This window comes from Hydrogenophaga electricum (assembly GCF_030160815.1).
Lineage (GTDB): Bacteria > Pseudomonadota > Gammaproteobacteria > Burkholderiales > Burkholderiaceae_C > Hydrogenophaga > Hydrogenophaga electricum.
Genome location: NZ_BSPB01000023.1, coordinates 8641 through 63765, shown reverse-complemented (window position 1 = coordinate 63765; position 55125 = coordinate 8641). Strand labels below are relative to the sequence as shown.

The following is a 55125-nucleotide window of genomic DNA, read 5'->3' as shown; positions in this document are numbered from 1 at the left end:
GATCACGCCGATGATGTCGCTGATCTTCTTGCTGCTGTGGTTGATCGCTTCCATCGTCGAGACCACCTGCGACACCACCTGGCCTCCGCGCGCCGCCGTCTCGGCCGCGCTGGCCGCCAGCTGGTTGGCCTGCCGCGCCGCTTCGGCGCTCTGGCGCACCGTGCTGTTGAGCTCTTCCATCGACGCTGCCGTCTGTTGCAGGTTGCTCGCCGTCTGCTCCGTGCGCGAACTCAGGTCCTGGTTCCCGCTCGCAATCTGCGTCGACGCCGTCCCGATGTTCTCCGTCGCCGAGCGCACCTGCACCACCGTCTTGAACAGGGATTCGCGCATGCTGCCCAGTGCCCGCAACAGATCGCCCAGCTCGTCGAGCCGACGGGTCTGCACCGAATGGGTCAGGTCACCCCGGGCCACGGTTTCCGCCACGCCCACGGCTTCGCGCAAGGGCGTGGTCACCGAGCGGGTGATCCACCAGGCGATCACGATGCCCAGCGCCACCGCCACCAGGGCGATGCCCAGCAAGGCCCAGGACTCGGTCTTCAGCTCTTCGCGGCTGTCGGTCACGGCCTGGTCAACCAGGCCATGCTGCAGCTTGCGCAAAGCTTCCATGGCCCCCATGTAGCGCTCGACCGCCGGCACCAGGCCGTTTTGCAGCATCGCACCGGCCTTGTCGACATCGCCCGAAGCCAGCGTGCTGAAGTAGGCCTTGCGAACGTCGATGTACTCCTTGCGCCGCGCCGTGATGCCCTCCAGCAGCGCCTTGCCCTGCGCCGACTCGATGGACTTCTCCAGGTCGCTTTGCAGGGCATTGATGCGCTCCGAGGTCTGCGCAATCAGCGGTTTGAAGTACGCATCCACCTCTGCATGGTTGCCCGACTTGGCCAGGGCCATCACCCGGTTGATGTTCAGGTTCGTGTTCTGCAGCCACTCATCGGCCAGCATCGCCCGGCGCTCCATCTCGACCATGCGCTGCTGCTCTTGTCCGGCCAGCGACAGCGAATACAGGGCCACCGTGGTCAAGCCGGCCAGCAGGGCCAGCACGATCCCGAACCCGCCCCCCAAACGCCATCCGATTTTCCAATTGCCCATGTTCATGACTCCTCTGCGGCCGTGGCTCCGTGCACGACCGCGGCCTGACTGGCGGAGGCGTCGACGCGGAACACCTGCACCACCTGCGCCAACCGCTGCGCCTGCTCCCGCAGGCTCTCCGCCGCTGCCGCACTCTCTTCCACCAACGCCGCGTTCTGCTGCGTCATCTGGTCCAGCTGGTTCACCGCCACGTTGATCTGGCCGATCCCCTGGCTCTGCTCGCCCGCCGCCGCCGTGATCTCACCGATGATGTCGCTCACCCGCTGCACCGAGGCCACGATCTCTCCCATCGTCTGCCCCGCTTCGCCCACCAGCCGGCTGCCCGCGTCCACCTTGTCCACGCTGGCGCCGATCAGGCCCTTGATTTCCTTGGCCGCCTCGGCACTGCGCTGCGCCAGGTTGCGCACCTCACCAGCCACCACCGCAAAGCCCCGGCCTTGCTCGCCCGCTCGCGCCGCTTCCACCGCCGCGTTCAGCGCCAGGATGTTGGTCTGGAACGCAATGCCGTCGATCACGCCGATGATGTCGCTGATCTTCTTGCTGCTGTGGTTGATCGCTTCCATCGTCGAGACCACCTGCGACACCACCTGGCCTCCGCGCGCCGCCGTCTCGGCCGCGCTGGCCGCCAGCTGGTTGGCCTGCCGCGCCGCTTCGGCGCTCTGGCGCACCGTGCTGTTGAGCTCTTCCATCGACGCTGCCGTCTGTTGCAGGTTGCTCGCCGTCTGCTCCGTGCGCGAACTCAGGTCCTGGTTCCCGCTCGCAATCTGCGTCGACGCCGTCCCGATGTTCTCTGTCGCCGAGCGCAGTTGCTGCATCATCCCGGCAAAGCGCGACCGCATGCCTTCCACCTCGGTCACCAGGCGGCCGATTTCGTCGCGCCGGTCGGAGCGGAACACCTGCGTGAGATCGCCTTGCGCGACGCTGGTGACCGCCCCGGTCAGCTCGGACAGCGGGCGGCTGACGTTGCGCTGCACCAGCAGATACAGACCGACGCCGAGAATCACCGTCGTCAGGGCCAGCAGCGCCCAAAAGGCCTGGATCGTCGACCAGTACGAGGCCATGGCCTCGCGGTCCGACACCTCGGCCACCACCCACCAGCCCCCGGCCTGGGCCGTGCGCTTGACCAGCCAGGGATCGGCCATCCCGGCCGCCACCAATGGCACCGCATCGCGAATGAACACGTTGGCCGATCCGCGCAGCGTGGCCAGCATGGGCGCAGCGCCGGGCATGGCTTCCAGCACCTTGTGGCCGGCCGCTGTGGGATGCATGACAAACACAGCCTCTTCATCGCTGCGGCGCGGGTCGATGACCACGGTGGCGCCAGACTCATGGAAGCGGGCATTGGTCACCAGCTTTTCCAGCGACGTCTGGAAGTCGGTGATGTCGTAGCCGATGAACAGGATGCCCACCACCTGACCCGCCTCGTTGCGCACCGGCTCGTAATGCGTCATGTAGGGCTTGCCGAACAGCACGGCGCGGCCGGTGAAGGTCTTGCCTTCGAGCATCAGCGGATAAGCCGGGTGGTCGCGCGCCAGCAGCGTGCCGACGGCGCGCTCGCCGTCCTCTTTTTTCAGCGACGTGGTGATGCGCTCGAAATCATCGCCCTTGCGCATGAACACGGTGGCCACGCCACCGTTGGCCTGTGCGAAGGTGTCGACCTCGCCGAAATCACCGTTGAGCAGCATGCCCCAGCTCTTGAGGTGCCCGCTGTCGGCGTCCAGTTCAAAATGCTCTGCAAACTTCTTGCGAAAGGGCTGGTAGGCCCGTTCGGTCATGAGGCGCGCCGTCGCATCGAAGGCGTCCACCGCCTCGGCCACCGAGGCGGCCTTGTCGCCCACCACCTCGACCAGGCGATCGCGCGAGCGCTCTTCGGCCACCACGGCCATGCCGGCACTGAGCACCACCAGCACCCCGGCCAGCAAGGCCACCGCCAGCAGGGCCACGCGCCGGGCCAGGGATTGTTTGTCGGGCGAAGAGGTCTTCATCGTGGCGGCTCCGGTCAGCGCATCAGGCCATCTGGCGGGTGGCGTCGATCAGGCCCATGTCGGCGCTGCCCATCAGCCCTTCGATGTCCATCAGGATCAGCATGCGCTCGCCCACGCTCGCAATCCCCGTGATGAAGCTCGTGTCCACCGCCGTGTGCATCTCCGGCGCCGGCTTGATCAAGTCCGCCCCCAGCTGCAGAACGTCCGAGACCGAATCCACCACCGCGCCCACCACCCGGCCGTGCACGTTCAGCACGATCACCACCGTGAACCCGTTGTATTCCACCGTCGGGCAGCCCAGCTTGATGCGCAGGTCCACCACCGGCACGATCACCCCGCGCAGGTTCACCACCCCCTTGATGAACCCCGGCGCGTTCGCGATCCGCGTGGGCTCTTCGTACGAGCGGATTTCCTGCACCCGCAGGATGTCGATGCCGTACTCCTCACCTCCCAGACGAAAGGTCAGGTACTCCGCGTTGGCCTTCTGGCCCAGCGCCGCCGTCCTCACCCCTTCCTGGCTCGCCAACTGCTGGCCTTCTTTGAGCATGTCCATGAGCATCGTCCCCCAATAAACAGACAAGGTTCATGAACTATCGGCCCCCGGGCCGCCGGCTGAAGTCGGAATAAGGTGCTCAAAACGGGGACAAACCCGGGCGCGCGGGTACTTTTGGGTACCTAAGCATTCATTCAGCGCCCCGTCGGCCACCATGACCGACGAACGGCACACCGTCTGACCGCGCCCGCGAAGCGCATGCCGCCCGCCTGTTTCAGGCCATGCGGCGGGTGGCGTCGATCAGGCCCATGTCGGCGCTGCCCATCAGCCCTTCGATGTCCATCAGGATCAGCATGCGCTCGCCCACGCTCGCAATCCCCGTGATGAAGCTCGTGTCCACCGCCGTGTGCATCTCCGGCGCCGGCTTGATCAGGTCCGCCCCCAGCTGCAGAACGTCCGAGACCGAATCCACCACCGCGCCCACCACCCGGCCATGCACGTTCAGCACGATCACCACCGTGAACCCGTTGTATTCCACCGTCGGGCAGCCCAGCTTGATGCGCAGGTCCACCACCGGCACGATCACCCCGCGCAGGTTCACCACCCCCTTGATGAACCCCGGCGCGTTCGCGATCCGCGTGGGCTCTTCGTACGAGCGGATTTCCTGCACCCGCAGGATGTCGATGCCGTACTCCTCACCTCCCAGACGAAAGGTCAGGTACTCCGCGTTGGCCTTCTGGCCCAGCGCCGCCGTCCTCACCTCTTCCTGGCTCGCCAACTGCTGGCCTTCTTTGAGCATGTCCATGGTGCGCCCCGGATCAGAAGTTTTCCCACTCGCCTTCATCGGAAGACGCTTTGGCCACCGATGCCGGTGCCGGCCGCTTGAGCTCGGGAGCGGCGAGGGCCGGCCGCTTGGGTGCCGACGCCACAGGCTTGGGCCGCTGTTGCGGCCTGGACAGCGGGGTCGCTGGCGGGCGGTGCGCCGCCGCAGAGGGCACCGAAGGCGCCCAGGTCGTAACCGCGGCGGCGTCGGTGCGGAACACGCTGACGGCCTGCACCAGCTGGTCGGCCTGCTGGCGCAGGCTGGCGGCGGCAGAAGCGCTTTCTTCCACCAGCGCCGCGTTCTGCTGCGTGGTCTGGTCCATGCTGCTGACCGCTTCGGCCACCTGGTTGACGCCCGCGTTCTGCTCCTGGCTGGCGCTGCTGATCTCGCCCACGATGTCGGTCACCCGCTGGATCGACTGCACCACCTCCTGCATGGTCGAGCCGGCCCGGTCCACCAGGGTCGTGCCCTGTTCCACGCGCTCGACGCTGGCGCTGATGAGCTGCTTGATTTCCTTGGCCGCTTCGGCGCTGCGCTGGGCCAGCGTGCGCACCTCACCAGCCACCACCGCAAAGCCCCGGCCCTGCTCGCCGGCTCGCGCGGCTTCCACCGCCGCGTTCAGCGCCAGGATGTTGGTCTGGAAGGCAATGCCGTCAATGGTGCCGATGATGTCGCTGATCTTCTGGCTGCTGTGCTGGATCTCGCGCATGGTGGTCACCACCTGGCTGACCACCTCACCACCCTGCACGGCCACGCTGCTGGCACTGGCCGCCAACTGACTGGCCGCACGCGCGTTGTCGGCGTTCTGCTGGGCCGTCGAGCCCATTTCCTCCATCGACGCCGAGGTCTCCTCCAGCGCAGAAGCCTGCTGCTCGGTGCGGCTGGACAGATCCTGGTTGCCCTGCGCAATCTGCGCGCTGGCCGTGGCCACGCCTTCGGCGTTCTGCCGCACGCTGCCGACCAGCTCGGACAGCGCCTTCTGCATCTTCTGCATCGCCGTCAGCAACTGCCCGGTCTCGTCCCGGCGGCCACCGGCATCGATGGTCTGGGTCAGGTCGCCTGCGGCGATGTGGTCCGCCACCCGCACCGCGTCGTTGAGCGGCCGCACGATGGAGCGGGCGATCAGCCAGGCAAACAGACTGCCCAGGGCGATCACCGCCACCAGCATGCCGATGATCAAGTTGCGCGATTCGCTGAACAGCACATTGCCCTGGTGGCTGGCGTTCGAAGCGCCGGTGGCATTGAGGTCGACCAGCTTCAGCAGCGTGGCCGACGCCGAATCGAACAGCTTCTGCGATTCCCCATTGAGCAGCGCCATGGCCTCTTCAGTGCGGTTCTCGCGCGACAGGGCCAGCAGCTTCTGGTGTTCGGCCTCGTAGCGGCCCCATGCCGCCGAAAAGCCCTCGTACAGCGTCTTTTCCTCCGGCGAAGCAATGAGTTTGGCGTAGGCCGCTCGCTGGGTTTCGATCTCGCCCTTCAGCGTCTCCATCAATTTTTCCAGATGGCTCATGCTGCCCGCGTCCTGCGCCAGCACGTGACGCAGCTCCAGGATGCGGAAGTCCGAGGTCTGCGTATTGATTGCCGAGGTGATCGACGCACTGGGCAACCAGTTGGTTTCGATATCGAACGAAATCCGGTTGAGGCCGTTCATGCTCGATAAGGCAAACAGGCCAAAGGCCAGCACCAGGGCCAGCACCAACGCGAACGCACCGCCCAGCCGGGAGCCAATGCGAAGGTTAGAAATGAAGTTCATGGGGTCTCTCTCTTGTCGACGGATCGGCACACGTCTCCACCTGTGCAGAAGAACCGGGGTGTCAAGCGCCCCCGTGGCGCGCTCGGGTGTCTCATCGCGACGAATGTGACCCCCGTCGCACCGGCTATCGACCAAAACTACCGGGAGTAAAGCCCCGACTACATCACCGTCTGTCGAAAATTCACTGATTTGCGCCAGATCAAGCCCCTGACTGAAAGGCTTAAGTGACCTCTTAAGAGTTCACCGTCGCCCAGGCGTCTTTTGCGGCCCGGCGCCTGCTGATAAGGTGGTGCCATGAGCCCGACGCTTTTGCCCCCTGAAGCCGCCCGCTGCCTCGGCCCCACCGCCGCCATCGACAGCGATCACCCCGCCGTCATCGCGTTTTCCCGTACCCATGCACAGGGGAGCACCGACAGAGAGCGGGCGATCGCCCTGTACCGGGCCGTGCGCGACGGCCTGCGCTACGACCCGTACCGCATCGACCTCAGCCCCGAAGGCCTGAGGGCCAGCACCGCGCTGACCCAGGGTCATGGCTGGTGCGTGCCCAAGGCGGTGGCGCTGGCGGCGGTGGCCCGGGCTGCCGGCCTGCCGGCCCGGCTGGGTTTTGCCGACGTGCGCAACCACCTGTCGACCGAAAAGCTGCGCCAGACCATGCAGACCGATGTGTTCATCTGGCATGGCTACACCGAGCTGTGGATCGACGGCGCCTGGCGCAAGGCGACACCGGCGTTCAATCTGTCGCTGTGCGAAAAGTTCGGCCTGCTGCCGCTGGAGTTCGACGGCGTGAACGATTCGCTCTACCACCCGTTCGACCGTGCCGGCCAGCAGCACATGGAATATGTGAACCAGCGCGGCGCCTTCGACGATCTGCCACGGGACGCCATCGTGGCCGACTTTGTGGCCGTCTATCCCGGCCTGCTGGCGGCCGGTCAGGCACCGGCCGGCGACTTCGCCGCCGATGCGGTGCGCGAGCAGGGCGGCGCGTAAACAGGCCGCCTGCCCGCAGCCTCAGAAGAAGCGGTCGATGCCCAGCAGGGTCAACACCCCCAGCACGGCAAAAATGCCGGCCGAAATGCTGTGCACCAGCTTCATCGAGACCCCGCGCGCAATGCGATCGCCCAGGTAGATCGCCGGCACGTTGGCCAGCATCATGCCCAGGGTGGTCCCGGCCACCACCGCGAAGAAGTCGGTGTAACGCGCCGCCAGCGCCACGGTGGCGATCTGGGTCTTGTCGCCCATTTCGGCCAGGAAAAAGGCCAGCACGGTGGTGCCGAACACGCCCAGTCGCAGGGACTTGGCATCGGCATCGTCTTCATCGATCTTGTCGGGAATCAGCATCCAGATCGCCATGGCCAGGAACGAGCCGCCGATGATCCAGCGCATCCATTGCGGACCGATGGCCTCGGCCACCCATTGGCCGACAGCGCCGGCCATGGCATGGTTGGCCAGGGTGGCCACGAAAATGCCGAGCATGATGGGAAGGGGTTTGCGGAAACGGGCCGCGAGCAGCATGGCCAGCAGCTGGGTCTTATCGCCCATTTCGCCCAAGGCGACGATGCCGGTGGAAACGAGAAAAGCTTCCAAGGTGGGGACTCCAGGGCCAGAAAACACAAAGACCACAACGCGCTCCCGGCCCAACCGGAGGCGTTGTGGTCAAAGGTCTTGCCAGGCTTGGAGCTGCCTGCGCCATGGCCGTGGGGACCAAGTGTGTTGACGCAAGCTCCTGCAGCCCGTAGCGGGCTCGTCAGGTCGGCTACTCCCCAATGACGGGTAAACGGCGATTCTAGCCGACCCGCGGGCGAACGGGTGGTCAGTTTTTCAGCTTGAACACGGCCGTGCTGGCAAGCAGGTTGGGCAGGCTGCGCACTTCCCGCCCCTCATGCAGCCCGAAACTGTCTTCGACGCTCAGACCGCAACTGCGCGCCAGCACCTCGAAATCGGCGTAGGTCCCGACACGGATATTGGGGGTGTCGTACCACTGGAACGGCAGCCGCTTGGTCACCGGCATGCGTCCCTGCAACACCGCCACCCGGTTCGGCCAGTGGGCAAAGTTCGGGAACGCCACGATACCGATCCGGCCCACGCGCGCGGTCTCCCGCAACATGGTTTCGGCGTTGCGCAGATGCTGCAGGGTGTCGATCTGCAGCACGACGTCGAAAGCGTCGTCCCCGAACATGGTCAGCCCGGCTTCCAGGTTGAGCTGCAGCACGCTGACACCGCGGCGCAGACAGGCCTGTACCTTGGTGTCGTCGATTTCGACGCCATAGCCCGTGCACTGCCGGGTGTCGCGGAGGTGGGCCATGAGGGCACCGTCGCCGCAGCCCAGGTCCAGCACGCGCGAGCCGGGCGGCACCAGGCGGGCAATCGATTCGATCATCTGGTGTTCGCTCATGCCGCCCTCCGGCTTGGGGCACCCACGGTGTGCTCGAAGTAGGCCCGCACGGCCGCGTGGTAGCGAGGATCGTCGAGCAAAAAGGCGTCGTGCCCGTGGGGCGCGTCGATTTCGGCGTAGCTGACCTCCCGGCGGTTGTCCAGCAGGGCCTTGACCATCTCGCGCGAGCGCGCCGGCGAAAACCGCCAGTCGGTGGTGAAACTCACCAGCAGGAATTTGGCCGTCGCGCGCGCCAGCGCCGCGCTGAGCTGGCCGTCATAGGCGCGCGCCGGATCGAAATAGTCCAGCGCCCGCGTGATCAGCAGATAGGTGTTGGCGTCGAAATACTCGCTGAACTTGTCGCCCTGGTAGCGCAGGTAACTCTCGATCTGGAACTCGACATCCTGCGTCGAATAGCGATAGCCCCACGGTCCTGTGGCGGGTGGCTCCCCGCCGGCCAGGGCATCGGCCAGATCCGCCGGCTTGAGCGAACGGCCGAATTTCTCGTTCATCACGTCGTCGCTCAGGTAGGTAATGTGGCCGATCATGCGGGCGATGCGCAGGCCTCGGCGCGGCAGGGTGCCATGCCGCAGATAGTGCCCCCCGTGAAAGTCCGGGTCGGTCACGATGGCGCGGCGGGCAACCTCGTTGAAGGCAATGTTCTCGGCGGTGAGGTTGGGAGCGCTGGCCACCACCACCGCGTGCCGCACCCGCTCGGGGTACTGCAGCGTCCAGCTCAGGGTCTGCATGCCCCCCAGGCTGCCCCCCATCACCGCCGCCAGGGTGTGGATGCCCAGGGCATCCAGCAGCCGCGCCTGCGCGTCGACCCAGTCCTCCACCGTCACCACGGGAAAGTCGGCGCCCCAGGGCTGCCCGGTGGCCGGATTGGTGTGGGTCGGCCCGGTCGAGCCAAAACACGAGCCGATGTTGTTGACGCCGATGACGAACCACCGGTCGGTATCCACCGCCTTGCCCGGCCCGATCATGTTGTGCCACCAGCCTTCGCTGCGCGGCAGGGGCTGGCCCTGGGCGTCCGCGTGAAACCCCGCAACGTGGTGGCTGGCGTTGAGGGCGTGGCAGATCAGCACGGCGTTGGACTTGTCGGCATTGAGCGTGCCGTAGGTTTCCACCACCAGCTCGTAGGCCGGCAACACCGCGCCACTGCGCAGCGGCAAGGGCTGGTCGAACCGAAAGGTTTGGGGTGTGACGATCACGTGGCGCATCCCCGTCGTGCGGGGCCCAGAAAAGCAAAAAACCCGGCTCCACCAAGAGGCAGACCGGGCATCCCCCCTTTAGCGGCATTTCTATAGCGCCCGCAATCCGGAACAAATCGGCGCTGAAAACACAGTATATAAGGCTTGCACGCCATGCGCACCTGCACCAAAGCTGGGCAATGGGCCCGGAATTGTTGTGATAACACGTCGAACAGGAGGCCGGGCCTTGACGGACCTTGAAAAAATTGTTCCTGTTCGAACAATCTTGGGCCCATAATGATCTAGGCGTGCGCCAAGAGGCGGCGCCCAGTTAAGTGATCGGGCGGTTTCGCGTGCTACAGGTTTATGTGCTGACGGGGCTCCATCGCTATTTCTTTCAGTGTTCTTAGGAGTCCCATAGATGGGCAACAAACTGTACGTCGGCAACCTGCCTTACACCGTACGCGACGAAGATCTGCACAAAGCCTTTTCGGACTTTGGCAATGTCAACAGCGCCAAGGTCATGATGGAGCGCGATACCGGCCGCTCCAAGGGTTTTGGTTTCGTCGAAATGGGCAGCGATGCAGAAGCACAGTCGGCGATCGAAGGCATGAATGGCCAGTCGCTGGGCGGCCGCAGCCTGGTGGTCAACGAAGCCCGTCCGATGGAGCCGCGCCCGCCCCGTACCGGTGGCGGTGGTTTCGGCGGCGGCCGTCGTGAAGGCGGTTTCGGCGGCGGTGGCCAGGATGGTGGCTTCCGCAGCCCCTACGGTGGCGGTGGCCGCCGTGATGGCGGTGGCGGTCGCGGCGGCTACTGAGCCCCACCCCTCCAGAGTCTGATCCGGCGCACCGCGCCGGATCGCCTCGCGAAGCCCCCAGGCATGCCCGGGGGCTTTTTTGTTGGGCGCGGTTGCTGGCGCTGGCGGTTCAGCCCGGGGTCTGGCCCTGTCCGGCCCGGTGTTTGCGGGGCCGGCCGGCCAGCAGGCGGTCGAACACCGCATTGGGCAAGCCCCTCAGCAGCTTGGCCACCACCCCCATCTGCCAGGGAATGACGCGGTAGCTGGCGCCCGCCGCAATCGCGGTCATGGCGCGTTCGGCGAAGGCATCGGCCGTCATCAGAAACGGCATGGGATAGCGGTTCTCGCGGGTCAGCGGCGTGTCGACATACCCCGGCAGCAGCGTCACCACCGCCACACCGGTCCCCCGCAGCTCCCCGCGCAGGCTTTCGCAATAAGCCACGACCGCCGCCTTGCTCGCGCAATAGGCTCCGTGCCCGGGCAGTCCCCGGATGGCCGCCACGCTGGCGATGCCGACGAGGCGGCCGCGGCCCCGTTCGCGCATAGGGGCGACGAAAGGATGAAATGTGGCCGCCATGCCCAGGTTGTTGACCGCCAGGGTGCGTTCCATCACCGCCAGGTCTTCAGCGATCGCCGTGTCCATGCCGACGCTGATGCCGGCATTGGCGATCACCACCTCGGGCACGCCCTGGTGCGCCAGACAGGCCCGGCCGGCCGCGACGATGCTGGCGGTGTCGGCCACGTCCGCCGGGTAGACCCGGCAGCGGGTGGCGTCCAGGCCTTGTCGGGCCGCCCAGGCGGCCATGTCGTCGGCCCGGCGCGCGACCAGCGCCAGGCGCCAGCCCGCACGGGCGTAGCGCGCTGCCAGGGCCTGGCCGATGCCGCTGGAGGCACCGGTGATGAACACCAGCGGTGGCTGGGCGTCAGGGCCGGGGAGCGAACTGGACACGCACGGCCCCTTCCATGTCGGCCACGCGCTGGTCACCGTCGAAGTCCAGACGCTGCGAAACCAGTTGGTCCTGCCCCCGGATGAGCAGCACGGGGCGGTCCGACGAGAGGTGATCGGGCTTGAGGGTCACGCGCAGGTAGTCGCCATGAAACTCCATGCGCGGGATCACCGAACCGTCGTCGGCGCGACCCGCCTGACGCACCACCACGGCGTCCTTTTCGAGGATGAAGACGTCGCCGGCCGCGTTGGCGGTGATCTGCTGGGCGGTGGCGGTCGTCAACTGGCGACGCTCGTTGAAGGCCCGGATGCGGGCCTGGTCGATCACGGTGTTGCCGGTGTCGGGGTGGTGCCGGGCCTCGGTACCGAACACCTCGGAACGCAGCGAGCCGTCGGCGTTGAAGTTGCGGACCGAAAACCCCTGCATGAAGTTGTCGGGCTCGCTGCTGATCGCGCGCGGGGCCGGTGGCGCCACAGGCTCGGGCGTGGCCTGCAGCAGCAGGAACGAGGCCAGCGCCAGCAACAGCATCAGCAGCGCCGGAATGTAGAGCGAGAGCTTGTCCCAGACAAGAAACGGCAGGCGGCGCAGCAGAGGAGCGCCGTCGTGCGAGGGCAGGGGCAGGTTCGGGGTGCTCATTGCGAGGCGCTTTCCAGTTCGCGGGCGTATACGCCCTGGGCCACCAGCAGCAGGTCGCACAGTTCACGCGCTGCGCCGGCCCCCGGCAGGCTGCGGGTCACGAACTGGGCCACGGCCTGCACCTCGGCATGGGCGGTGGGCGGGCAGCAGGCCAGAGCGGCCCGCCGCAGCACCGGCAGGTCGGGCCAGTCGTCCCCCATGGCCGCCGCCTGCGACCAGTCCAGCCCCAGCTCGGCCAGGATGGCCTCGGCCGCCGGGCGTTTGTCTTCAGTGCCGACGCGGGTGTGGGTCACACCCAGGGCGGTCAGCCGCGCGCGCAGCGCTGGCGAGTCGCGCCCGCTGACCACGGCTGGCGTGATCCCGGCGCGCTGCAGCAATTTGATGCCGTGGCCGTCGAGGGTGTGGAAGCGTTTGAGGGTTTCGCCCGCTTCGCTGAAATAGAGGCCGCCGTCGGTGAGCACGCCGTCCACGTCGAAGAACACCACCCTCACCGGCTGCGCACGCAACAGCAGTTCAGGCGGGAAGTTCAGCGTGGGGCGCAAGGACGGCAAGGGCACAGACATCCGGCAATGCTAACGCGAGTGCGGCGGCCGTCGCCGCCTCAGATCACCTTGGCCCGCATGAGGTCGTTGCTGTTGAGGGCGCCGATCAGCCGGCCGGCGCCGTCCACCACCAGCACGCTGGTGATGCGGTGCGCCTCCATGAGGTCGGCCGCCTCCACCGCCAGCGCATCGGCCCGCACAGTGCGGGGGTCCGGACGCATCACGTCCCGCGCCGTCAGCGCGCGCAGGTCGGTGCTGTGGCCGGTCTTTTCGATCAGACGGCGCAGATCGCCGTCGGTGAAGATGCCCTGCACGCGGCCATCGGCGTCGACAACGGCACTCATGCCCAGACCTTTGACACTGATCTCGCGCATGAGGGCCATCAGCGGCGTGTCGGGCGACACCTGGGGCAGGTGTTCGCCAGTGCGCATGATGTCGCTGACCAGGGTGAGCAGCTTGCGGCCCAGCGCGCCGCCGGGGTGCGAGCGCGCAAAGTCCTCGGCACGAAAGCCCCGTGCGTCGAGCAGCGCCACGGCCAGCGCGTCGCCCAGGGCGAGCTGGGCCGTGGTGCTGGTGGTCGGCGCCAGGTTGTGCGGGCAGGCTTCCCGGGCCACGGAGGTGTCGAGCACGACGTCCGCGTGCCGCCCCAGCGTCGAGGCGGTGCGCCCGGTGAAAGCGATCAATGGCACGCCCATGCGTTTGATCAGCGGCAGGATGGCGGTGAGTTCATCGCTGTCGCCACTGTTGCTGATGGCGAGCACCACGTCGGCTGCGGTGATCATGCCCAGGTCGCCATGGCTGGCTTCGGCCGGGTGCACAAACATGGCCGGCGTGCCGGTGGACGCCAGCGTGGCCGCAATCTTGCGCCCGACATGCCCGCTTTTGCCCATGCCCGTGACCACCGCCCGGCCGGTGCAGGCCATGAGCAGGCCCACCGCCCGCACGAAGCGGTCGTCGAGCCGGCCGGCCAGCGCCTGCACGGCCTCGGCTTCCATGACCAGGGTCTCGCGGGCCATCTCCAGCGCCCGCGCCGGATCGAAAGGAATGGGTGAATGCATGCTGGGATTATCCCGTCCGGCGCGCGCCGGCGGGGAACCCTGGCGCCCCATAATCGGCGGCATGAATTCGTTGGACCTCACGCTTCTGTACCTGCTGGCCGCGGTGCTGGGCGTGGTGGCCTGCCGTTCGCTCAAGCTCCCGCCCATGCTCGGCTACCTGACCGTGGGGGTGCTGATCGGCCCCCATGCGCTGGCGCTGGCCCAGCAGTCGGCCGGGATCCGGCATCTGGCGGAGTTCGGCGTGGTGTTCCTGATGTTTGTCATTGGGCTGGAGTTTTCGCTGCCCAAGCTCCGGGCCATGAAGCGCCTGGTGTTCGGCCTGGGCCTGTCGCAGGTGGTGTTCACCGTGCTGATCACCACCGCCGGCTCGCTCACCCTGGGTCTGCTGCTGCCACACTGGTGGAAGCTGTCGTGGCAGATGGCGCTCGCGCTGGGCGGCATCATGGCCATGAGCAGCACCGCCATCGTGGTCAAGCTCATGGCCGAGCGGCTGGAACTCGACACCGAACACGGCAAGCGGGTGATGGGCATCCTGCTGTTCCAGGATCTGGCGGTGGTGCCCCTGCTGGTGCTGATTCCCGCCCTGGGCTCCGACCCGGACGACCTGCTGCGCGCCCTCGGCCTGGCCCTGCTCAAGGCCACGGTGCTGCTGACCGTGCTGCTCACCGGTGGCCAGCGTGTGATGCGCTGGTGGCTCACGCTCGTGGCCAGGCGCAAGAGCGACGAGCTGTTCATGCTCAACCTGCTGCTGATCACGCTGGGCCTGGCGTGGCTGACCGAGCACGCGGGCCTGTCGCTGGCGCTGGGTGCGTTCGTGGCGGGCATGCTGATTTCCGAGACCGAATACAAGCACCAGGTGGAGACCGACATCCGCCCCTTCCACGACGTGCTGCTGGGCCTGTTCTTCATCACCATCGGCATGATGCTCGACTGGCGCCTGGTGCTCGAACGCTGGCCCCTGGTGCTGGTGCTGCTGGCGCTCTCGATGGGCTTCAAGGTGGCGGTGATCGCCGGCCTCACCCGCGCCTTCGGCGCGCCGGCGGGCGTCGCGCTGCGCACCGGTCTGTACCTGTGCCAGGCCGGCGAATTCGGCCTCGTGCTGCTGTCGCTGGCGGGCCGCCACCAGTTGGTGCCGCCAGCGCTGTTCAACCCCATCCTGGCCTCGATGGTGCTGTCGATGCTGACCACGCCATTTGTCATCCTGTACGCCAACGCCGTGGTGACCCGCCTGGCCGGCAGCGACTGGCTCATGCAGTCGGTACAGATGACCCGCATCGCCCGGCAGGCGATCAATGCCGACCAACACGTGATCATCTGCGGCTACGGGCGCTGCGGCCAGAACCTGGCCCGGCTGCTGGAGGCCGAACGCATTCCCTACATGGCTCTGGACCTCGACCCCGACCGCGTGCGTCAGGCGGCCGCGGCAGGCCATTCGGTCGTGTTCGGCGATGCCGCCCGGCTGCAAGCGCTGATGGCTGCCGGCCTGCACCGCGCCAGCGCGGTCGCCATCACCTACCTCGACACGCCCAGCGCGCTCAAGGTGCTGCACCACACCCAGGAGCACGCGCCCCAGGTGCCGGTGGTGGTGCGCACGGTCGACGACCGGGACCATGCTCGCCTCACCGAAGCCGGTGCCGCCGAAGTGGTGCCCGAAGCCATCGAAGCCAGTCTCATGCTGGCCAGCCATGCGCTGGCGCTGGTCGGCGTGCCGATGCGGCGCGTGATCCGGGTGGTGCAGGACCAGCGCGATGCCCGCTACAACCTGCTGCGTGGCTACTTCCATGGCGCCGACGACGACACGCCGGACGACGCCGACCAGGAGCGCCTGGCCTCGATCACGCTGCCCATGGCCAGCCGCCATGCCGGCAAACCCCTGGCCGGGCTGGCCCTGGAAGCCCTGGGCGTGCGCGTGGCCGGTCTGCGCCGGGCCAATGGCCGCACCGTGGGCGCACACGCCGACGCGGTGCTGGAAAGCGGCGACACCCTCGTGCTCAGCGGCCGGGCACCGGCGCTGGCGCTGGCCGAAGACAAGCTGCTGGCCGGGTGAGCATCGCCCCGCTGCCGCCCACAGCCCCGGACGGTGCCCTCAGCGGATAATCCGCCCATGGACACCACCGCCTTCCTCCGCGCCCACATCCGCACCGTGCCCGACTGGCCCGCGCCGGGCGTGCAGTTCCGCGACATCACCCCCCTGCTGCAGAACCCCCAGGTTTTTCGCGTGCTGATCGACGCCTTCGTGCACCGCTACATGGCGCCCGAATTCCGCCCCAGCGTGGTGGCCGGCCTGGATGCCCGCGGTTTCATCATCGGCTCCGTGCTTGCCTACGAACTCGGCGTGGGCTTCGTGCCCATCCGCAAGAAGGGCAAGCTGCCGTTCACCACGGTCGAAGAAACCTACGAACTGGAATACGGCAGCGCCACCGTGGAACTGCACACCGATGCCGTGCAACCGGGTGACCGCGTGGTGCTGATCGACGACCTGATCGCCACCGGCGGCACCATGATGGCCGGCCGGCGGCTGCTGGAAAAACTGGGCGCCCACGTGATGGAAGGCGCCGCCATCGTCGACCTGCCCGAACTCGGCGGTTCGCAGAAGCTGCTGGCGTCGGGCCTGCCGCTGTTCACCCTGGTGGATTTCGCCGGCCACTGAGAACGGGCACAGAGCCGGCGGCGACCGGCCCCCTAGAGCTTGCCGTACTGGGTTTCGCTCAGCGCCGTGAAGTCGCTGTGCGATTCGGGCGGGTGCGGGGGCAGATCGGACTCGCCAGCGCCCTTGGTGCGCAGGACCGGGCCTGCACTCTGCAGCGCCTGGCGGAACGCCGTCACCTCGTCGCTGCCCACCGGCTGCACACGGCCCGCCGGGTGTTCGAGTTGCGGCAGCGGAATCGCCGTTTCGTGGTGGGCGATGACCTCGCGTCGAGCCTGCGCCACCACCGCCGCACGCAAAGCCATGCCCTGCTGGTCGTGTGCCGGCTTGCGGCGCCAGTAGACCCCGCGGACGCCCATGCCGTGGCGGGATTCGGCGCTCAGCGTGATCCAGCGCTCGATCTCCAGCAGGTACTCGTCAGGCATGGCCTCGGCCGGCAGGGCAAGGTCGACCAGCACGATGAAACCGTCACCGTTCGCGTCCAGCGTGAGCACCTTGAATTCATAGCTCGAAGACAGCACGCCCCCCCGGATCATGGACTCGCGCACCACCGAAAACAGCTGCTCACGGCGCAGGATGCGGCGGCCCCGGCGGGGAGAGACCAAGGGCAGCGTGGTGTCATTGACGCCTTTGCGTCCCCGCAGACGGCCGCCTTTGCGGACAGCGGCGGCGGGTTTTTTGGCTTGGAGCCAGTTGAGCAGAAACATGATGGGGTGCGCCAACGAGGTTTTTCGTCTTATATCGGCAGATGCCGCGCCCCATTGAACCGCTCGGCCCGACAATTCGACCTCAGGTCACCGCGACGCGTTTGGGGCGGTTGTACAGGCGCCGCGCAAGCACGGCCGACATGGCCATGGACAGATCCAGCGCGATCTCCGGGTGGCGCGTGCCCAGTTCGCGAAAGCGCAGCGGCGTCAGGCACCAGAGCCGACAGGGGACACTCGCATTCACCGTGGCCGAGCGGGGCAGGTGGCTGAAAAACGCCCCCTCCCCCAGTACCGAACCTGCGCCCACAATGGCCATGCGCACGCGCTCGCGGTGGTCTTCGTAGTGCACGGTGAGGCTGCCACTTTCGACGAAATACACCGTGCGCTCCTTGACGCCCTGCTCGATCAGCACCTGCCCGCCCTCCAGGCCCATGGACTGCACGTAGTCGCCCAAAGTCAGCCACTGCACCTCGGACAGGTTCAGGGGCAAGGCATCGAGCGCGCCGCTGCTGCGCACGGCCTGAGCCAGTGCCAGGATGTCGGCGCGCGCTGCGGGGCGCAACAGGGTGTTCATGCGCCACACGGTAAGGCCGACAGACCCACCGGTGCAAGAGGTCCTTACCGCCGCTTACACCTGCGCTCCCGGCGGCACACCGCAGCACGGCATGCGGGCACGGTCACTTGCCGATGCAGAAGCGCGAAAAAATCTCACCCAGCAGGTCGTCTGCGCTGAACTCGCCGGTGATCTCGCCCAGCGCCTGCTGGGCCAGGCGCAGCTCTTCGGCCAGCAGATCGAGGTGTTCGGCCTGCGCCGCCAGCCAGTCACTGGCCGCGTCGAGGTGGGCGCGCACCCGATGCAGTGCCTGCAGGTGGCGCTCGCGCGCCATGAACAGGCCATCGCCCGCGTGCTGCCAGCCAGCCAGTTGCAGCAGGCGCTGGCGCAAGGCTTCCAGGCCTTCGCCCTGCTTCGCCGAAAGCGCCAGCCCGCCATCGGCACCTGCCTGCGCCAGCAGCGGCCGGGCACCGGGCGCGCACTGGTCGAGTTTGTTCCAGACGTGCAGCACCGTCACGTTTGCGGGCAGCCCGGCCGCGATGCCGGCGTCGGCAGCCTGGTAGGCCGGCTGGTCGCAGCGGCTGAGATCGTGCAGGAACAGCACCGCGTCGGCCTGGCCGATCTGGTCCCAGGCGCGCGCGATGCCGATGCGCTCGACCTCGTCCACCTCCGGACTGTCGCGCAGGCCGGCGGTATCGATCACGTGCAAGGGCACGCCTTCGATCTGGATGGTCTGCTGCACCACGTCGCGGGTAGTGCCCGCGATGGGCGTGACGATGGCCAGCTCGGCACCCGCCAGCGCATTGAGCAGCGAGCTCTTGCCCGCGTTGGGTTGCCCGGCAATCACCACCTGAAGCCCGTCGCGCAACAGCGCGCCCTGGCGCGCCTCGTTCAGCACCGCCGCCAGCTGTGTGCGCAGGCGTCCGAGCTGGCCCGCCGCGTCGGCCTTTTGCAGAAAATCGATTTCCTCTTCGGGAAAATCCAGCGTCGCCTCCACCAGCATGCGCAGGTGGATGAGCGCGTCGCGCAGCGTGTGGATGCGTTCGGAAAACACCCCCGCCAGCGAACGGCTTGCGCTGCGGGCCGCCGCTTCGGTGCTGGCGTCGATGAGGTCGGCCACGGCCTCGGCCTGGGCCAGGTCGAGCTTGTCGTTGAGAAAAGCGCGTTCGGTGAACTCGCCCGCCCGCGCCGGGCGCAGGCCACGCAGCAGCGGCTGGCCATCGGCGCCGAGGCTCTGCGCCACCTGCAGGCAACGCGCCAGCAGCAGTTGCAGCACCACCGGCCCGCCGTGGCCCTGCAGTTCCAGCACGTCTTCGCCGGTGTAGGAGTGCGGCCCGGGAAACCAGAGGGCGAGGCCATGGTCGATGGGCTGGCCCGCCGCATCGGGGAACGGCAGGTAGGTCGCTTCGCGCGCCCGGGGTGCGCGCCCGATCAGCGCCCGCACAAAAGCCATCAGCCCCTGGCCCGACACCCGCACGATACCCACCGCCCCACGCCCGGGTGCGGTGGCGATGGCAACGATGGGATCGCGCGAGGCGGCAAGCATGGTCGGATTCTGCGGCAGAGGGTTTCAGAAACAGCAAGGGCCTGCCAAAGCAGGCCCAGCCGAGCGAAGTGTCCCTGTCCAGGATGCCGCGGAACCGGCTTGGCCGGGCCGCCAGCATCGGCCCCCTGAGGGGACGCCGCGACAGCGGCGCAGGGGGTTATTTCTTGAACAGCTCGAACGGGTTGGTGATCTTCAGCGGCACGCCCAGCTTGTTGTTGATGTAGGCCTGCTGTGTGATGGTCAGGATGTTGTTCGTGATCCAGTACAGCACCAGGCCGGCCGGGAAGAAGAAGAACATCACCGAGAACACCAGCGGCATCAGCCACATCAGCTTGGCCTGCATCGGGTCCGGCGGCAGCGGATTCAGCGCGGTCTGCACCAGGGTGGTGATGGCCATCACCACCGGCAGCACGAAGAACGGGTCCTTGGTCGAGAGGTCGGTGATCCAGCCGATCCAGGGCGCGTTGCGCATTTCCACCGACGACAGCAGCACCCAGTACAGGGCAATGAACACGGGGATCTGGATCAGGATCGGGAAGCAGCCACCCAGCGGGTTGACCTTTTCCTCCCGGTACATCTTCATCATTTCCTGCTGCATGGCCTGCGGGTTGTTCTTCAGGCGCTCACGCATTTCCATGATGCGGGGGTTGATCGCCTTCATCTTGGCCATGGAGCGGTAGGCGCTGGCATTGAGCCAGTAGAAGGCGGCCTTGATCAGCACCACCAGCAGCACGATGGACCAGCCCCAGTTGCCCACGAAGCCGTGGATCTTCTCCAGCAGCCAGTACAGCGGCTTGGCCAGGATGGTCAGCCAGCCGTAGTCCTTGACCAGTTCGAGGCCGGGCGCGATCTTCTCCAGCACCTTTTCTTCCTGGGGGCCGACGAACAGCCCGGCGTCCAGCTTCAGGCTCTGACCCGGTTCGACCGCCGCCAGCGTGGTGATGGCACCGACCGCGTAAAGGCTGTTGTCCACCTTGCGCACGAAGTTTTCGCGCGCCACCCCATTGCCCAGCAGCCAGGCTGAGGCGAAGTAATGCTGCACCATGGCGACATAGCCACTGGTGGCGCTCTTTTCGAAATCGGCCTTGTTGTCATCGATCTTCTTGAACTCGACCTTCTGGTACTTCTGGGTGTCGGTGTAAACCGCCGGCCCGGTGAAGGTGGAATAGAAGGGGGTTTCGCTTTCGGCCTTGCGCCCGTCGCGAACGAGCTGCACGTACAGCTGCGGCGTGACCGCTGCGGCGCCAGCGTTGATCACCTCGTGGCTCACGCCGATTTCGTAGCTGCCGCGCCGCAGGGTGTAGGTCTTGACCAGCTTGACGCCCCCCACCTCGGCCGACTCGAACTTCACGGTCAGCGTGTCCTGGCCATCGGCCAGCGTGATCGGCCCCGGCACCAGGGTCATCGGCGTCTTGTGGTTGGGGAACGCGCCGCCGATCAGGCCACTCTGCGCCACATACGTGTGGTTGGCGTCCTGGGTCAGCAACTGGAAGGGCGCGGTGCCCAGTTGGCCGCTGGCGTGCTTGAGCAGGGTGGCGCCGACGAGCGAGCCACCTTCGCTGTTGAAGGTGAGCTTGAACACATCGGTGCTGACCTCGTGGCTGACCGTCACCGGCGCCGGTGCGTCGGCTGGCGCCTGGGCCGACGTGCCCACGCCGGCAGCACCGCTGGCCGCCGGCAGGCTGGCATCGGCGGCGGCAGCGGCCGGTGCGGCCCCCGCATCCTTGGGCGCCGACACGGACGCCGAAGGGAAGAAGGTCGGCTGCCGCCCGTTGTGGATCTGCCACTTGTCCCAGATCAGGACCATCGAGAAACCAAAGACCACCCAGAGGATGGAACGGCGGATGTCGTTCATGACGGGATCTTCTTTTCTTCAGGAGAAGCCGCCACCAGGCGGCTGAACAGGCGGGGCGGACGCTCCGGCACCGGATCGTGGCCACCATCGCACCAGGGATGGCAGCGGCCGATGCGTCGCAGCATCAGGTAGGTACCCGCCAGGGCCCCATGGCGCTCCAGAGCGCCGATGGCGTACACCGAACAGGTGGGTTCGAACCGGCAATCATTGCCGATCCAGGGGCTCAGAAGCAAGCGATAGGCCTTGACCAGCCCAACCAGCGCGCGGCGGGGCCAATCAGCCAGCATGGGGCACCTCGGGCGCGGTCGGCGCAGGAACGGCCGGGCGCGCGACACGACCCAGCAGTTGCTGCAACTCGGCGCGCACCGCACGCTTGAGCAGATCCGACGAGGCGCTGACGAACTGGTCGCGGCTGAACGTGGCGCGCAGACGCACCACCAGCGCGGCCTGCGGCAGGCCGGCAGTGTGTCGAGCCACTTCGTAGATCTGGCGGCGGATGGCGTTGCGCGTCACCGCGCGGCGCGCCCAGCGCTTGGGCAGCATCACCCCCAACCAGGTGTCGGCTGCCGGAAACAGCAGCCGACCATCCCGCTGGCCGTCGAGGGCCGCGCGGTGCAAGGCAAAGTGGGGCGTTTTGGCCACCGGAGGGCCTGCCAGTGTGGCCTGGAACTGCGGCTTCGACCGAATGCGCTGCATCAGTCCACCGGCCGAAGCACCCGCGTGCAGAGCACCGGCCCAGCAGTCATGCGGGTCCGGCACCTTTCTGGCCTCGGTCCTGACCTCAGACGGCCAGGCGCTTGCGGCCCTTGGCGCGGCGAGCGTTGATGACCGCGCGGCCACCGCGGGTCTTCATGCGCACCAGGAACCCGTGGGTGCGGGCGCGCTTGGTCTTCGACGGCTGGTAAGTACGTTTCATTGCCATGGCAGTGCAGGCCCGGGCAGTGCCAGGGCGTCTCAAGTTAGAGGAAAACCCGCAATTATCGCCAGAAATGGGGTGTTCCGGCAAGTCACCCCCGCTCAACGGGGTTTCCGACCCGGGCACGGAGGGGTTCTCCACATCGGCCGCACGGTGTGGATAAGTCCCCTTGGCAACGTACAATCCCGGACCCGCCCCGAGCCATTTGTCCACAAGAGCGCGTTTTTCTCCCGTTTGCATGATCGAGGGCCTCTCCCCCATGACCACCGACAGCGAAGCCCCTTCGCTGTGGCAAGCCTGTGTCGACCTTCTGGCACAGGAAATCCCGCAGCAGCAGTTCAACACCTGGATCCGCCCACTCGCCGCGCAGGTGTCGGACGACGGCGGCAAGCTGACGCTGCAAGTCGCCAACCGCTTCAAGATGGACTGGGTCCGCGCCCAGTACGCAGCCCGCATCACGGCCTTGCTGGAGGCCGTACAGGGCCGCCCCGTTGTTCTGGAGTTGGCACTCGCTCCGCGTGAAGCCCCCGTCCGTACAAGCCCTGCTCCGCGCACGATGCAAGACCAGGTGCTGTCCGAACTGCCCGACGTGGCGACACCGGTGGAAGCCGCAGTGCCGGCGCCCAACCGCTCGCGCCTGAACCCACAGCTGACCTTCACCACGCTGGTGGAAGGCTCGGCCAACCGCATGGCCCGCGCGGCCGCGATGCACGTGGCCGGCTCGCCGGGCCAGCTGTACAACCCGCTGTTCATCTACGGCGGCGTGGGCCTGGGCAAGACCCACCTGGTCCACGCCATCGGCAACCAGATGCTGGCCGACAAGCCGCAGGCCAAGGTTCTGTACATCCACGCCGAGCAGTTCGTGACGGATGTGGTCAAGTCGTACCAGCGCAAGACGTTTGACGAGTTCAAGCAGCGCTACCACTCGCTGGACCTGCTGCTGATCGATGACGTGCAGTTCATCGCCGGCAAGGAGCGCACGCAGGAGGAATTTTTCAACGCCTTCGAAGCGCTGCTGGCCAAGAAGAGCCACATCGTGATGACCTCGGACACCTACCCCAAGGGTCTGACCGACATCCACGAACGCCTCGTGTCGCGCTTCGATTCGGGGCTGGCGGTGGCCATCGAGCCGCCCGAGCTGGAAATGCGCGTGGCCATCCTGATCAACAAGGCCGCCGCCGAGGGCGCCGAAATGCCTGAGGAAGTCGCGTTCTTCGTGGCCAAGAATGTGCGCTCCAACGTGCGCGAGCTCGAAGGCGCGCTGCGCAAGATCCTGGCCTACTCGCGCTTCAACCAGAAGGACGTGTCGATCCAGCTCGCCCGCGACGCGCTCAAGGACCTGCTGTCGATCCAGAACCGGCAGATCAGCGTCGAGAACATCCAGAAGACGGTGGCCGATTACTACAAGATCAAGGTCGCCGACATGTATTCCAAGAAGCGGCCGGCCAGCATTGCCCGCCCGCGCCAGATTGCCATGTTCCTCGCCAAGGAACTCACCCAGAAAAGCCTGCCCGAGATCGGCGAACTGTTCGGCGGCCGCGACCACACCACCGTGCTGCACGCGGTGCGCAAGATCGCGGCGGAACGGCAGAAGGTCAGCGAACTGAACCAGCAGTTGCATGTGCTGGAGCAGACGCTCAAGGGCTGATTTCCCGGCCCCGGAACGGCGCGGCGGCGCCCTCCGGGAACGGCCATGCAAAATGGTGAAAATAGCGTGATTCGGTATTGGTCCCAGAGCGAAAGAGCAACATGATCGTTTTCAAGTCGACCCAGGACAAGGTTTTGGCCGCCCTGCAGTCCGTGGCGGGCATCGTCGAACGCCGCCACACCCTGCCGATCCTGGCCAACGTGCTGCTGCGCAAGACCGGCCCGGCCCTGCAGCTGACCACCAGCGACCTGGAAATCCAGATCCGCACCACCGCCGAGCTCGGCGGTGACGACGGCAGCTTCGCCACCACGCTGGGCGCGCGCAAGCTGATCGACATCCTGCGCACCATGCCCGCCGACCAGACCGTGAGCCTGGAGAACACCGGCGGCAAACTGGTGCTCAAGGGCGGCAAGAGCCGCTTCACGCTGCAGAGCCTGCCGGCCGAGGATTTCCCGCTGGTGCAGGAGTCGGCCAGCTTCGGCCCCGCCTTCAGCGTGCCGCAGAAGGCGCTCAAGAGCCTGCTGAGCCAGGTCTCGTTCGCGATGGCGGTGCACGACATCCGCTACTACCTCAACGGCATCCTGTTCGTGGCCGAAGGCAAGAAGCTCAGCCTGGTGGCCACCGACGGCCACCGCCTGGCCTTCGCCAGCGCCGAACTGGAAGTGGAAGTGCCCAAGCAGGAAGTGATCCTGCCGCGCAAGACGGTGCTGGAGCTGCAGCGCCTGCTGTCCGACAAGGACGGCGCCATCGAACTGCAGTTCGCCGCCAACCAGGCCAAGTTCAGCTTCGACGGCATGGAGTTCGTCACCAAGCTGGTCGAGGGCAAGTTCCCCGACTACAACCGCGTCATTCCCAAGAACCACAAGAACATCGTCACGCTGGGCCGCCAGCCGCTGCTGGCCAGCCTGCAGCGAACCGCCATCATGACGAGCGAAAAATTCAAGGGCGTGCGTCTGAACGTCGAGCCCGGCACGCTGCGCGTGGCGTCGAGCAACGCCGAGCAGGAAGAAGCGGTGGACGAACTCGACATCGACTACGGTGGCGACGCCATCGAAATCGGCTTCAACGTCACCTACCTGATCGACGCGCTGCAGAACATGGGCCAGGAAATGGTCCGCATCGAACTGCAGGACGGCAACAGCTCCGCGCTGGTGACCAACCCCGACGACAACGCGTTCAAGTACGTCGTGATGCCAATGCGCATTTGACGCGTTCACCACCGCAGTCACCTTGCATGCCAACCCGCTGACCAGCGGGTTTGGCGTTTCTAGAAGTCAGAGAAATTCACCATGTCCGAAGCCAACAAGCCCGCCGATTCCGGAAACGATGCCGTCCACACCGGTGAAGCCGGCGCCGACAGCTCCAATTTCCAGCCCAAGATCGACGCCCACCAGGCCGGCGCCAGCGAGGGTTATGGCGAAGGCGCGATCCAGATCCTGGAAGGCCTGGAAGCCGTGCGCAAGCGCCCGGGCATGTACATCGGCGACACGTCTGACGGCACCGGCCTGCACCACCTGGTGTTCGAGGTGGTGGACAACTCCATCGACGAGGCGCTGGCCGGCCACTGCGACGACATCGTCGTCACCATACACACCGACAACTCGATCAGCGTCACCGACAATGGCCGCGGCATCCCGACCGGCGTCAAGATGGACGACAAGCACGAGCCCAAGCGCTCGGCCGCTGAAATCGCGCTGACCGAGTTGCACGCGGGCGGCAAGTTCAACCAGAACAGCTACAAGGTCTCGGGTGGCCTGCACGGCGTGGGCGTGTCCTGCGTGAACGCGCTGTCCGTGTGGCTGCGCCTGACGGTGCGCCGCGAAGGCCAGGTGCACCAGATCGAGTTCGCGCGCGGCTTTGTGCAGAACCGCATCGTCGAGATGAAGGACGGTGTCGAAGTCTCGCCGATGAAGGTGGTGGGCCAGACCGAGAAGCGCGGCACCGAGGTGCACTTCCTGCCCGACACCGAGATCTTCAAAGAGAACAACGACTTTCACTACGAGATCCTGGCCAAACGCCTGCGCGAACTCTCGTTCCTGAACAACGGCGTGCGCATCCGCCTCAAGGACGAGCGCAGCGGCAAGGAAGACGACTTCTCCGGCGCCGGTGGCGTCAAGGGCTTCGTGGAGTTCATCAACAAGGGCAAGCAGGTGCTTCACCCCAACTGCTTCCACGCGCTGGGCGACCGCACCAGCGACCAGGGCACCAACATCGGTGTCGAGGTGGCCATGCAGTGGAACAGCGGCTACAACGAGCAGGTGCTCTGCTTCACCAACAACATCCCGCAGCGCGACGGCGGCACCCACCTGACCGGCCTGCGCGCCGCGATGACCCGCGTCATCAACAAGTACATCGAAGAAAACGACTTCGCCAAGAAGGCCAAGGTCGAAGTGAGCGGCGACGACATGCGCGAAGGCCTGTGCTGCGTGCTGTCGGTCAAGGTACCGGAGCCCAAGTTCTCCAGCCAGACCAAGGACAAGCTGGTCAGCTCCGAAGTGCGCGGCCCGGTGGAAGACGTGGTGGCCCGCCTGCTGACCGACTACCTGCAGGAAAAGCCGAACGACGCCAAGATCATCTGCGGCAAGATCGTGGAGGCCGCCCGCGCCCGCGAAGCCGCGCGCAAGGCGCGCGAGATGACACGCCGCAAGGGCGTGCTCGACGGCATGGGCCTGCCTGGCAAACTGGCCGACTGCCAGGAAAAAGACCCGGCGCTGTGCGAGATCTACATCGTGGAGGGCGACTCCGCCGGAGGCTCCGCCAAGCAGGGCCGCGACCGCAAGTTCCAGGCGATCCTGCCGCTGCGCGGCAAGATCCTGAACGTGGAAAAAGCACGCTACGAGAAACTGCTGTCGTCCAACGAAATCCTCACCCTCATCACCGCGCTGGGCACCGGCATCGGCAAGGCCGGCGGTGGCGAAGGCGGCCACGGTAGCGGTGAAGGCAAGGACGACTTCGACGTCGCCAAGCTGCGCTACCACCGCATCATCATCATGACCGATGCCGACGTCGACGGCGCGCACATCCGCACCCTGCTGCTGACCTTCTTCTACCGCCAGATGCCCGAGCTGGTCGAACGCGGCCACATCTACATCGCGCAACCGCCGCTGTACAAGGTCAAGAACGGCAAGGAAGAGCTGTACCTTAAGGACGCGCCCGCGCTGGACCAGTTCCTGCTGCGCATCGCCCTGAACGGCGCCAAGGTGCAGACCGGGGGCGCCACCAGCACCACGCTCGACGGCGACACGCTGGCCGAACTGGCGCGCAAGCACCAGGCCGCCGAACGCGTGATCGACCGCCTCTCCAACTTCATGGATGCCGAGGCCCTGCGCGCGATTGCCGATGGTGTGGTCGTCAAGCTCGACACGGTGGAAGAAGCCGAAGCCAGCGCTGCCGCCATGCAGGCCAAACTGGCCGAACTGAGCACCACCGGCGTACCGCCCGAAGTGGCCGGCGAATTCGACGTGCGCAGCGACAAACCCATCCTGCGCATCAGCCGCCGCCACCACGGCAACATCAAGAGCAGCATCCTCACGCAGGACTTCGTGCACGGTGCCGACTACGCTGCCCTGGCCACCGCAGCCGATACCTTCCGCGGCCTGCTGGGCGATGGCGCCAAGGTGCAGCGCGGCGAAGGCGACAAGCAGAAGGAAGAAAAGGTGAACGACTTCCGCCAGGCCATGCAATGGCTGATCGGCGAAGCCGAACGCACCACCGCCCGCCAGCGCTACAAGGGCCTGGGCGAAATGAACCCAGAACAGCTGTGGGAAACCACCATGGACCCGCAGGTCCGCCGCCTGCTGCGCGTGCAGATCGACGACGCGATCGAGGCGGACCGCGTGTTCACGATGCTGATGGGGGACGAGGTGGAGCCGCGGCGGGACTTTATCGAGACCAACGCGTTGCGGGCGGGCAACATCGACGTTTGAAGATGTCGGGTGACAGAGAAAGTGAAAACTTTGCCAAGTTAGTGAAAAACTACTGACAGACTTATTGCAAAAACCCGGCAGCGTCTCGCAGGCTCCTCAAGAGCCGGCACAAACTGGACCACGGAAAATCCTATTGGGGTGGCCTTGATGGACCTGCAGATCCACAAGCGCCCTTCTTGGCCCTCTTCGTTACCAGATCTGTCGTTGCAAAGGTGCTGCTACTGGCCCTTTGAACCGCCGAATGGCTGACAGTGAAAGACTGGGTGCTGCCGCTCGGTCTCGGCATCTGAGAGGCTGCTCTGGCCGAAAGCAGTCGTGCGCGGACCTGCTCCTTCGATGACCGCTCCGGTTTCGTGAATGGTTAGCCGTACAACTCCGCTGTCTTTGCAGCGTCCGAACTGGCCAGTCGACGCTCCTGCTGCCTTGAACCGCTTTGACCGCGTGCAGCGAAGGCATGTTGACCAAGTGCTTAGCATCGACAATGCCCTCACTCAATTGACCCAAGAAACCCTACCAGCGCGTACAAAGAAGTGCGACCTGCACCCATCCTTGCGCCAGATCGAGGGGTGAAGAGTCGCTCGACCACGTGCGTCTGTTCGCAGATGCCAACGTGGTCGGGCCTCGGCGAACAAGGGAAGTTCGACGTTGTCGCCGCATCCGCAAGGACACAGCATCACGACCGACCACTCCTCCGACCCTTCAGTTAGCAAGACGAGATGGCGAGCCGGCATGTGCTCGGGAGGAGCGTCAGCTTCGATCCGCACGACCTTCCGAGCGGGAGCGAGCAGCTCGACAATCGCTCTCCACTTCGACATGAGGCCGAACATGGGCTAGCCCTCCTCGCCCAGCACTGGAAGGCCGAGAAGCGGTTCCTTGCTGCCCATGGCCAGCAGCGCGGAATGCCTGGAAGTGAACGCCGACTCTTTCGTGTGTTCTTCGACGCACTCGGCAAGCATGAAGCGCGTACGCGCGTAGTTCGCGTTGTGGCTGTGCCGGAAGGGGTAGGCGCGCGCGATGAACTCCATGACGCAGGCGCTTGCTGCCCGCATGTTGAGAGCGATCACGGAGGGGGCCTCTTCCGGGTGGTCTTGGATGTATCCCGCTCGACGCTGCGCTGCGTGGGCGGCAGGGTCGGCTTCGCCCAAGTACTCGGCCTGCAGCGATGCGGGGGTGTAGACGCCACGATCGCCCAGGGTGCTGCCACCCGGATAGACGTAGTCGAGCCGTCCCGTCACCTCGGCGATAGCCAGGTCGGCACCTTGTCCGCGGGTCGGGATGAGGACCCCAACGTCGAACAAAGGCAACAGGAATGCCGCGGACAGGCGATCCGCCACCATGCGCGCGCGAAGCGAATCGACGCAGCAGAAGATCACGTCAGCCCGCGCCGCCTCCAGTACCGCCCTGCGGGACATCACGTTGGCGTCGATGCCCTCGAGGAACGGGGCAGATCGGATTGGGTTGAGCCGCTCAGCCATCACACTGACCTTGGGTCGCTTCGCAACTGCATCGGCCATCGTGGCGTTCAGAATCCGGTTCAGGTTGCGGTCTTCGACGAGGTCATGGTCGATGGTGAGCACCTTACCGAAGCCGAGACGGCTCAGTTGGTCGATTGTGGGCGATCCCGTTCCAGAAGAGCCGATAGCCACTGCCGTGAGCCTGCTGAGCTCGCAGGTCATGTCAGACGTGAACGCCATCGGCCGGGCGGCCGTGTCGCTGAGGTCGTCGCGCCACCAATATTGAAGGTCATCCCCTGCGACCGAGACTAGATCGACCGGTTGCTCAGCCATCTCGCCGCTGTACAACCTGGCAAAGATGCTGCCGGAGGGGACCATCACGGCGGAGCCATGCCACGGAGCAGCGACGGCGTCGTGCAGGCAAGGCATGACCACCTGATCGCTGTCATCGTCCGCCTGTGAGAACGCCGCAAAGCCGCTCGGGTGCGAATGCATCAGGACGATGCAGTCCGAGCCGGCCTGGGCCACGTCGATCGCCTTTTCTAGGTAAGCGCCGGGCCAGGTCAGCTTGAGGTCGGAGCGTTCGGCGCATTCATCATGGGGGACCGGAAAGACGTCGCGCACCAACAGCCTGACCCGCTGCCCCGGTACTCGGGTGCACACCAGAACTGCGGCCGCTTCCTTGCCGTCGCTGGGGAAAAGATGGGCCTGCAGGCGACCATGATCCCGAGCCATCAAGCTCAATGTTATGCGCGGGATCATTGCTCCAGCTCCTTCGCGAGGCATGACTCCACCAGCGCCATGTGAGTTCGCACGCAGTCTGTGGATGGATCCCACAGGTGCGGCTCGTTCCGGTGTCGCGACCAGCCTTGAAAGGTGGTGCCGTGGATTACCACCGTGATTTGAACCCTCGGGATCTCGCGGCCACTGACCAGCGCCGCGGCGGGCGCGAAATAAAACATGTCGATTTGCGCTGCGGGGTAGTCCTTGGGGATGTCCAGTGCCAGCAGCGTCCTGGCGGGCATGTATCCCTCGGGTAGCGCGAAGTCGTGGATCAGCAACCAGCGGCGCTCGATGTCGAGTACCGTCTCCCACCGCAGGTCCTTCTTGTCCAGATACTCGACGTCGTCGGGCAAGAGTGCGAAGTCGCGTCGCACTGCTGTGGCTTGGGCGTCACCGTTGCCGACGTTCTTCGGCGTGACGCGGATCTTCTCGATGCCAGGCGTTCGCAGGTCGACGATGAAACTCAGCTGGACCTCCTGCTTTTCCTGCCCACGAACGATCAAGTAGATGTTCCACGCCTTGGTGGTGTCGAACTTGGCCCGCTGCAGCGCTTCCTCGACCTTCACCAACGGCGTCGTGTACGTGAGCGGCACGCCGCCAACGATCAGGATCCATTCGTGCTTGACGGTCTTCAAGTGCTCCAAGCCGGGCTGGGACAGATCGACGACTTCCGTGGGCGCCAGAAAGACTTCCGCTCCATCTCGAATCAGCTTGACCGAGTGGTCATGGTCGACGCCCGCCAAGTCCAGGATCAGATGTGCCGAGATGTACCGTTGCGGCCAGATGCACTGCTTGCCGTTGAGCATGTACCGGAACAGGCGGTCGCCCAAACCGAAGACGAACTTGTCGCCCAGCGCGAGGTCGGCCGCCTCGTCCAGTCGCACATCTTCCAAGCCGCCGCCGCGCAGGATCTGCATGACGACCTGGTCGGCGTCCACGGGGCGTCCCGCGGAACGGAGGATGTCCGCGCCCGTGGGCCGGTATGGGTAGGTGAACGATTCCAAGCCGTCAGCGTCTTCGCGCACGACGTGCGCTTGGTGCTGCTGGCTTGGGATGTTCAGAGTTTCGGGAGAGGTAGACAGGGTGCTCATGGCGAACCTTTTCATCTGGTTAAATTAAGCTGTTTAAGTGCTCTTGCAGCTTTACCAGCCGCCGAGTGCTCTCAGCATATCACAGAATTTCTGCTTAACGCAAGCTGTTTAACCAGATCAGCGGATTGCGCGGTACTTGAACTCGATACCGCCTGAGCCCGCGGCTTCTTCAGCCCGCAAGAAGTACCCTGCGGCGACCAGTCCCTTGAGGCGCGTGCTGGCGTTCGGCACCGACAAGCCGAGGTCGGTCGCTGCTTGAGATGCCAGGACCGAGCGCTTGTCCAGAACGTACTCAACCAGGGTGCGCGTGGAGCTGTTCAGCTCTGGCCCGATGATTTCGAACGAGTCGTCGTTCCAAATCACCATCGGCTGATCCTTCGCCCTCGCGGCATAGGTCCAGTTGTCGATCAGGTCGCGGTCATGCAGGTCCGTCAAGAAGACGCCCTTCTCGCCACGAAAGTGCTTGGCGAGAGCCACAACGCTTTCTCGTGGGAACGACGCGTCCGTCGACTCGATGCCGGCGAGCGAAATCCCGATCACTGTCGCTTGGGGATTCGCGTCTACAAAGTCAACGAGCTTGCGAAAAACCGCCTTGCCTTCAACGTTGCCGTACGGGTTCGCGTTGGTAGTGAAATCGAGCAGTTTCGCGACGACACAGTTCTGGTTCATCGTATTAATTTAAGCAGACTTGACGTTCGAGTCAAGTTTGAATTCGAAGCAGATGTGAGTTCCTTGCAAGAGGGCGAGGTTCCCACGGTGCTTGAAGTCGACCGCACCATCGTCATGATGAATGCGCAGTTCGAAGTCGCTTTGCCGTACAGAAATCCTCGCTTTGAACTTCTTCGCGAAGTCTCCAGAACGCTTCAGACCGATGCCTCGTCCGTCATCGTCCTTCTGGCTCAGCATGCCTTTGCTGAACACCTCTTTCAACAGAGCAACCCCAGGATGCGGCGCCGAGGCCATGGCGCGCGCCACCTCGGGATACTTCACAGGCACAACCGGTGCAAGCGTTCCGACGATGCCGAGGCCATTGTCCGATATGACGGCCTGGATCTTGCGGCCCTTAGGGTAGAACTGAAGGCAGGCGAAGCCGGGAGAGCCCGTAGCGGAGTGATCCCGGACGTTGTCAAACAACTCGGCCAAGATCGTGAAAGCGGCCTGTGAGTAGCTCTTGTCAGCACAAGCCACAAAGCTGTTCCTGAGGAGCTTTGGGATGTTCTCGTCCGGATTGTCAGGATCGATCAGGCGGAACTCGATCACGCCCTGGTTATTGCCCTGGAATTCCCGTGCGAGGTCGCCGCTCGGACGTTCAGGCAGAACGGAAATCGAGCCGTCAAGCACGTCAAAGAAGCCGACCCGATTCAGGTAGGTCAGCGTACTGATGGAGTCACCGAAGTCCAGCGTCACCGTCTTTCCTGCGATCACGAGTTGATTGCAGAAGGCGAGCAGTCTGGCAATGAAGTCCAGCATCGGCTTCCCACCATGTCGAAGCGCGAAGACGACTTCCCGGTACGCAGATGTCAGCGGGGCGCGATCGATCAAAGCGCTCTCGAATTGCCAGGCCGTCAGCCACCCATCACCCGGGAACTCGATTCTGCAGGACGGCGCCACCAGCGACCACTGGTACTCGTCGTCCTGTGCAAACTTGTCGGTGTTCTCGTGGAGGAACCGATTCACCTCGCCGCGATCCAGCCCAAGCTCGGCTGCGATCGCCCTGGCTTTGGTGCGCGGAGATTTTTCTAGAAAGGCAATGATCCTCTTCTGCATCAGTTCAGATCATATGCGTGCAGCTGATCACCGCATTGCCGCCGCTCGCACATGCGCTGCCATAGAGACTGAACGTCAGTTCGATGGTGCTCACCTTGAGTTGACCCGTCGGCAGACACTGGCTCCTTACGCTGCCCGACTGCCATTCGCAGGCAGCCGACCCTCAACCTGTTGAATCGCCGCCGGTAACAACTCACGAGTGCAGCCCTGTGAGGACCCATATCAAGGTGAAAGGTGGAGCTGTTCACTGGTGTGGAGACCCATCAGGCCATCACCGCATCTAGTGACTAGGTCCGCTCATGGCGATCTACCAGCAGGCCCCGGACTGACAGCTCTTCTGAAATCACGGCAAACAGCAGATTTTTCATATGTCGAGATTACAACCAAGGCTCAGTTTGGAGTTGGAGTTGACCCGATTCCGTGGACACATCATTCTTTGTGTTCAAGGAGTCTCAAATGTCCAAAGTACGCCCGCCTTACCCGGCGGAATTCCGTCAGCAGATGGTCGAGCTCGTTCGAGCCGGTCGCTCACCAGCAGAGCTCTCGCGTGAGTTCGGTGTCACCGCGCAGTCCATCACCAACTGGGTTGGCCAGGCGGCCATCGATGACGGCAAGCCTTTGCCTGGCAAGGAAGGCCTGACCACCGCCGAACGGGAAGAGCTGGTGCGCTTACGCCGGCAGTTGCGCCAGGTTCAGATGGAGCGCGACATCTTGGCAAAGGCTACGGCCTGGTTTGCCGGTCGCAGCGATGCGACTTCAACGAAGTCTTCGGACTCGTGATGGCAAACCAGGCCGACCTCCCCGTGCGCACCATGTGCCGCGTGCTTGGCGTCTCTGCCAGCGGTTTCTATGCCTGGCGTGAACGAGCTCCCTCGCAACGCAGCATCGCCAATGCCGTGATGACCGAGCGCATCCGCCAGATTCACCAGGACTCCTACGAGTCCTACGGAATGCCGCGTGTGCGCTTTGAACTCATTGAGCAAGGCGAGCGCATCAGCCGCCAACGTGTGGCGCGTCTCATGCGGCGAGCTGGTATCCACGGCATCAGCAAGCGACGAGGGTGCACCGTGACCACCCAGCGCGACAAGCGTCAGGCACCGGCCAATGACTTGGTCAACCGCCGTTTCCATGCCAGTGGCCCGAATCAACTGTGGGTGGCCGACATGACCTATGTGCCGACCTGGATGGGCTTCCTTTATCTGGCTGTGGTCATCGATGTCTGGAGTCGCCGCGTTGTGGGCTGGGCCATGGGTGAGCGCATGACCGCCGACCTGGTGCTGGCGGCCTTGGACATGGCACTGGAGCAGCGCAGACCCAAAGGCGTCATCCACCATTCGGACCAGGGCAGCCAGTACACCAGCCTGGCCTTTGGGGAGCGTTGCAGACAGATGAGCGTGCGCCCTTCGATGGGGACGGTGGGCGATGCCTACGACAACGCCATGGCCGAGAGCTTCTTCGCCAGCCTGGAAGGCGAACTCATCGAGCGCAACACCTTCCAGAGCAAGGCTCAGGCCCGCATGGCGGTCTTCACCTGGATTGAAGGCTGGTACAACCCCAGGCGCCGCCACAGCGGCCTGGGCTATCTCTCACCGCTGAACTTTGAAAGGAGCAAGCAGGCCCTGTTTGATGTTGTCGACGATGCCGTCGTGCATGCCGAGACAACATCCGAAACGGTTTGAGAATCAAACCAATACCCGTCCACGGAACTGGGTCAACTCCAAACTGACGGGGTATCAGATAATTTCTGTCTATACGTCTAGGCGCATCGCTAGTGTTGCTTCATGCAGTTGTTGAGATGATTGCACCTCTTAAACAAAGAAGGGATAGTTATGTCAGCTTTGGCCCAAGTACAGAGCTCAGTTCCAAGCGCTCAATCTCGGAAGGTTGATGCTACCGGCGAAGCGGCCGGTAGCCTTACGCCAGAGTTGGTGATTGCCCTGTGCGGCCCTATAGGCTCTCCGTTGCATGAGGCCGCTACTCAAATCACGAACACGTTGAGGGAGTTCAACTATCAGACCGTGACCGTTCGACTGAGCCAACTGATCAGGCTAAATTCCAAGAAGGTTGACATTGCAGTCGACACCTCGTCCAAGTTCCGTGAGATCAACTCACTTATCGCTATTGGTGACGCGCTTCGGAAGGAATACGGGGCGGACGTACTGGCCAAACTTGCTATCGCGAAAATCGGCGGCGACCGCAACAAACACTTCGGCCCATTCGAAGATGTAGTTGCAGAAAGCCAAAAGGGCTCTGTGAAGATCCGGAATCAACGGATCTGTCACGTCATCGACTCGGTCAAGAACAAGGCTGAGCTAGACCTGCTCCGTCTCATATATGGCGATGCGCTGTTTGCTGTGGGAGTGTTCTCGCCACTGGAGCTTCGCCACGCGAATCTTGAGCGACCAGGAAAGTTGACCAGCCAAGAGATTGCCCAACTTATCGATACAGACTCTGGCGAAGAGTTCAACCATGGGCAATCCGTGCGAGACACCTTTCATCGATGCGACTTCTTCTTGCGAGTAGAACACTCCGTGGTAGGGCCCGCGGAACCGAAGGCGGTTGCTCAATTGAACGAGCGAATCCGTCGCTTCTTCGATCTGATATTCCGAACCAGCGTGATCACCCCTACCCCCGAAGAGACTGCAATGTACGCAGCTGCCTCAGCAGCCCGTAACTCAGCATGCATGTCTCGCCAGGTGGGCGCCGCCGTGACCAGCTCCACAGGCGAGCTATTGGCCGTTGGATGGAACGACGTGCCTCAGAGCGGTGGCGGTCTCTACGGGATGAAGCCTGTCGGAAGTGGACTGTTGCGGCCTCAATCGGATAGGCCGGCGGAGGATGAGCGCTGCTTCGCCCAAATCGGTGGGCGCTGCCATAACGACACCGAAAAGAGTGCCATCGCGGACAAGGTGGTAGCGAGCCTGATCGGCAGCGGTGTGCTGAACAAGGAGCAAAAGGACCAAGCCGTCAGCGCCATTCTTGGGGATACCCGTGTCAAAGACCTCATTGAGTTTTCGCGGGCAGTACACGCTGAAATGCACGCAGTTCTCGGGGCAAGTCGCGTCGCGGGTGATCGGGTTGTAGGCGGCAAAATCTTCGTTACGACCTATCCGTGTCACTCCTGCGCCAGACATCTGGTGGCAGCGGGCATCTCGGAAATCCACTACATCGAGCCCTACCGCAAGAGCTTGGCCACCCGTCTCCACAACGACTCACTCACCGAAGCGACCGAAGCGGGCGGCAAGGTTCAGGTTCGTCAGTTTGACGGCATTGCACCGCGCCGCTTCATAGAGTTGTTCGAGGGCGGTACTCGAAAGGAGCGTGGGGTGCTAGCATTGAAGGGGCGCATCGAGGCCATCCCCATGACTCAGGTCAGCCTCAAGGCGATCCCCCGTCTCGAAGAGGTTGTCGTTGCAGAAATCGAGAACCACGACCTTCAGCTACCTAGCCTTCTGCCTAGTGAGGACCAACATGACAAAGCATCAAAACAGAGCGAGCCAACAGCTTGAACTGCGGCTGTTGTCCGTCCTGAAGACCACCACTGAGGCGACTCAGCGCGACGATGCCGCTGCCAAAGCGAGACCAGGTGTCGTCCAACCGTTGTCGGCGATTGAAGGGGCATCTGAGCACGATATGTCCGTCTACCGGAGTATCGCCAACAACTACTTTGACAGCTTGCGAAAATAAGCTGTCACGTTTTTTTCACTTGTCTTGGCAGGGGTGCCGGCCTTTTTCACGATCTGTGTCACTCGGGACTTGATCGCTGACAAGGTTGCTGAAAAAACCCATTGAAGATCAACGGGTCACTTTTCACTTTCCCTGTCATCCGACAAAGACCATGAAATTCCGCTATGGCATCACCGAATTTCATGGTGTTTGATATCGTGGCGGCATGTTCATCGAGCGCCGCCAACTCACTTCCCAGCTCACCGGGCTGCTGAACTCCTTCCGCGCGGTCGAGCTGGTCGGCCCGCGGCAGGTCGGCAAGACCACGCTGGCGCGGCAGTTCATCGACGTTGCCAGCCCCCAGTACTTCGACCTCGAAGACCCGCTCTCACGCCAGCGTCTGGCCGACCCGATGAGCACGCTCGCCGGCCTGAACGGGCTGGTCGTGATCGACAAGATCCAGCACCTGCCCGCCTTGCCCGAAACGCTGCGCGTGCTGATGGACCGGCCCGATCGCATGCACCTGAACGGCCAGTACCTGTTGTTGGGCAGCGCCGCGCCGCGCGTAATGCACAAGAGCGAATCGCTGCTCGGCCGCGCGGTCACGCTGGAGGTTGGCGGCTTCGACATCAGCGAGACTGGCACCGACCCGGAAGCCCTGCAGCAACTCTGGCTGCGCGGCGGCTTCCCGGCCGCCTACCTGGCCCCGGACGACGCCGTCAGCACCCAGTGGCGCCACGCCGCCATCCAGCGACATGTGAGCGGTGACCTGCCGCTGCTGGGCATGAACGCCCCCGCGCCGTTGATGACGCGCTTCTGGCAGATGCTGGCGCACTACCACGGCCAGACCTGGAACGCCGCCGAGCCCGCGCGCTCGCTGGGCATCAGCGAACAAACCGTGCGGCGCTATCTGGACTACCTGACCCAGACCTTCATGGTTCGTCAGCTGCAGCCCTGGCACGAGAACCTGGCCAAGCGGCAGGTGAAGGCGCCCAAGATCTACTTTCGCGACACCGGCCTGCTGCATGCGCTGCTGGGCATCCGGACGTTGCCGCAGCTGCTGGCGCACCCCTTGTGCGGTGCCAGCTGGGAGGGCTTCGCGCTGGAGCAGGTGCTGCGCATCGCCCAGCCCGATCAGGCTTACTTCTGGGCCACCCACCAAGGGGCTGAGCTGGACCTGTTGCTGTTCAAGGACAACCGTCGCATCGGCGTGGAGTTCAAGCGCAGCGATGCACCCAAGCTGACGCCCAGCATGCGCATCGCGCTGGAAGACCTGAAGCTGGATGCGCTGTATGTGGTGTATCCCGGGCTGCACCGATATGCGTTGGCGTCGGAGGTGGAAGCGGTGCCGCTGACGGCGTTGCTCACCTGAACATATGTAAGTTATGACTTGCAAAAATGTCTTCGAAAGACAAAAATGCAAGCCATGACTGACAATATCCGCCTTCCCGACGAGCTGGGCGCTCAGCTGCGTTTGCAGCGGGAGGCCTTGGGATTGAGCAAGTCCGAGCTGGCCGCCAAGGCCGGCAAGGTGCGCGAAGTCGTCTACCGGCTCGAAGCCGGAGAAGACACCACCGTGTCGTCGCTGCTGGCCGTGCTGGGTGCACTCGGCCTGTCTTTGCGGCTCGAAAAGGCCGGCCTGCCGACGGCCGCCGAGGTGGCCCGGCGCTTCCAGATGGACGACGACGAGCCCTTGGACGACAGCGGGAAGACTGGCCATGGCCCCGCTGCCTGAAAAGCTGCGTCAGCTGCAGGTCGCTATCGGCGACCATCCCCAGGCGGGTCAGTTGCTCAAAGGTTCGACCTACGAATTCCGCTACCTGGACGCCGACCCGGCCCAGCCCTCGGTGGCGCTGCTCATGCCCGCCAGCGAACGCCTGACTTGGCAGGACGGCGACCTGTTCCCGCCCATGGACCAGAACCTGCCCGAAGGCGATCTGTTCATGAAGATCCGGCAGCTGTTTCCCAAGCAGCCCATGACGCCCATGCACCTGCTGGCGCTGGTGGGCCGCAACGGCATTGGGCGACTCGGCTACAGCCTGCCCGACATGCCCGAGCCCACAGCGCCGAGGACGCTGAGCAAAGCCGAACTGCTGCAGACCCGCTACTCGCCCGAGCTTTTCAACGAGCTCATGGTTGCCTATCTGAGCACCGGCGCCGGCATCGCCGGCATGCAACCCAAGATCATGGTGCCCGACCGGCCCACGGTGCCCATTCCCTCGCTCATCGTCAAAGCCGCCAGCCCTTCCTATCCGGGCCTCGCGGCCAACGAGTTTCTGTGCCTGAGCGCTGCCCGCCGCGCCGGCATCGAGACGCCGGGCTTTGATCTGTCACACGACGGGCAAATGCTCGTCCTCGACCGCTTCGACCTCGTCACCCTTGCCGACGGACGCATCGAACGTCTGGGTTTCGAAGACATCGCGGCGCTGGCCGGTCTGAGGGTGCGCGACGTGCTGTCAGACCGCAAATACCAGGGCAGCTACCAGCGCGTGGCCGAGCTGTTGCGCCAGCTGCAGCTGCCGGCCCGCGAACTGCATCGCTTCTTCGAGCAGGTCGCCCTGTCCGTGATGGTCCGCAACGGCGACGCCCACCTCAAGAACTTCGGCGTGCTCTACCGCACCCCCAGCGACATCCGGCTCGCCCCGCTGTTCGACGTGGTCACCACCGCCATCTACACCTACACCCAGTACCCCGGCGGGCCAGAGCTGAGCGACCGCACGCTGGCCCTCAAGCTGTTCGCCGGCAGGCACCACAGCAAGGCCTACCCCACGCGCGAAGAACTCATCGACTTCGGGCGCCGCATCTGTGGCGTGAGCCAGCCCGCGCAAACGCTGCAGCGCATTGCCGAGGCGATGCGCGCGACGCTGGAGGCGGCGCGGGGGGATCAGCGGGTGCCGGCTGAACTGCTGGGGAAATTGAATGGAGTTTGGGTAGAGGGGCTGGTATACGGGCGATAGCGGCGACCGAACACACCACCGGCCGCCGGCGCGATAGAGACCCGGGGGGACAGGCTCCCCTAAGTCCGCCGCGAGCTGCGTGTGCAGATCGACGACGCCATCGAAGCCGACCGCGTGTTCACCATGCTGATGGGCGACGAGGTGGGGCCGCGCCGCGACCTCATCGAGACCAACGCCTTGCGCGCCGGCAACATCGACGTCTGATCGTTTCTGCAAGCCTTTCTGCAAACCAGCTCTTTTTGTGACTGACAGAAAGAGCCAAGTCTTTGATTTTCAAAGGATTGGCCTACGGTCATAAGCGACCAGCCGCTTATGGCTTTTTGCTTTGTAGACACACAACGTTTGAATCGTGCAGGGCTACGGGTATCGCGTTGCTTGAAGCTCAAGTCCTGCTCGCTCAATGACACGGGCCTTCTTCAGGGTCGAATCCAGTAGGGCGATATGCGAGCCCGAGCTATCGATCAAATACCCCTCACTCACCAAGACACCACCTTTCAGCAGCCGGATACACGCCGATTTTGAAGCGGCACACCCGCGCGAGAAGTCACGTGCGTGCCTCACTGCAAGTTCCTCCCCGATGCCTTGTCCGACAAGCGCCGGAAGACCGGCGAATACGAATAGCGAGAACATCACGGGTATTAGGGCAATGGAAATGAAGCCGCCCATCAGTGCCAGCAGCAGTCCCTTACGCACCGACTCCGGCCATCTAGCAACCCAACGCGGCATTTCGCTTTCCCAGTCTTCCAGAGGATTCCATTTCGATTTCAAGGCAGCAACATAAAGCGCCAGCAGCGTCCCCGCGACGATGACCCACAACACATTGCTCATGAGACTCGACAGCGCCACACCCAGTGCGTTCCAAAGTCCGTAATAGCCCTGGATCACCAACCAGTCGGTTGACTTAGGAAACTGACCGGCGTCGATGCCCCATTTGTCGAGATAGCTCTGATGCACCGCGTTGCCAATCAGGTGAAGGAGGACTGCGGCCGCCCCCACGAGGGCGGACGTCGCCGCTAGAAACCCCTGCCAAGTCCATGTCACTCTATTTATGGGCTCCGAAGAAGTCTCGGCGTGCATGTTGTTTCCACTCATGAGCGTCCCATTGCAGGTTCCTATCTCGACCATTCGTTCGACAGCTCTTCCGCCTGCTTCAGTACCAGCTCGACGGCGTCCGTCTGCTGATCCGGTGGGTACTTCCACCGCTGCAGCGTGCGGCGCACCAGGATGCGCAACCGAGCCCTCACGCTCTCGCGCACCTGCCAGTCCACCGTCGTGCTCGAGCGCAGCTTTTCGGTGATTTCGACGGCGATCTTTTTCAAGGTGTCGTCGCCCAGCTCGCGCACCGCGCTCTCGTTGTTGGCCAGTGCGTCGTAGAACGCAATCTCGTCCGGGCTCAGTCCCAGTGCGGCTTCGCGCTCCAGCACCGCCTGGAACTCCTTGGCCATCTGGATCAGCTCTTCGATCACCTGCGCGGTTTCCACGGCGCGGTTGTGGTACTTGCGCAGGGTCTCCAGCAGCCGGTCGCCGTATTTCTTTTCCTGCACCACGTTGTTGCGTGCCCGGGCCTTGATCTCGTCGCGCAACAACTTTTCGAGCAGCTCCACGGCCAGGTTCCTGGTCTTCATCTGCCGCACGTCTTCGAGGAACTCTTCTGACAACAACCCGATGTTGGGTTTGTCCAAGCCCGCCAGCGCAAAGATGTCGGCCACCCCATCGGCCACGATAGCGTTGTCCAGTATCTGTTTGAGCGCGCTGCTTTTCTCCGCATCGCTGCGCTTCTTGTCCACCGTGGTGAACTTGTTGATGGCTGCCTTGATGGCCGCGAAGAAAGCGATCTCCTGGCGCAGCTCGATGGCCTCGTCCAGCGTGCCGCAGAGCGAGAACGCCTTGCTCACCGCCGTCATGGTGTCCAGGAAGCGGGTCTTGCCGTCCTTCTGGCCCAGGATGTGTTCCGCTGCCGGCACCAGCAGCGGCACCGCGTTGGTCGCGAACGCGCTGTAGTCCAAGCCGTGCATCAGGCCGCGCACGATGTCCATCTTCTCCATCAGTACCGCCAGCGCCTCGGCTGCGTTGTGCGCTGGGTCGCCCTTGCCTTTGGAGTCGGTGTAGTCCTTCAGCGCAGCCTTCAGCTCGTTGGCAATGCCGATGTAGTCCACCACCAAGCCGCCGGGCTTGTTCTTGAACACCCGGTTCACCCGCGCAATGGCCTGCATCAGGTTGTGGCCCTTCATGGGCTTGTCCACGTACATGGTGTGACACGACGGCGCGTCAAAACCCGTCAGCCACATGTCGCGCACGATCACCAGCTTCAGGGCATCCTTCGGGTCCTTGAAGCGCTTCTCCAGCCGTTTCTTCACCTGGTTCGTGTAGATGTGTGGCTGCAGGTGCGCCTCGTCAGCAGCCGATCCGGTCATCACGACCTTGATGGCACCCTGCTCCGGGTCGGCGCTGTGCCATTCCGGCCTCAAAGGCGGGGTTTTGGTCTTCTCGTCACCCACGCAAATGGCGTTGTAGAGCTGCACGCAAATCTCGCGGCTCATGCAGACGATCATGGCTTTGCCGTCGATGACGCTGATGCGCGCCTCGAAGTGCTGCACCAGGTCCTTGGCCACCTGCTGCAGGCGCGGCTCGGCACCCACCAGCTTTTCCAGCGCGGCCCATTCGCTTTTGGACTTCTCGCGGACGGCTACGTCTTCTTCATCTTCAAAGACCTCATCCACCTGTGCATTGAGCGCGTCGATCTCGGCCTGCTTCACGTCCAGCTTGGCCAATCGGCTTTCGTAAAAAATCGGCACCGTCGCACCATCGTCCACCGCGTCCTGGATGTCGTAGATGCTGACGTAGTCGCCAAACACCGCGCGCGTGTCCTTGTCTTCCAGCGCAATCGGCGTGCCGGTGAAGCCTATGAAGGTGGCCTTCTTCAGCGCGTCGCGCAGGTGCTTGGCGTAGCCGTACACGTACTTGCCTGTCTTGGTGTCCAGCCGGCCCTTCATGCCGTACTGGCTGCGGTGCGCCTCGTCCGACATCACCACGATGTTCGACCTGCCTGAGAGCAGCGGGTGGACCTCTTCTCCCTCCAGCAAGGCGAACTTCTGCACCGTGGTGAAGATGATGCCGCCCGCCTCGCGCGAGGCCAGCATGTCCCGCAACTCGTCGCGCCCGGTGGCCTGCACCGGCGTGGTCCGCAGCAAGTCGCTGGCGGCGCTGAAGGTGCCGAACAGCTGGCCGTCCAGGTCGTTGCGGTCGGTCACCACCACCAGGGTGGGGTTCTTCATCTCGGGCTGCTGCAGCAGCTTGCCCGCGTAGCAGGCCATGGTGATGCTCTTGCCGGAGCCCTGCGTGTGCCACACCACGCCCGCCTTGCGCGAGCCCGGTTGCACCTCCTTGCCGTAGGTGGCGCGTTCCTCGCGCACCTCCAGCAGGCCCTTGTCGGCATCCTGCGCGGCAATCACGGTGGCGCGCACCGCCTCGCGCACCGCGTGGAACTGGTGGTAGCCCGCGATCTTTTTGACGATGCTGTCGCCGTCCTGCTCGAACAGCACAAAGTGCCGCACGTAGTCCAGGAACAGCTCGGGCTTGAAGAAGCCGCGAACCAGCGTCTCCAGCTCCATCTGCAGGCGCGGGCGGTCGTTCTCGTTGGCAATCGTCCGCCAGGGCAGCATGCGCTCGGCATCGGCCGTGAGCGAGCCCACCCGGGCCGTGAAGCCGTCGCTGATCACCAGCGCCGCGTTGCAGTTGAACAGGTCGGCCGCTTCGTCCTTATAGGTCTGCAGCTGGTTGAACGCGTCCCAGATGTCGGTCTGCTCGTTGGACGGATTCTTCAGCTCGATCACCGCCAGCGGCAGGCCGTTGACGAACACCACCAGATCCGGCCGACGCGGCTGCTTGCTGCCCGCCACGGTGAACTGGTTGACCACCAGAAACTCGTTGTTCGATGGTTGTGCAAAGTCGATCAGGCTGACCAGATCGCTGACCTTGCTCTCGCCATCGGCCTGGGCAAAGCTCACGTCCACCCCGCCCAGCAGCAGCCGGTGCACCGCCCGGTTGCGCACCACCAGCAGCGGCTCGCTCACCGTCTGCAGCGTGTGCGCCGCCTGCTCCAGCGCGGCAGCCGGAATCTGCGGGTTGATGCGCGCCAGCGCCGCCAGCAGCCGCTCGCGCAAGACCACCTGCCCAAAGTCCGCCCGCTCCGGCCGGTCGCCTTCGGGCGCGATGTCTGGCCCGTGGGCAAACTGCCAGCCCGCCTGCTGGAACCAGCCGATGCACAGGTCTTCGAGTTGTTGTTCGTTCAGCATGCCCGTCCCTGGTTGCTCAAATGGTGTGTTAAGCCACCTAGATGATTGATTTCAAAGTACTTTTTATGCCAATAGCCCGTTTCGTGGGTTTGCGTTAAAGCACTTCCGGATGTTGATTCATTCGACACGTCGAAAAAACATGTCGAAATTTCAACAGAAAATCGACATGTTTTCCCAATAGGTCGATTCCCTGAACAGGTCATCGCACCAGCTCTGCGAACAAGGCCTCGTTGATGTAGTACATCTCGCGGCCCATCTTCCGGGGGCTCAACACCCCCAAACTAGCCAAGGTCTGCAGATAGGTTGATGCGGTCTGACGTTTGGCCAGCCCCGCATCCACCAGAAACTGAATCTTGGTGTACGGGTGGCGAAAGATCACCTCAATCAGGTCTTTGCTGTAAATGCCCGGCGCTTCACGCTGAACCCGCGCCCGCACTTCCTCCATCAGCGTTCGGATGCGGGTCACCTGGTCGAACGTCTGCTGGGCCGTGCTCGTGACTCCGCGCAGCATGTACAGCAGCCAAGGCTCCCAGGCCTGCTGCTCGGTCACCCCACGCAAGCCGGCGTAGTAGTCCGGCTTGTTCGCCATGATGTAACGCGACAGGAACAGCACCGGTATGTCCAGCAGGCCCGCCTGCACCAGGAACAGCAGGTTCAGGATGCGCCCCGTTCGGCCGTTGCCATCGTCAAACGGATGGATCGCCTCGAACTGGTAGTGCATCACCGCCATCTTCACCAGCGGGTCCAGGCCATCGTTGGCGTGGATGAACTGCTCCAGATTGCCCAGCTTGTCGCGCAGCAGCGCCTCGCCCACCGGCGGTGTGTAGACCACCTCACCCGCCGCATCCTTGAGCGCTGTGCCGGTGGTGCGGCGCACGCCAATATCTTGCTGCTTGATGATGCGCACCATGTCCACAAACAGGTTCGTGGTCAGCGGGCGATCCTTCAGCGCTTCAAAACCGAACTTCAAGGCCTCGCGGTAGCGCAGCACCTCCTTGGTGTGCGCGTCGGTCTGGCCATCACCATGGGCATCGGCCCGGTACAGCTCATCGTTGGTGGTGACGATGTTTTCGATCTCCGACGACAAACGCGCTTCCTGCAGCACGATGCTGTTGATCAGCACGCCCTGGTTCGGTATTTGCGCCGCCAGGCCGCGCAGATTGGCCAGCACGCGGTTGGCCTCAATGGCTTCCTTCAAAACCGCTCTGGTTTCCAGCTCCACTGCAGGTGGAAGTAAGGGGAGGTCGTTGTACGGTTGCAGGCGATCAAAGGGCATCGTGTACCTCAACAGGTGGCTTTGGCAGAACACTCATCGGACGCATCAGAAAGTCCCTCCGTCGATCACTGTCGTGATCTTGGCTTGCTCCAAGACTTTCTCAACAACTGCCTCACGCAAAACCGATGGATAGCCGTACTTGCGCAACAGCACTCGGATGGCTGTGCGCATCTGTGCCTGGATAGCCTCGCGCTTGTCCCAGTCCACCACCCTGTTGCTGGCGATCACCTTGGCCAGCTCTTGCGCAATCAGCGGGATGCGGCCGGGCTCCACCTGCTGGGCCTCTGCCGGTGCGCGCAACACGTCTTCGATGCTCTTGGTCGCATCTGTCGCCGCCGGTTGCGCCTCGGAGGCAGCTTCCGACGGTTCCGGCGTCGGTGTGGCAGCGTTCGCCGCAGCCTTGGCTGCCTGGCGCGCAATCTCTGCCGCTTGCTCCGCCTCGGCCGTGAGGATGTTGCAGTAGTCCGATGCGCCGATCAGGTCCGGGAATAGGCTGGCGTGGTGCACGTTCATGCGCCGCAGGTGGCGCACGCAGGCGTCGCGCTCTTCGTTCTTGATGTAGATCTTGCAGATGTAGCGGGCCAGGATCTCGGGTTGCTCTTCTTCAGAGGCGGCACGCAGCTCTTCGTCGGTGAAGCCGTCCTCATCGGCCAGCACGTCGGTCAGTTTGTTCTCCAGCGTCGCGTCGTAGGGTGAGAAGGTGAACAACCCGGCCTGGTTCACCAGACGGCCGTGGTGGTCCTTGCGCGGCTCAAACACGCGAATGCCCGTTTCGGCCTCGTTCTCGACCAGAAAGCTTTTGTTCAGCACGTACACCGCGCGGTAGGGGTTGTCCTTTTCGTCCTTGTCGTCTTCCTTGTGGAACGCAAAGAACAGGGCCACGTAGGGCGAATAGGTCCAGTCCAGCAACGGCGTCATCAGTCCATGGTGCTGCCCCACGGACCACAACTCATCCGGCTCGTCCACCAAAGCCGTGTCGCTGAGCCGACCGCGCACAGCGCGCCTGAAGCGGTCCAGCTGATCGTCTGCCAGCACCTCGGTGATGATGCCGTTGGTCGTCACCCGGCCCAGCGTGGGCATCAGGCCCCAATCGTGGCGACGGTGACCGCGGAAGACCAGTTGCACACCGTGGCGGTTGAAGAAGTCGCTTTCCAGCAACTGGGTGAAATCGCGCCAGCTTTCCAGACGTGTTACCGGAATGCGTCCGCTCAGTTCGTCGGCCATCACCTCGAAGCGCTTGGTCTGACCATCCGCGTTCCAGCGCGGAATCTGCGAGAAGTAGTCGCTAGGGGCGGGGGACTCCTGGGCCGTCGTTGGTGGTTGAAGGGTCTCGCTCACGCCGTGACCTCCACCTCGGTGCTGTTGACTTGCAATTCGCCAGAAAGCAGCTTCGGAAGCAGCGCATCCCGTAATTCGGCCAAACGCTTTCCCTGCGGATCGTGACGTCGCTCCAAGATGGGATTGACCATCTTGAAGAAGGCATCGGCAACCGCTTTGGGCGGTCTTGCCACGAGTTCCGCTTCGAGGAAATGCGCAGTCTGGAAATTTGCGATTCCCGTGCTTTGGTTTTGGTACTCCCAGGTCTTGCCCTGCTGATAAATGTGCGACAGGTGCAGGCCGAGGATGACGCCGATCTCTGGGCTGACGGGGCGCAGCAAACGGCAGAAGCTGGCCGGTTCAACCGGGCAGTCAAACTCGTTCATCGCATTGGCGGTCATCCGAAAGGACCGGCCCGTGGGCTGATCACGGCTACCACCTGAAACCTCCAGCACGATGTCGCCGAACTGCATGCGCCGGCTCGCGAGCTTCTTCTGGGTGGTGTAACGGACGGGCACGCGGTTCGTCTGCGCCTGATCCAGATCGGGCAAATCTGTGCCGCGAATGATGGCCACACGGGTGTCGTTCGTGGCGTCCGGCACATCGGCCCCCCAATCGCCGCCGATGGTGTGTGTGAGCATCGAACCGAAAGGCGCAGCACTCCAGCCCTTCGGAATCTCCCCCAGCTCCGAATCCTCCATCTCATCCGGAAACAGCGCGGCGGTGGCGGCGAGGGGGGCTAACTGGTCGGGGGGCAGGGTGTCGAGTTCGGCGTCGGGTTTGCCGCTGATGGCGGTCATCGCGGCGCGCAGCGGGTCGCGGCCTTCGGCCTTGGCGGCGATCTTGGCTTTGACGGGGTCGAAATCGACAAACCACGATTTGAAGATGGCTTGCGCCATGGCTTCGAGGGTTTGGTTGATGCGGTGGTTAAGAGCGATCTTGTCGTCCAGTGCTTTGAGAACCTTGACGATCTCTCGTTGATGACGGGGCGGGGGATAGCGGACAGGGATGCGATTCAAGTTGCCTTGCGTCAACTTGGGCATCACAGCGCCAGTTAGAAAGGGCTGAATGTCCGCGACTTGCAAAAAGTAATGAAGGTATTCGGTGCTGACGTCATCCGTGCCGGTGACGATGTGCGCATGGTTGTTGACCCAGAACTTCCCATGGGCCATGAAAGCGATGGGTGTTTGTCTGGTTCGAAGGTTTTCGCCATCCTCTGCGATGAGCAGGTAGCTGCCATCGAATAGGTAGCCATCTACCTCGTCGACTATCCCGGAAGCACCGTAGTAGGGAAACGGGCCTTTCTTGCGCTCCGACTCCTTGACGGGCCGCCGCTTCCCGTCGTGGTTATTCGTGACTTCGCCGAGAGGCTTCTCGAACCACTCGATTTCAGAAGCCATATCCCAGCTCCGCCAGGTTCTTCTTGATCTCACTCTCCAGCTTCGCGCTCTCTGTGAACTGCCCCGCCAGCTGTGCCGTCAGCCGCGCCATCTTGTCGGCGAAGGCCTCAAGGTCTTCCGCCTGGTCTTCGGCGCCCACGTAGCGCCCCGGGGTCAGCACGTGTTCGTGCTTGCGGATGTCGTCCAGCCCCACCGATGCGCAGAAGCCTTTCACATCCTCGTACCCATCACCCTGTTGCCAGGCGTGGAAGGTGTCGGCGATCTTCTGGATGTCGGCTGGCGCGAAATCGCGCAGCACGCGGTCTTTCATGTACCCCATCTGGCGGGCGTCGATGAAGAGGAACTGCTTGCGCCGGTCGCGCTTCTTTTTGCTGAGGTTGAAACCGTTGGCCTTGTCGCGGGTGAGGAACCAGATGCAAGCCGGGATCTGCGTGTTGGTGAACAGCTGGCCGGGCAGGGCCACCATGCACTCCACGTAATCGTCTTCCACCAGCCGCTTGCGGATTTCGCCTTCGTTGTTGGTGTTGCTGCTCATGGAGCCGTTGGCCAGCAGCAGGGCCATGCTGCCGGTGGGCGCCAGGTGGTAGAGCATGTGCTGCAGCCAGGCGAAGTTGGCGTTGCTCTGGGGCGGCGTGCCGGCGATCCAGCGCGGGTCGTTTTCGAGCTTGGCGTTCCACCATTCCTTCATGTTGAAGGGCGGGTTGGCCATGACGTAGTCGGCCCGCAGGTCGGGGTGCAGGTCGTTGAGCAGGGTGTCGGCGGGGCCTGGGCCGAAGTTGAAGTCGATGCCGCGGATGGCCATGTTCATGGCCGCGAGCTTCCAGGTGGTGGGGTTGCTCTCTTGCCCGTAGACGCTGATCTGGCCGCTGGCCTTGTTGCCCTGGTTCTTGGCAGTCAGCCCCGCGTGCTGTTCGATGAAGTCTTCGCTCTGCACGAAGAAGCCGCCGGAGCCCATGGCCGGGTCGTACACGCGGCCCTTGAAGGGCTGGAGCATGTTGACGATGAGGCCGACGATGGCTTTGGGCGTGTAGTACTGGCCGCCCTTCTTGCCTTCGGCCAGTGCGAACTGGCCGAGGAAGTATTCGTAGATGTGGCCCAGGATGTCTTTGGCCTTGAGGTTAAGCGGCTGGCCCCGGTGTTCGGTGGCGTGGAAGTTGGTGTCAGAAAACAGCGCGATCAGCTCGGCCAGCTTGGGCGACTCGATCTGCGAGTTGACGAAGGTCTTGTTGAGGACGTTCTTGAGCTTGGGGTTCTCGCGCTCGATGGCTTCCATGGCGTTGTCGATGAGCCAGCCGACGGTGCGCATCTTCTCGGGCTCGGCCTTGCCGGCCTGGGGCCAGGGCAGAGCCGCGCCGGGCAGCAGCTGGGCGCAGCCCACCAGGGTTTGCCAGCGCGCTTCCAGCGGCACCCAGAAGACGTTTTTCTCGGTGTAGTAGTCGCGCACCTCCAGCTCGGCGGCCACGTCGGCGTCGTAGGTGCCGGGATAGTCGGCCGGGTTCATGTAGTAGTCGTGCGCCGGGTCCTGGAACTGGGCCTTGAGTTCCTGCTGGCGTTCTTCAAACGCGTCAGACACGTACTTGATGAACAGCAGGCCGAGCACGATGTGCTTGTAGACGGCGGCGTCCAGGCTGGGCAGCAGCTTGTTGGCGGCGGTCCAGAGTTTCTTTTCGAGGTCGTCGAAGAACTGTTGTTCGGTGAGGTTCATGCAGCGGTGGGCGATAGCTTATCGGTGGGGGTATCGGGTTTCTTGGCGGGCCGAGCCGACCAGTGGCCGTTGGGCTCTTTTTCCAATTCCAGCAGGTCGTAGGTCTTGAGCATATCGAGCAGACCGGAGTGACCGTAAGCCTGAGGCGAAAACGAGGGGTAGGTGCGACGAAGGTAGGAGCCCAGAGGGCTGAGTGCCACCTTGCCTTCCACGGTGTCGCCCGTGAGCAGAGCGACCGCGTCCACCACGAACCTTGGGCGTTGTTTACCCACAGGTTTGGGCGCCTCCTTGGCGTCTTTCTTGACGCCGTCGGCCTTGGCAGGGGGCTCTTTGGTAACCGCCTTCTCAGGCGTGTCCTCGGGTACGGGATCGGGCTTCACCCATTCAAAGAACTGGTCACTCGCATTGCGCAACGCATCCGGGCTCTTGGCTTCGCCGACGATGTACACCGTTGCACCACGCTCGCGCAACTTGCGGCAGAGGTAGGCGAAGTCAGAATCGCTGGTGACCAGGCAGAAGGTGTCAGCCCGCTGGTCGAACAGGGCTTCCATGGCATCAAGCGCCAAGGCGATGTCGGACGTGTTCTTGCCGGCGGCGTACTGGTATTGCAGGCAGGGCGTGAACGCCAGGCGGACCAGCGCTTCCTGCCACTTGTTGGCCAGGGTGCTGTGGTTGCCGTAGCCACGGCGCAGCACGACGCGCCCGAACTGGGCCACGACGCGCAGCGCGTATTCGAGGATTTCGGGGGTGGTGTTGTCGCAGTCCACCAGAACGGCGACGCGCGATTCGTGGTCTGCGCTGGGGTGGTGGTTTGCCATCGGTACGAGCCTCCCTGGAGTTGGAGACTCACATGATAGGCAGCGCCCGGTGGCTTACACCGTCTCCCGCTGCTCAAACCCGCTCAGCACTTCCCCGCTCTCCACCTCGGCAACCGCTACGCCTTCCACCCGCGCCATCGCCGGACCGCGCTGCGCCCAGTCGATGAGTGCCTGCACCGCATCGACTGGGCCAGTGGCCAGGGCTTCGACGCTGCCGTCGCGGCGGTTGCGCACCCAGCCGGTGAGGCCCAGCGCCCTGGCCTGCTGCGCCATGTTCCAGCGGTAGCCCACGCCTTGCACGTGGCCGGTGATGCGCAGGTGGCGGGTGGTGGTCATGGGGTGGGGAGGGGTGGATTCCCGCCTTCGCGGGAATGACGGGGAAAGCGGGAATGACGATGGGAGGTGGATTCCCGCGTTCGCGGGAATGACGAATGGGGACGGGTGGAGTGGTCAGGTGGCATTTTGCCGCCGCAGTGGGCGCCAGCCGCCACTCTGGTTGACCACCATGCCAGCCAGCACGGTGGCGGTGCCGGCCCATTGCAGCGGCGTGGGCACTTCGCCCAGCAGGGTCATGGCGGCGACCAGGCCGACCACCGGGACCAGCAGCGAAAACGGCGTGACGCGGCCGGCCGGGTGGCGCTGCAGCAACCTGGTCCACAGGCTGTAGGCGAGCAGGGTGGCGAGCAGGGCCAGGTAGAGCACGGCGAACAGGGCGCGGCCGTCGAAGCCGGCGAGCTGCGCGGCCATGCTGGCGGGGCCATCGACCGCGGCCGACAGCAGCAGGAAGGGCACGATGGGCACCAGGCTGCTCCAGACGATGAAGGGGAAGGGCTGGTAGGCGCCGGCGCGCGCGGCCTGGCGCGCCACCAGGTTGGACACGGCCCACATGAAGGCGGCGCCCAGGGTGAGCACGAAGCCGGCCAGCGTCATCTGCAGGGCGCCTTCGCCGTGCGCGCCGGCGATCATGAGCAGGCCGAGGAAGGCGATGGACAGCCCCAGCCACTGGCGGGGCATCGCGCGTTCGCCCAGCAGGGCCGCGGCCATGATGAGCGTGAAGAAGGCCTGGGTCTGCATGACGACCGAGGCCATGCCCGCTGTCATGCCCAGGCGCAGCCCCAGGAACAGCAGGCCGAACTGGCCCACGCCCTGGGCCAGGCCGTAGGCCACGACGTAGCGCCAGGGCAGCGCGGGGCGGCCCACGAACAGCACGAAGGGCAGCGACGCGGCCATGAAGCGCAGCGCGCCGAGCATCATGGGGCTGAGCGACTGCAGGCCGATCTTCATGACGACGAAGTTGAGCCCCCAGATGACGATGACGCCCAGGGCGCGCAGCAGGTCGCCGCGCGAGAGGGGGCTGTGCCCGCTCATGCCTTGACCTGATGCGGGGCCTGCGGGCCGGGCAGTGCGCCCACATGCACCGGCCGGCCTTGCTGCGCGCGCGCCAGGATGAAACCGTCCAGCGCCTGCGCGCTGGTCTTGCGCGGCGTGTAGCCGAAATCGCGCTTGAGCGCGGTGTTGAGCAGCACCGGCCGGTAGCGCAGAAAGTCGAGCTGTTCGGGGCCGTAGCGCGTGAGGCCCAGGCGCGACCCCACGGCCAGCGCGGCCGTGAGCAGGCCGGCGGGGAGATTGCGCGTGCGCTTGCCCAGGCGCGCGGCGATCTGGTGGATGCTGAGCGCGCCGTCGCCGGCGAGGTTGTAGCAGCCAGGGGGTGCGCCGTTGAGCGCGTGCAGCACGGCGCCGGCCACGTCTTGGTCCCAGATGAAGACGAAGGGGCTGTCGCTGCCGCGCACGGCGAGCAGGCGGGGCTTTTCAAACAGCGCGGTGATCTGGTTGTCGACCCGCTCGCCCAGGATGGTGCCGATGCGCAGCACGGTCTGCGCCAGTTGCGGGTGGTCCATGCGCCACTGCGCCAGCATCTCTTCGACCAGGCGTTTGTGGTGCGCGTAGGCAAAACTCTGATTGCCGCGCAGCGGGTGTGCCTCGGTGAGCCAGTCGGGGTTGTCGGCGTGGTAGCCGTAGGCCGCGCCGCTGGAAGACACCACCACATGCCGCACGCCCTGCGCCACGCAGGCGGCGAGCACGTTGCGGGTGCCGTTGACGTCGACGTCGTATTCGAAGGCGCGGCTGGAGTCGCGCCCGGGCGTGACGATGGAGGCCAGGTGCACCACGGTGTCGATGGCGTGTTCGCGCAGCGTGTCGGCCAGCGCAGGGTTGCGCACGTCCTGCACGCGGTAGGCCACGCCGGGCTGGCGGCGCTCGGCCGGCACTTCGCGCACGTCGAGCGCGACGATGGCGTCGGTGTCAGGCCGCTGTGCCAGCGCGGCCACCAGGCCCCGGCCCAGAAAGCCGTCGCCGCCGGTGATCAGGATGCGGCGCGCGCGCGGGGTGTGTGCGCCGTTGCTCACAGCACCACCTCTGCGGCCGGCGTGCCCACCGCCTTGCGGCGGCCCCACCATCCGGCCAGCGCGAGGCCGGCGATGATGTCCCAGAAGCCCCAGACGCCGGCCACCACGGCCATGCCGCCCAGACCACCGAAGAAGCTGAAGATCAGCACCAGGCCCAGCCCGGCGTTGCGGATGCCGACCTCGATGCTGACGGCGCGGCGGTCGTAGTCCTGCAGGCCGGTGACGCGCGCACACAGGTAGCCGGTGCCGAAGGCCAGCGCGTCGTGCAGCGCCACGGCCAGCAGCACCAGGCCCACGTAGTCGAGAAAGAAGCGCCAGTTGCCGGCGATGGCGCCGAGGATGAAGCCGATCAGCGCGACGAAGCTGAGGATGCTCACGCCGCGCTTGACGCGCTGGGTGAAGGCCGGGAAGCGGTGCGCGCACCACAGGCCGAGCACGAAGGGCAGGCCGATGATGGCGACGATGTGGCCCACCATTTCCAGCGGGTCGAGCGCGATGGTCTTGAGCAGCCCGGAGGCCTCGGGGTGCAGGCTGCCCCAGAAAGCGAAATTCAGCGGCATGACCACGATGGCGATGGCGTTGGAGATGGCGGTCATCGACACCGACAGCGCCACGTTGCCTTTGGCGCGGTGGGTGAGGATGTTGGACACGTTGCCCGGCGGGCAGCAGGCCACCAGGATCATGCCCAGCGCCACGCTCGGGCCCACACCCAGCAGGCGCGTGAGCACATAGGTGACGGCGGGCAGCACGATGAACTGCGCCGCCACGCCGACGCTGATGGCCAGCGGCATGCGCAGCACGCGCCGGAAGTCGTCGACCCGCGTGTCCAGCGCGATGCCGAACATCAGGAAGCCCAGCACCGCGTTGAGCAGCGCCAGCGAGGCGGGGTTGAAGTTGAGCCGGATTTCGTCAACGGGCAGCATCATGGGCGTCTCCGGTGGGCCTCAGGCCAACGCCGCCGCGGCCTGGCGCACGGCATGGCGGTAGCTGTCCTTGTGCACGTAGTACGCCATGCGTTCGAGCTTGAGGTACTTGTAGCCACCGCTCAGGTCGGGCGGCGGGCCCTGGATGGCGGCGCCGAAACGCGCCGCGGCGGGCGTGCCCGCGTCCAGCGCGTGGAAGTAGCGCGCCACCAGCTCGGCCTGTTCGTAGCGGCCCTGCCAGCCGATGCCGCTGGCTTCGATCATGCCGAGCACGGCCAGGCGCTGGTACTTGGGCGAAAAGATGTTCAGGTGCAGCCGCGGCGCCATGCCCTGCCAGTTGAGGTGGGCGCGGTCGATGAAGGGGTAGTGCAGCAGGTAGCCGGTGGCGGCCATGACCATGTCGTACTCGCCCTGGCTGCCGTCCTTGAAGTGCACGGTGTGGCCGTCGAAGCGCGCGATGTCGGGCCGCACGCGCACATCGCCATGGCCCAGGTGATAGAGGATGAGCGAATTCACCACCGGGTGCGATTCGTACATCCTGTAGTCGGGCTTGGGGAAGCCCAGGCGCACCGGGTCGCCGGTGAACCACTGCAGCACCTTGCTGTCGATGCGCTGCTTGAGCCAGGCCGGCAGCGGCTTCTTGCCGCCCAGCGTGTCGGCCGGTTTGCCGAAGATGTACTTGGGCACGAAGTAGTAGCCGCGGCGCACCGAGATGTCGACGCTGGCGGCGTAGTGCACCGCGTCGACCGCGATGTCGCAGCCCGAATTGCCGGCGCCGACGATCAGCACGCGCTTGCCCTTGAACTGTTCGGCGCGCTTGTAGGCCGAGGTGTGCAGCAGCTCGCCGGCAAACTGCCCGTCAAAGCGCGGCATGTTGGGTTCGGCCAGCGTGCCGTTGGCGATGACCACCCCTTGGTAGACCGCGCTGTGTTCGCTGCCGTCGGCGTGCTGCACCGTCACGCGCCAGGGGGTTGCCGGCGTGTCGTCGACAGGTTCGACGCGCAGCACGCGGGTGCTGAAGCGGTAGTGCCGGCGCAGGTCGAAGTGGTCGGCGAAGTCGCTGAAGTAGCGGCACAGCTCGCGGTGGCTGGGGTAGTCGGCCGTGCCTTCGGGCATGGGGAATTCGCTGAACTCCGTGGTGCGCTTGCTGGAGATCAGGTGGGCCGATTCGTACACCGTGGAACGCGGGTTGGCGATGTTCCACAGGCCACCCACGTCGCTCCAGGCCTCGAAGCCCTGAAACGGGATGCCGAGCTTTTGCAGACAGCGCGCACCGGCCAGACCCGACGGGCCGGCGCCGATGAGGGCGATCATCTGTTCGGTGGGCACGCCCGCCGCGAAGGTGGGGCTGGCGGTGGTGGCCGCCTGGGGATCGTTGTCTCGCATCGTTGTTGTGTAGGGGCAGGTTGCGGGAAAGGGACCCGGCGCTTCAGCGGTCCGGCGGGCGCACCAGCCCGGGAATGGGCGTGCTGCCCGCCTCACCCGGCCGGGGCTTGCGCGGCTGGCCGCGCAGCAGCTGGTCGTGCCAGCGCGCGGGCAGGGCCGACAGCAGGCGCGAAAGCCAGCCGATGCGGCGCGGCAGCACGATGTGTTCGCGCCCGCGCGCCACGCCCTGCAGCAGCGCGCGCGCCGCCTGGTCGGCCTCCATCAGGCCGGGCATCGCGAACCGGTTGCCGGCGGTCAGCGGCGTGCGCAGGTAGCCCGGGCTGACGGTGTGCACGCTCAGCGGCGTGCCGCGGTATTCGGCGCGCAGACTTTCCAGGTAGCGGATCAGGCCGCCCTTGCTG

General features: G+C 64.7%; 48 protein-coding genes, 2 pseudogenes and 2 riboswitches. Of the genes and pseudogenes, 13 read left to right on the top strand and 37 right to left on the bottom strand.

Going from position 1 to position 55125, the window contains the following annotated elements:
* The 5 genes from QQK43_RS14155 to QQK43_RS14135 all read right to left on the bottom strand — a co-directional run.
* The coding region (locus tag QQK43_RS14155) for an MCP four helix bundle domain-containing protein (protein ID WP_284308282.1) at positions 1–1086 on the bottom strand (1086 nt) is incomplete at its 3' end.
* 2 nt (positions 1087–1088) lie between these two features.
* Positions 1089–3071, bottom strand: coding sequence for a Cache 3/Cache 2 fusion domain-containing protein (locus QQK43_RS14150; protein WP_284308281.1), 1983 nt, complete (start codon positions 3069–3071; stop codon positions 1089–1091).
* Positions 3072–3093: 22 nt separating this feature from the next.
* A complete protein-coding gene (locus QQK43_RS14145) occupies positions 3094–3624 on the bottom strand; it encodes a chemotaxis protein CheW (RefSeq protein WP_234266621.1) in 531 nt (176 codons plus the stop codon).
* Positions 3625–3838: 214 nt separating this feature from the next.
* Positions 3839–4369 (bottom strand): chemotaxis protein CheW, encoded by a 531-nt coding sequence (locus QQK43_RS14140; RefSeq protein ID WP_284308280.1) that lies wholly within the window; start codon positions 4367–4369, stop codon positions 3839–3841.
* Positions 4370–4382: 13 nt separating this feature from the next.
* Entirely contained in the window at positions 4383–6140 is a 1758-nt protein-coding gene (locus QQK43_RS14135; protein WP_284308279.1) for a methyl-accepting chemotaxis protein, read from the bottom strand.
* Positions 6141–6434: 294 nt separating this feature from the next.
* On the opposite strand from QQK43_RS14135, the gene QQK43_RS14130 reads away from it, so the two are divergent.
* Positions 6435–7127, top strand: a complete 693-nt coding sequence (locus QQK43_RS14130) for a transglutaminase domain-containing protein (RefSeq protein ID WP_234266619.1) — start codon at positions 6435–6437, stop codon at positions 7125–7127.
* A 21-nt stretch (positions 7128–7148) separates the two neighbouring features.
* Here QQK43_RS14130 and QQK43_RS14125 read toward each other — a convergent pair whose 3' ends face one another.
* From QQK43_RS14125 to metX, 3 genes are all read right to left on the bottom strand, one after another.
* On the bottom strand, positions 7149–7724 hold the full coding sequence (locus tag QQK43_RS14125; RefSeq protein ID WP_234266618.1) for a TMEM165/GDT1 family protein: 576 nt from the start codon (positions 7722–7724) through the stop codon (positions 7149–7151).
* Between the two features lie 5 nt (positions 7725–7729).
* Positions 7730–7914: riboswitch (yybP-ykoY riboswitch) on the bottom strand.
* 36 nt (positions 7915–7950) lie between these two features.
* Complete coding sequence (metW, locus tag QQK43_RS14120) at positions 7951–8532, bottom strand: methionine biosynthesis protein MetW (protein ID WP_234266617.1); 582 nt, start codon at positions 8530–8532, stop codon at positions 7951–7953.
* Positions 8529–9734 (bottom strand): homoserine O-succinyltransferase MetX, encoded by a 1206-nt coding sequence (gene metX, locus QQK43_RS14115; protein ID WP_234266616.1) that lies wholly within the window; start codon positions 9732–9734, stop codon positions 8529–8531. Before metX ends, metW begins: the two co-directional genes overlap by 4 nt.
* Before the next feature lie 48 nt (positions 9735–9782).
* Positions 9783–9858, bottom strand: a riboswitch (SAM riboswitch).
* Positions 9859–10125: 267 nt separating this feature from the next.
* On the opposite strand from metX, the gene rbp reads away from it, so the two are divergent.
* On the top strand, positions 10126–10521 hold the full coding sequence (gene rbp, locus QQK43_RS14110) for an RNA-binding regulator (protein WP_234266615.1): 396 nt from the start codon (positions 10126–10128) through the stop codon (positions 10519–10521).
* 109 nt (positions 10522–10630) lie between these two features.
* Here the strand turns inward: rbp and QQK43_RS14105 are convergent, their stop codons facing one another.
* From QQK43_RS14105 to QQK43_RS14090, 4 genes are read right to left on the bottom strand one after another with little or no spacing between them, the layout of a single operon-like run.
* Entirely contained in the window at positions 10631–11449 is an 819-nt protein-coding gene (locus tag QQK43_RS14105; protein ID WP_284308278.1) for an SDR family oxidoreductase, read from the bottom strand.
* Positions 11424–12083, bottom strand: a complete 660-nt coding sequence (gene lptC, locus QQK43_RS14100; RefSeq protein ID WP_284308277.1) for an LPS export ABC transporter periplasmic protein LptC — start codon at positions 12081–12083, stop codon at positions 11424–11426. The genes QQK43_RS14105 and lptC overlap by 26 nt, the downstream gene beginning before the upstream one ends.
* Positions 12080–12646, bottom strand: coding sequence for a KdsC family phosphatase (locus QQK43_RS14095; protein ID WP_284308276.1), 567 nt, complete (start codon positions 12644–12646; stop codon positions 12080–12082). The genes lptC and QQK43_RS14095 overlap by 4 nt, the downstream gene beginning before the upstream one ends.
* 38 nt (positions 12647–12684) lie before the next feature.
* Complete coding sequence (locus QQK43_RS14090) at positions 12685–13683, bottom strand: KpsF/GutQ family sugar-phosphate isomerase (RefSeq protein WP_284308275.1); 999 nt, start codon at positions 13681–13683, stop codon at positions 12685–12687.
* Positions 13684–13744: 61 nt separating this feature from the next.
* Here QQK43_RS14090 and QQK43_RS14085 point away from each other — a divergent pair, with 61 nt between their 5' ends.
* Both QQK43_RS14085 and QQK43_RS14080 read left to right on the top strand, forming a co-directional pair.
* Positions 13745–15730: a monovalent cation:proton antiporter family protein gene (locus QQK43_RS14085; protein ID WP_234266610.1), complete on the top strand. Its 1986-nt coding sequence runs from the start codon at positions 13745–13747 to the stop codon at positions 15728–15730.
* Between the two features lie 57 nt (positions 15731–15787).
* Positions 15788–16333 (top strand): adenine phosphoribosyltransferase, encoded by a 546-nt coding sequence (locus QQK43_RS14080; RefSeq protein ID WP_234266609.1) that lies wholly within the window; start codon positions 15788–15790, stop codon positions 16331–16333.
* Between the two features lie 32 nt (positions 16334–16365).
* On the opposite strand, the gene QQK43_RS14075 is transcribed toward QQK43_RS14080, so the two are convergent.
* The 7 genes from QQK43_RS14075 to rpmH form a co-directional block, all read right to left on the bottom strand.
* Positions 16366–17037: a hypothetical protein gene (locus QQK43_RS14075; protein ID WP_284308274.1), complete on the bottom strand. Its 672-nt coding sequence runs from the start codon at positions 17035–17037 to the stop codon at positions 16366–16368.
* A gap of 82 nt (positions 17038–17119) precedes the next feature.
* Positions 17120–17611, bottom strand: coding sequence for a Crp/Fnr family transcriptional regulator (locus QQK43_RS14070; protein ID WP_234266607.1), 492 nt, complete (start codon positions 17609–17611; stop codon positions 17120–17122).
* A gap of 103 nt (positions 17612–17714) precedes the next feature.
* Positions 17715–19136, bottom strand: a complete 1422-nt coding sequence (gene mnmE / locus QQK43_RS14065; RefSeq protein ID WP_284308273.1) for a tRNA uridine-5-carboxymethylaminomethyl(34) synthesis GTPase MnmE — start codon at positions 19134–19136, stop codon at positions 17715–17717.
* 157 nt (positions 19137–19293) lie between these two features.
* Positions 19294–20991, bottom strand: a complete 1698-nt coding sequence (gene yidC / locus QQK43_RS14060; RefSeq protein ID WP_284308272.1) for a membrane protein insertase YidC — start codon at positions 20989–20991, stop codon at positions 19294–19296.
* Positions 20988–21278 carry a membrane protein insertion efficiency factor YidD gene (gene yidD, locus QQK43_RS14055; protein WP_234266604.1) on the bottom strand — a complete coding sequence of 97 codons (291 nt, stop codon included), beginning with the start codon at positions 21276–21278 and terminating at the stop codon, positions 20988–20990. The genes yidC and yidD overlap by 4 nt, the downstream gene beginning before the upstream one ends.
* The gene (locus QQK43_RS14050; protein ID WP_284308271.1) at positions 21268–21687 is read right to left on the bottom strand and encodes a ribonuclease P protein component; all 420 of its coding nucleotides are present in this window, start codon (positions 21685–21687) and stop codon (positions 21268–21270) included. The genes yidD and QQK43_RS14050 overlap by 11 nt, the downstream gene beginning before the upstream one ends.
* Positions 21688–21772: 85 nt before the next feature.
* Positions 21773–21907 carry a 50S ribosomal protein L34 gene (rpmH, locus tag QQK43_RS14045; protein WP_234266602.1) on the bottom strand — a complete coding sequence of 45 codons (135 nt, stop codon included), beginning with the start codon at positions 21905–21907 and terminating at the stop codon, positions 21773–21775.
* A 238-nt stretch (positions 21908–22145) separates the two neighbouring features.
* Here rpmH and dnaA point away from each other — a divergent pair, with 238 nt between their 5' ends.
* The 3 genes from dnaA (at position 22146) to gyrB (ending at position 27481) form a co-directional block, all read left to right on the top strand.
* A complete protein-coding gene (gene dnaA / locus QQK43_RS14040; RefSeq protein WP_370465277.1) occupies positions 22146–23555 on the top strand; it encodes a chromosomal replication initiator protein DnaA in 1410 nt (469 codons plus the stop codon).
* 101 nt (positions 23556–23656) lie between these two features.
* Positions 23657–24763, top strand: coding sequence for a DNA polymerase III subunit beta (dnaN, locus tag QQK43_RS14035; protein WP_284308270.1), 1107 nt, complete (start codon positions 23657–23659; stop codon positions 24761–24763).
* 81 nt (positions 24764–24844) lie between these two features.
* Positions 24845–27481, top strand: a complete 2637-nt coding sequence (gene gyrB / locus QQK43_RS14030; protein ID WP_284308269.1) for a DNA topoisomerase (ATP-hydrolyzing) subunit B — start codon at positions 24845–24847, stop codon at positions 27479–27481.
* Between the two features lie 491 nt (positions 27482–27972).
* Here the strand turns inward: gyrB and QQK43_RS23665 are convergent, their stop codons facing one another.
* The 5 genes from QQK43_RS23665 to QQK43_RS14005 form a co-directional block, all read right to left on the bottom strand.
* Complete coding sequence (locus QQK43_RS23665) at positions 27973–28296, bottom strand: ubiquitination-like system serine protease family protein (protein WP_502260854.1); 324 nt, start codon at positions 28294–28296, stop codon at positions 27973–27975.
* A 15-nt stretch (positions 28297–28311) separates the two neighbouring features.
* The gene (locus QQK43_RS14020; RefSeq protein WP_284308268.1) at positions 28312–29697 is read right to left on the bottom strand and encodes a ThiF family adenylyltransferase; all 1386 of its coding nucleotides are present in this window, start codon (positions 29695–29697) and stop codon (positions 28312–28314) included.
* Entirely contained in the window at positions 29694–30809 is a 1116-nt protein-coding gene (locus QQK43_RS14015; RefSeq protein ID WP_284308267.1) for a multiubiquitin domain-containing protein, read from the bottom strand. Before QQK43_RS14015 ends, QQK43_RS14020 begins: the two co-directional genes overlap by 4 nt.
* A gap of 117 nt (positions 30810–30926) precedes the next feature.
* Positions 30927–31478 (bottom strand): DNA-binding protein, encoded by a 552-nt coding sequence (locus QQK43_RS14010; RefSeq protein WP_284308266.1) that lies wholly within the window; start codon positions 31476–31478, stop codon positions 30927–30929.
* Positions 31479–31487: 9 nt separating this feature from the next.
* Positions 31488–32576: a hypothetical protein gene (locus QQK43_RS14005; RefSeq protein ID WP_284308265.1), complete on the bottom strand. Its 1089-nt coding sequence runs from the start codon at positions 32574–32576 to the stop codon at positions 31488–31490.
* Positions 32577–33032: 456 nt separating this feature from the next.
* Here QQK43_RS14005 and QQK43_RS14000 point away from each other — a divergent pair.
* From QQK43_RS14000 to QQK43_RS13975, 6 genes and pseudogenes are all read left to right on the top strand, one after another.
* Positions 33033–34255 (top strand): IS3 family transposase gene (locus QQK43_RS14000; protein WP_284308264.1). Its coding sequence is split into 2 segments (ribosomal slippage): positions 33033–33300 and positions 33300–34255, totalling 1224 coding nucleotides; the frame shifts between segments, so codons are not numbered across the junction.
* Positions 34256–34405: 150 nt separating this feature from the next.
* On the top strand, positions 34406–36085 hold the full coding sequence (locus QQK43_RS13995; RefSeq protein ID WP_284308263.1) for an anti-phage dCTP deaminase: 1680 nt from the start codon (positions 34406–34408) through the stop codon (positions 36083–36085).
* A 383-nt stretch (positions 36086–36468) separates the two neighbouring features.
* Positions 36469–37614, top strand: coding sequence for an ATP-binding protein (locus tag QQK43_RS13990; RefSeq protein WP_284308262.1), 1146 nt, complete (start codon positions 36469–36471; stop codon positions 37612–37614).
* Positions 37615–37668: 54 nt separating this feature from the next.
* The gene (locus tag QQK43_RS13985; RefSeq protein WP_284308261.1) at positions 37669–37977 is read left to right on the top strand and encodes a helix-turn-helix domain-containing protein; all 309 of its coding nucleotides are present in this window, start codon (positions 37669–37671) and stop codon (positions 37975–37977) included.
* A complete protein-coding gene (locus QQK43_RS13980) occupies positions 37961–39199 on the top strand; it encodes a type II toxin-antitoxin system HipA family toxin (protein WP_284308260.1) in 1239 nt (412 codons plus the stop codon). The genes QQK43_RS13985 and QQK43_RS13980 overlap by 17 nt, the downstream gene beginning before the upstream one ends.
* Before the next feature lie 63 nt (positions 39200–39262).
* Positions 39263–39403, top strand: a pseudogene (locus QQK43_RS13975) (hypothetical protein); the annotation flags it as partial.
* Positions 39404–39556: 153 nt separating this feature from the next.
* Here the strand turns inward: QQK43_RS13975 and QQK43_RS13970 are convergent.
* From QQK43_RS13970 to QQK43_RS13910, 13 genes and pseudogenes are all read right to left on the bottom strand, one after another.
* Positions 39557–40276 carry a hypothetical protein gene (locus QQK43_RS13970; protein WP_284308258.1) on the bottom strand — a complete coding sequence of 240 codons (720 nt, stop codon included), beginning with the start codon at positions 40274–40276 and terminating at the stop codon, positions 39557–39559.
* A gap of 35 nt (positions 40277–40311) precedes the next feature.
* Positions 40312–43494, bottom strand: a complete 3183-nt coding sequence (locus QQK43_RS13965) for a type I restriction endonuclease subunit R (protein WP_284308257.1) — start codon at positions 43492–43494, stop codon at positions 40312–40314.
* A gap of 199 nt (positions 43495–43693) precedes the next feature.
* A complete protein-coding gene (locus QQK43_RS13960; protein ID WP_348533536.1) occupies positions 43694–44692 on the bottom strand; it encodes a Fic family protein in 999 nt (332 codons plus the stop codon).
* A 123-nt stretch (positions 44693–44815) separates the two neighbouring features.
* A complete protein-coding gene (locus tag QQK43_RS13955) occupies positions 44816–46108 on the bottom strand; it encodes an FRG domain-containing protein (RefSeq protein ID WP_284308255.1) in 1293 nt (430 codons plus the stop codon).
* A complete protein-coding gene (locus tag QQK43_RS13950; RefSeq protein WP_284308254.1) occupies positions 46105–47487 on the bottom strand; it encodes a restriction endonuclease subunit S in 1383 nt (460 codons plus the stop codon). The genes QQK43_RS13955 and QQK43_RS13950 overlap by 4 nt, the downstream gene beginning before the upstream one ends.
* A complete protein-coding gene (locus QQK43_RS13945) occupies positions 47477–49192 on the bottom strand; it encodes a class I SAM-dependent DNA methyltransferase (protein ID WP_284308253.1) in 1716 nt (571 codons plus the stop codon). Before QQK43_RS13945 ends, QQK43_RS13950 begins: the two co-directional genes overlap by 11 nt.
* Entirely contained in the window at positions 49189–50010 is an 822-nt protein-coding gene (locus QQK43_RS13940) for an NYN domain-containing protein (RefSeq protein ID WP_284308252.1), read from the bottom strand. Before QQK43_RS13940 ends, QQK43_RS13945 begins: the two co-directional genes overlap by 4 nt.
* A gap of 54 nt (positions 50011–50064) precedes the next feature.
* Positions 50065–50346: an acylphosphatase gene (locus QQK43_RS13935; RefSeq protein ID WP_284308251.1), complete on the bottom strand. Its 282-nt coding sequence runs from the start codon at positions 50344–50346 to the stop codon at positions 50065–50067.
* Positions 50347–50460: 114 nt separating this feature from the next.
* Positions 50461–51378, bottom strand: a complete 918-nt coding sequence (locus QQK43_RS13930) for an EamA family transporter (RefSeq protein WP_284308250.1) — start codon at positions 51376–51378, stop codon at positions 50461–50463.
* Positions 51375–52415 carry an SDR family oxidoreductase gene (locus tag QQK43_RS13925; RefSeq protein WP_284308249.1) on the bottom strand — a complete coding sequence of 347 codons (1041 nt, stop codon included), beginning with the start codon at positions 52413–52415 and terminating at the stop codon, positions 51375–51377. The genes QQK43_RS13930 and QQK43_RS13925 overlap by 4 nt, the downstream gene beginning before the upstream one ends.
* A complete protein-coding gene (locus tag QQK43_RS13920) occupies positions 52412–53341 on the bottom strand; it encodes a bile acid:sodium symporter family protein (RefSeq protein WP_284308248.1) in 930 nt (309 codons plus the stop codon). Before QQK43_RS13920 ends, QQK43_RS13925 begins: the two co-directional genes overlap by 4 nt.
* An 18-nt stretch (positions 53342–53359) precedes the next feature.
* Positions 53360–54724 (bottom strand): flavin-containing monooxygenase, encoded by a 1365-nt coding sequence (locus QQK43_RS13915; protein WP_234266591.1) that lies wholly within the window; start codon positions 54722–54724, stop codon positions 53360–53362.
* A 43-nt stretch (positions 54725–54767) separates the two neighbouring features.
* A pseudogene (locus QQK43_RS13910) lies at positions 54768–55125 on the bottom strand (SDR family oxidoreductase); the annotation flags it as partial.

Coding starts and splice junctions, on each gene's coding strand:
- metW (WP_234266617.1), bottom strand. CDS start 8,532: ATGAGCGAACACCAGATGATCGAATCGATTGCCCGCCTGGTGCCGCCC.
- QQK43_RS14005 (WP_284308265.1), bottom strand. CDS start 32,576: ATGCAGAAGAGGATCATTGCCTTTCTAGAAAAATCTCCGCGCACCAAA.
- QQK43_RS13990 (WP_284308262.1), top strand. CDS start 36,469: ATGTTCATCGAGCGCCGCCAACTCACTTCCCAGCTCACCGGGCTGCTG.
- rpmH (WP_234266602.1), bottom strand. CDS start 21,907: ATGAAACGTACTTACCAGCCGTCGAAGACCAAGCGCGCCCGCACCCAC.
- QQK43_RS13980 (WP_284308260.1), top strand. CDS start 37,961: ATGGCCCCGCTGCCTGAAAAGCTGCGTCAGCTGCAGGTCGCTATCGGC.
- mnmE (WP_284308273.1), bottom strand. CDS start 19,136: ATGCTTGCCGCCTCGCGCGATCCCATCGTTGCCATCGCCACCGCACCC.
- QQK43_RS13950 (WP_284308254.1), bottom strand. CDS start 47,487: ATGGCTTCTGAAATCGAGTGGTTCGAGAAGCCTCTCGGCGAAGTCACG.
- QQK43_RS13965 (WP_284308257.1), bottom strand. CDS start 43,494: ATGCTGAACGAACAACAACTCGAAGACCTGTGCATCGGCTGGTTCCAG.
- QQK43_RS13940 (WP_284308252.1), bottom strand. CDS start 50,010: ATGGCAAACCACCACCCCAGCGCAGACCACGAATCGCGCGTCGCCGTT.
- QQK43_RS13970 (WP_284308258.1), bottom strand. CDS start 40,276: ATGCACGCCGAGACTTCTTCGGAGCCCATAAATAGAGTGACATGGACT.
- yidD (WP_234266604.1), bottom strand. CDS start 21,278: ATGCTGGCTGATTGGCCCCGCCGCGCGCTGGTTGGGCTGGTCAAGGCC.
- dnaN (WP_284308270.1), top strand. CDS start 23,657: ATGATCGTTTTCAAGTCGACCCAGGACAAGGTTTTGGCCGCCCTGCAG.
- QQK43_RS14140 (WP_284308280.1), bottom strand. CDS start 4,369: ATGGACATGCTCAAAGAAGGCCAGCAGTTGGCGAGCCAGGAAGAGGTG.
- QQK43_RS13945 (WP_284308253.1), bottom strand. CDS start 49,192: ATGAACCTCACCGAACAACAGTTCTTCGACGACCTCGAAAAGAAACTC.
- QQK43_RS14050 (WP_284308271.1), bottom strand. CDS start 21,687: ATGCAGCGCATTCGGTCGAAGCCGCAGTTCCAGGCCACACTGGCAGGC.
- QQK43_RS14130 (WP_234266619.1), top strand. CDS start 6,435: ATGAGCCCGACGCTTTTGCCCCCTGAAGCCGCCCGCTGCCTCGGCCCC.
- QQK43_RS14015 (WP_284308267.1), bottom strand. CDS start 30,809: ATGAGCACCCTGTCTACCTCTCCCGAAACTCTGAACATCCCAAGCCAG.
- QQK43_RS13935 (WP_284308251.1), bottom strand. CDS start 50,346: ATGACCACCACCCGCCACCTGCGCATCACCGGCCACGTGCAAGGCGTG.
- QQK43_RS13920 (WP_284308248.1), bottom strand. CDS start 53,341: ATGATGCTGCCCGTTGACGAAATCCGGCTCAACTTCAACCCCGCCTCG.
- QQK43_RS14020 (WP_284308268.1), bottom strand. CDS start 29,697: ATGATCCCGCGCATAACATTGAGCTTGATGGCTCGGGATCATGGTCGC.
- yidC (WP_284308272.1), bottom strand. CDS start 20,991: ATGAACGACATCCGCCGTTCCATCCTCTGGGTGGTCTTTGGTTTCTCG.
- QQK43_RS14075 (WP_284308274.1), bottom strand. CDS start 17,037: ATGTTTCTGCTCAACTGGCTCCAAGCCAAAAAACCCGCCGCCGCTGTC.
- QQK43_RS13985 (WP_284308261.1), top strand. CDS start 37,669: ATGACTGACAATATCCGCCTTCCCGACGAGCTGGGCGCTCAGCTGCGT.
- QQK43_RS14095 (WP_284308276.1), bottom strand. CDS start 12,646: ATGTCTGTGCCCTTGCCGTCCTTGCGCCCCACGCTGAACTTCCCGCCT.
- QQK43_RS14010 (WP_284308266.1), bottom strand. CDS start 31,478: ATGAACCAGAACTGTGTCGTCGCGAAACTGCTCGATTTCACTACCAAC.
- QQK43_RS14080 (WP_234266609.1), top strand. CDS start 15,788: ATGGACACCACCGCCTTCCTCCGCGCCCACATCCGCACCGTGCCCGAC.
- QQK43_RS14070 (WP_234266607.1), bottom strand. CDS start 17,611: ATGAACACCCTGTTGCGCCCCGCAGCGCGCGCCGACATCCTGGCACTG.
- QQK43_RS14145 (WP_234266621.1), bottom strand. CDS start 3,624: ATGGACATGCTCAAAGAAGGCCAGCAGTTGGCGAGCCAGGAAGGGGTG.
- gyrB (WP_284308269.1), top strand. CDS start 24,845: ATGTCCGAAGCCAACAAGCCCGCCGATTCCGGAAACGATGCCGTCCAC.
- rbp (WP_234266615.1), top strand. CDS start 10,126: ATGGGCAACAAACTGTACGTCGGCAACCTGCCTTACACCGTACGCGAC.
- QQK43_RS14135 (WP_284308279.1), bottom strand. CDS start 6,140: ATGAACTTCATTTCTAACCTTCGCATTGGCTCCCGGCTGGGCGGTGCG.
- dnaA (WP_370465277.1), top strand. CDS start 22,146: ATGATCGAGGGCCTCTCCCCCATGACCACCGACAGCGAAGCCCCTTCG.
- QQK43_RS13915 (WP_234266591.1), bottom strand. CDS start 54,724: ATGCGAGACAACGATCCCCAGGCGGCCACCACCGCCAGCCCCACCTTC.
- QQK43_RS14090 (WP_284308275.1), bottom strand. CDS start 13,683: ATGCATTCACCCATTCCTTTCGATCCGGCGCGGGCGCTGGAGATGGCC.
- QQK43_RS14150 (WP_284308281.1), bottom strand. CDS start 3,071: ATGAAGACCTCTTCGCCCGACAAACAATCCCTGGCCCGGCGCGTGGCC.
- QQK43_RS13930 (WP_284308250.1), bottom strand. CDS start 51,378: ATGAGCGGGCACAGCCCCCTCTCGCGCGGCGACCTGCTGCGCGCCCTG.
- metX (WP_234266616.1), bottom strand. CDS start 9,734: ATGCGCCACGTGATCGTCACACCCCAAACCTTTCGGTTCGACCAGCCC.
- QQK43_RS14085 (WP_234266610.1), top strand. CDS start 13,745: ATGAATTCGTTGGACCTCACGCTTCTGTACCTGCTGGCCGCGGTGCTG.
- QQK43_RS23665 (WP_502260854.1), bottom strand. CDS start 28,296: ATGTCGAAGTGGAGAGCGATTGTCGAGCTGCTCGCTCCCGCTCGGAAG.
- QQK43_RS13995 (WP_284308263.1), top strand. CDS start 34,406: ATGTCAGCTTTGGCCCAAGTACAGAGCTCAGTTCCAAGCGCTCAATCT.
- lptC (WP_284308277.1), bottom strand. CDS start 12,083: ATGAGCACCCCGAACCTGCCCCTGCCCTCGCACGACGGCGCTCCTCTG.